45 protein-coding genes and 3 tRNA genes (1 of these 48 running past the window's edge) are annotated in these 57,671 nt (G+C 54.3%); 9 read left to right on the forward strand and 39 right to left on the reverse strand.

Annotation, left to right across the window (positions count from 1 at the left end):
* Positions 1-499: 499 nt before the first annotated feature.
* The gene (locus EBAPG3_RS00005) at positions 500-2,698 is read left to right on the forward strand and encodes a primosomal protein N' (RefSeq protein WP_085921869.1); all 2,199 of its coding nucleotides are present in this window, start codon (positions 500-502) and stop codon (positions 2,696-2,698) included.
* Between the two features lie 68 nt (positions 2,699-2,766).
* On the opposite strand, the gene EBAPG3_RS00010 is transcribed toward EBAPG3_RS00005, so the two are convergent.
* The 7 genes from EBAPG3_RS00010 to EBAPG3_RS00040 all read right to left on the reverse strand — a co-directional run bounded on the left by EBAPG3_RS00010 (position 2,767) and on the right by EBAPG3_RS00040 (position 14,170).
* Positions 2,767-3,651 carry a fructosamine kinase family protein gene (locus EBAPG3_RS00010; RefSeq protein ID WP_004180346.1) on the reverse strand — a complete coding sequence of 295 codons (885 nt, stop codon included), beginning with the start codon at positions 3,649-3,651 and terminating at the stop codon, positions 2,767-2,769.
* A 22-nt stretch (positions 3,652-3,673) separates the two neighbouring features.
* Positions 3,674-5,086 (reverse strand): argininosuccinate lyase, encoded by a 1,413-nt coding sequence (gene argH / locus EBAPG3_RS00015; RefSeq protein WP_004180343.1) that lies wholly within the window; start codon positions 5,084-5,086, stop codon positions 3,674-3,676.
* Positions 5,087-5,346: 260 nt separating this feature from the next.
* Positions 5,347-6,957, reverse strand: coding sequence for a peptide chain release factor 3 (locus tag EBAPG3_RS00020; protein ID WP_004180341.1), 1,611 nt, complete (start codon positions 6,955-6,957; stop codon positions 5,347-5,349).
* A 10-nt stretch (positions 6,958-6,967) separates the two neighbouring features.
* On the reverse strand, positions 6,968-9,076 hold the full coding sequence (locus EBAPG3_RS00025) for an ABC transporter ATP-binding protein (RefSeq protein WP_040853064.1): 2,109 nt from the start codon (positions 9,074-9,076) through the stop codon (positions 6,968-6,970).
* The gene (locus EBAPG3_RS00030; RefSeq protein ID WP_004180336.1) at positions 9,073-10,581 is read right to left on the reverse strand and encodes an ABC transporter permease; all 1,509 of its coding nucleotides are present in this window, start codon (positions 10,579-10,581) and stop codon (positions 9,073-9,075) included. Before EBAPG3_RS00030 ends, EBAPG3_RS00025 begins: the two co-directional genes overlap by 4 nt.
* 387 nt (positions 10,582-10,968) lie before the next feature.
* Positions 10,969-11,946, reverse strand: a complete 978-nt coding sequence (locus EBAPG3_RS00035; RefSeq protein ID WP_004180334.1) for an ABC transporter permease — start codon at positions 11,944-11,946, stop codon at positions 10,969-10,971.
* The gene (locus EBAPG3_RS00040) at positions 11,939-14,170 is read right to left on the reverse strand and encodes an ABC transporter substrate-binding protein (protein WP_051049096.1); all 2,232 of its coding nucleotides are present in this window, start codon (positions 14,168-14,170) and stop codon (positions 11,939-11,941) included. Before EBAPG3_RS00040 ends, EBAPG3_RS00035 begins: the two co-directional genes overlap by 8 nt.
* Positions 14,171-14,549: 379 nt before the next feature.
* Between EBAPG3_RS00040 and fabI the strand changes: the two genes are divergently transcribed.
* On the forward strand, positions 14,550-15,338 hold the full coding sequence (fabI, locus tag EBAPG3_RS00045) for an enoyl-ACP reductase FabI (RefSeq protein ID WP_004180328.1): 789 nt from the start codon (positions 14,550-14,552) through the stop codon (positions 15,336-15,338).
* A 100-nt stretch (positions 15,339-15,438) separates the two neighbouring features.
* Here the strand turns inward: fabI and EBAPG3_RS00050 are convergent, their stop codons facing one another.
* The 13 genes from EBAPG3_RS00050 to groES form a co-directional block, all read right to left on the reverse strand.
* Positions 15,439-17,328: a SurA N-terminal domain-containing protein gene (locus EBAPG3_RS00050; protein WP_004180326.1), complete on the reverse strand. Its 1,890-nt coding sequence runs from the start codon at positions 17,326-17,328 to the stop codon at positions 15,439-15,441.
* Positions 17,329-17,567: 239 nt separating this feature from the next.
* A tRNA-Asp gene (locus tag EBAPG3_RS00055) sits at positions 17,568-17,644 on the reverse strand.
* 20 nt (positions 17,645-17,664) lie between these two features.
* Positions 17,665-17,740: transfer RNA gene (locus EBAPG3_RS00060), tRNA-Val, on the reverse strand.
* Positions 17,741-17,753: 13 nt separating this feature from the next.
* Positions 17,754-18,026, reverse strand: coding sequence for an HU family DNA-binding protein (locus tag EBAPG3_RS00065; protein ID WP_004180321.1), 273 nt, complete (start codon positions 18,024-18,026; stop codon positions 17,754-17,756).
* Positions 18,027-18,252: 226 nt separating this feature from the next.
* Positions 18,253-20,667 carry an endopeptidase La gene (gene lon / locus EBAPG3_RS00070; RefSeq protein ID WP_004180318.1) on the reverse strand — a complete coding sequence of 805 codons (2,415 nt, stop codon included), beginning with the start codon at positions 20,665-20,667 and terminating at the stop codon, positions 18,253-18,255.
* A 90-nt stretch (positions 20,668-20,757) separates the two neighbouring features.
* Positions 20,758-22,035: an ATP-dependent Clp protease ATP-binding subunit ClpX gene (clpX, locus tag EBAPG3_RS00075; RefSeq protein WP_004180317.1), complete on the reverse strand. Its 1,278-nt coding sequence runs from the start codon at positions 22,033-22,035 to the stop codon at positions 20,758-20,760.
* Positions 22,036-22,122: 87 nt separating this feature from the next.
* Positions 22,123-22,767 carry an ATP-dependent Clp endopeptidase proteolytic subunit ClpP gene (clpP, locus tag EBAPG3_RS00080; RefSeq protein WP_004180315.1) on the reverse strand — a complete coding sequence of 215 codons (645 nt, stop codon included), beginning with the start codon at positions 22,765-22,767 and terminating at the stop codon, positions 22,123-22,125.
* Position 22,768: 1 nt separating this feature from the next.
* A complete protein-coding gene (tig, locus tag EBAPG3_RS00085) occupies positions 22,769-24,073 on the reverse strand; it encodes a trigger factor (RefSeq protein ID WP_004180312.1) in 1,305 nt (434 codons plus the stop codon).
* A 124-nt stretch (positions 24,074-24,197) separates the two neighbouring features.
* Positions 24,198-24,282 (reverse strand) — tRNA-Leu (locus EBAPG3_RS00090).
* 61 nt (positions 24,283-24,343) lie between these two features.
* Positions 24,344-25,090 (reverse strand): YciK family oxidoreductase, encoded by a 747-nt coding sequence (locus tag EBAPG3_RS00095; protein WP_004180311.1) that lies wholly within the window; start codon positions 25,088-25,090, stop codon positions 24,344-24,346.
* Positions 25,091-25,139: 49 nt separating this feature from the next.
* Positions 25,140-25,985: a presqualene diphosphate synthase HpnD gene (gene hpnD, locus EBAPG3_RS00100; protein WP_040853060.1), complete on the reverse strand. Its 846-nt coding sequence runs from the start codon at positions 25,983-25,985 to the stop codon at positions 25,140-25,142.
* Positions 25,986-26,257: 272 nt separating this feature from the next.
* The gene (groL, locus tag EBAPG3_RS00105; RefSeq protein WP_004180305.1) at positions 26,258-27,916 is read right to left on the reverse strand and encodes a chaperonin GroEL; all 1,659 of its coding nucleotides are present in this window, start codon (positions 27,914-27,916) and stop codon (positions 26,258-26,260) included.
* Positions 27,917-27,966: 50 nt separating this feature from the next.
* Positions 27,967-28,257, reverse strand: a complete 291-nt coding sequence (gene groES / locus EBAPG3_RS00110) for a co-chaperone GroES (RefSeq protein WP_004180304.1) — start codon at positions 28,255-28,257, stop codon at positions 27,967-27,969.
* 478 nt (positions 28,258-28,735) lie between these two features.
* Between groES and EBAPG3_RS00115 the strand changes: the two genes are divergently transcribed.
* Both EBAPG3_RS00115 and EBAPG3_RS00120 read left to right on the forward strand, forming a co-directional pair.
* Positions 28,736-29,389: a methyltransferase family protein gene (locus EBAPG3_RS00115; protein WP_004180303.1), complete on the forward strand. Its 654-nt coding sequence runs from the start codon at positions 28,736-28,738 to the stop codon at positions 29,387-29,389.
* 152 nt (positions 29,390-29,541) lie between these two features.
* Positions 29,542-30,978, forward strand: a complete 1,437-nt coding sequence (locus tag EBAPG3_RS00120; RefSeq protein WP_004180302.1) for an ATP-binding protein — start codon at positions 29,542-29,544, stop codon at positions 30,976-30,978.
* Positions 30,979-31,162: 184 nt separating this feature from the next.
* Here the strand turns inward: EBAPG3_RS00120 and EBAPG3_RS00125 are convergent, their stop codons facing one another.
* The 13 genes from EBAPG3_RS00125 to EBAPG3_RS00185 form a co-directional block, all read right to left on the reverse strand.
* Positions 31,163-32,233: a LytR C-terminal domain-containing protein gene (locus EBAPG3_RS00125; protein ID WP_151898828.1), complete on the reverse strand. Its 1,071-nt coding sequence runs from the start codon at positions 32,231-32,233 to the stop codon at positions 31,163-31,165.
* Positions 32,234-32,250: 17 nt separating this feature from the next.
* Positions 32,251-33,192 (reverse strand): type II secretion system F family protein, encoded by a 942-nt coding sequence (locus EBAPG3_RS00130; protein WP_004180295.1) that lies wholly within the window; start codon positions 33,190-33,192, stop codon positions 32,251-32,253.
* 36 nt (positions 33,193-33,228) lie between these two features.
* Positions 33,229-34,266, reverse strand: coding sequence for a type II secretion system F family protein (locus EBAPG3_RS00135; RefSeq protein WP_227869236.1), 1,038 nt, complete (start codon positions 34,264-34,266; stop codon positions 33,229-33,231).
* On the reverse strand, positions 34,214-35,572 hold the full coding sequence (locus EBAPG3_RS00140; RefSeq protein WP_004180291.1) for a CpaF family protein: 1,359 nt from the start codon (positions 35,570-35,572) through the stop codon (positions 34,214-34,216). Before EBAPG3_RS00140 ends, EBAPG3_RS00135 begins: the two co-directional genes overlap by 53 nt.
* Positions 35,573-35,639: 67 nt before the next feature.
* Positions 35,640-36,800, reverse strand: coding sequence for a CpaE/TadZ family protein (locus tag EBAPG3_RS00145; protein WP_004180289.1), 1,161 nt, complete (start codon positions 36,798-36,800; stop codon positions 35,640-35,642).
* 52 nt (positions 36,801-36,852) lie between these two features.
* On the reverse strand, positions 36,853-37,311 hold the full coding sequence (locus tag EBAPG3_RS00150; protein WP_227869237.1) for a TadE family protein: 459 nt from the start codon (positions 37,309-37,311) through the stop codon (positions 36,853-36,855).
* Entirely contained in the window at positions 37,308-37,814 is a 507-nt protein-coding gene (locus EBAPG3_RS00155) for a TadE/TadG family type IV pilus assembly protein (protein ID WP_227869238.1), read from the reverse strand. Before EBAPG3_RS00155 ends, EBAPG3_RS00150 begins: the two co-directional genes overlap by 4 nt.
* 8 nt (positions 37,815-37,822) lie before the next feature.
* Positions 37,823-39,124: a Tad domain-containing protein gene (locus tag EBAPG3_RS00160; RefSeq protein ID WP_051049093.1), complete on the reverse strand. Its 1,302-nt coding sequence runs from the start codon at positions 39,122-39,124 to the stop codon at positions 37,823-37,825.
* A gap of 43 nt (positions 39,125-39,167) precedes the next feature.
* Positions 39,168-39,503, reverse strand: coding sequence for a hypothetical protein (locus tag EBAPG3_RS00165; protein ID WP_004180279.1), 336 nt, complete (start codon positions 39,501-39,503; stop codon positions 39,168-39,170).
* A 13-nt stretch (positions 39,504-39,516) separates the two neighbouring features.
* The gene (locus tag EBAPG3_RS00170; RefSeq protein WP_004180278.1) at positions 39,517-41,145 is read right to left on the reverse strand and encodes a type II and III secretion system protein family protein; all 1,629 of its coding nucleotides are present in this window, start codon (positions 41,143-41,145) and stop codon (positions 39,517-39,519) included.
* Positions 41,142-41,951, reverse strand: coding sequence for a Flp pilus assembly protein CpaB (cpaB, locus tag EBAPG3_RS00175; protein ID WP_004180277.1), 810 nt, complete (start codon positions 41,949-41,951; stop codon positions 41,142-41,144). Before cpaB ends, EBAPG3_RS00170 begins: the two co-directional genes overlap by 4 nt.
* A gap of 117 nt (positions 41,952-42,068) precedes the next feature.
* Complete coding sequence (locus EBAPG3_RS00180; RefSeq protein ID WP_004180276.1) at positions 42,069-42,629, reverse strand: A24 family peptidase; 561 nt, start codon at positions 42,627-42,629, stop codon at positions 42,069-42,071.
* 116 nt (positions 42,630-42,745) lie between these two features.
* Positions 42,746-42,928, reverse strand: a complete 183-nt coding sequence (locus tag EBAPG3_RS00185) for a Flp family type IVb pilin (RefSeq protein ID WP_004180273.1) — start codon at positions 42,926-42,928, stop codon at positions 42,746-42,748.
* Between the two features lie 468 nt (positions 42,929-43,396).
* Between EBAPG3_RS00185 and bioA the strand changes: the two genes are divergently transcribed.
* From bioA to EBAPG3_RS00210, 4 genes are all read left to right on the forward strand, one after another.
* Positions 43,397-44,707, forward strand: a complete 1,311-nt coding sequence (gene bioA, locus EBAPG3_RS00190; RefSeq protein WP_004180271.1) for an adenosylmethionine--8-amino-7-oxononanoate transaminase — start codon at positions 43,397-43,399, stop codon at positions 44,705-44,707.
* Between the two features lie 22 nt (positions 44,708-44,729).
* Positions 44,730-46,142, forward strand: coding sequence for an MBL fold metallo-hydrolase RNA specificity domain-containing protein (locus EBAPG3_RS00195; protein WP_040853085.1), 1,413 nt, complete (start codon positions 44,730-44,732; stop codon positions 46,140-46,142).
* 14 nt (positions 46,143-46,156) lie between these two features.
* Positions 46,157-47,674, forward strand: coding sequence for a D-alanyl-D-alanine carboxypeptidase/D-alanyl-D-alanine endopeptidase (gene dacB / locus EBAPG3_RS00200; RefSeq protein WP_227869239.1), 1,518 nt, complete (start codon positions 46,157-46,159; stop codon positions 47,672-47,674).
* A 723-nt stretch (positions 47,675-48,397) separates the two neighbouring features.
* Entirely contained in the window at positions 48,398-49,759 is a 1,362-nt protein-coding gene (locus EBAPG3_RS00210; protein ID WP_004180264.1) for a hypothetical protein, read from the forward strand.
* A 440-nt stretch (positions 49,760-50,199) separates the two neighbouring features.
* On the opposite strand, the gene trpE is transcribed toward EBAPG3_RS00210, so the two are convergent.
* The 3 genes from trpE to rpe form a co-directional block, all read right to left on the reverse strand.
* Positions 50,200-51,690: an anthranilate synthase component I gene (trpE, locus tag EBAPG3_RS00215; protein ID WP_004180261.1), complete on the reverse strand. Its 1,491-nt coding sequence runs from the start codon at positions 51,688-51,690 to the stop codon at positions 50,200-50,202.
* 137 nt (positions 51,691-51,827) lie between these two features.
* Entirely contained in the window at positions 51,828-52,556 is a 729-nt protein-coding gene (locus EBAPG3_RS00220; protein WP_004180259.1) for a phosphoglycolate phosphatase, read from the reverse strand.
* A 95-nt stretch (positions 52,557-52,651) separates the two neighbouring features.
* Entirely contained in the window at positions 52,652-53,335 is a 684-nt protein-coding gene (rpe, locus tag EBAPG3_RS00225; protein WP_040853081.1) for a ribulose-phosphate 3-epimerase, read from the reverse strand.
* Positions 53,336-53,734: 399 nt separating this feature from the next.
* Here rpe and apaG point away from each other — a divergent pair, with 399 nt between their 5' ends.
* Complete coding sequence (gene apaG, locus EBAPG3_RS00230) at positions 53,735-54,118, forward strand: Co2+/Mg2+ efflux protein ApaG (protein ID WP_004180257.1); 384 nt, start codon at positions 53,735-53,737, stop codon at positions 54,116-54,118.
* A gap of 126 nt (positions 54,119-54,244) precedes the next feature.
* Here apaG and der read toward each other — a convergent pair whose 3' ends face one another.
* From der to EBAPG3_RS00245, 3 genes are all read right to left on the reverse strand, one after another.
* Positions 54,245-55,645 carry a ribosome biogenesis GTPase Der gene (der, locus tag EBAPG3_RS00235; protein ID WP_004180256.1) on the reverse strand — a complete coding sequence of 467 codons (1,401 nt, stop codon included), beginning with the start codon at positions 55,643-55,645 and terminating at the stop codon, positions 54,245-54,247.
* Positions 55,646-55,741: 96 nt separating this feature from the next.
* Positions 55,742-56,947 (reverse strand): outer membrane protein assembly factor BamB, encoded by a 1,206-nt coding sequence (bamB, locus tag EBAPG3_RS00240; protein WP_004180255.1) that lies wholly within the window; start codon positions 56,945-56,947, stop codon positions 55,742-55,744.
* A 231-nt stretch (positions 56,948-57,178) separates the two neighbouring features.
* A protein-coding gene (locus tag EBAPG3_RS00245) for a tetratricopeptide repeat protein (RefSeq protein WP_004180251.1) crosses the window boundary here: on the reverse strand, positions 57,179-57,671 show its 3' portion. It continues 146 nt past the right edge of the window; 493 of the gene's 639 nt are visible here — the last part of the coding sequence; its start codon lies off the right edge, out of view — the gene reads right to left on this strand; it ends in the stop codon at positions 57,179-57,181.

A 57,671-nucleotide genomic window follows, 5' to 3' on the forward strand; every position in this document is an offset into this window, starting at 1 on the left:
ACACCAAAGGCCTCAACCACGGCCAGTACAGCGCGCCGGCTTATGCTTTATTTGCGGTTCAATCCATTGATTCAGGAAAATGGCAGGGAACGGATTCCCTGTCCTTAGTCCAACTTCAATTACGGGACACGCATCGTTTGAGTTGCAAGCATATCTCATGCCAGTCCATGCACATATTTAGAATCAGTGAGTTGAATATCACTTTCTGCCCGCTGAATAAAATATGTAAAGAAATCCGACAAATCAGGAATCACCACGGGAGGGGTAAGCGGTGTCCTTATTTCCGATACACTCTGTTGTTTTTTTTAGAACCTGCGCAAGGTATGGATGCATAACGCAAACCGCCACTCTCCCATCCTGATGATAAATTATATGTCATACATGATGCCGGTTCTATGGAAATGCTGCCTTGTTGTTGCCCCAATCAGCGGAAGATAAATCAGCGATGGACTTTCGGGGGATAATATTCCCGAATTTCCCATAAACCCTCCATCCCGATATGCCTATCATTCGCGTCGCACTCGACGTTCCTGTCAATACTTTATTCGACTATCTTGCACAGGATGTAACGGCACAGGATATCGGCGTTCGTGTATGCGTTCCGTTTGGAAAAAAGCAGGTGATAGGGGTAATCATGGAAGTAACTACTCACTCTTTGATTTCGCCATCCAGACTCAGGCAGGCCACTCACGTATTTCAGGATATTCCCCCGCTGCCTGCGTCGTTGCTTGATCTGTTCCGGTTTTGCAGCACCTATTATCATCATCCGCTGGGCGAGGTGGTAATGAACGGCCTCCCCGGCAGGCTACGCAGGACCAAACCCGTGGCGGTGGCCTCCGTTGCCGCCTCCCGATATTGCCTCACCCCTGCAGGACACGCAATCAACCTATCAGCCATTTCCGCCCGCAGTATCATCAAGCGTCGTTTACTGGCGGGACTGCAAGAATCCGGCGGCATGAATATTGAGGAGGTAAAACGGCTTTCGCGGCGTGCACCCGCCGCATTGCAGGAATTCATTACGCTGCGCTGGGTTGAGGAAACATTGATTGCCCCTCCCTTGACCGCAGATTCACTTATTGAAATAACATCACCAGGTCCTGTCCTTACAGCAGATCAGGAAAGTGCCGTCAATGACGTTGCCGCCAAAATAAATGACTTCAATACCTGGCTGTTACATGGCATTACCGGCAGCGGCAAAACAGAGGTCTATCTGCGGCTGATTTCGCTGCTGTTACGTCAAGGCCGGCAAACGCTGGTGCTGGTTCCTGAAATCAATCTGACGCCGCAACTGGAAGCGATCTTCCGCACACGCTTTCCCGCCATACAGCTGGTCAGTCTCCACAGCGGACTCACTCCCGGTGAGCGCGTGAATGCCTGGCTGCAGGCTCAGCGGGGTGAAGCCAGGATAATACTGGGTACGCGCCTGGCGGTCTTCACGCCGCTGCCAAAACTTGGTCTGGTCATTGTGGATGAGGAGCAGGATACTTCATTCAAACAGCAGGAGGGCTTGCGCTATTCAGCCCGGGACGTGGCAATCTTTCGCGCGAAGCATGCCAATGCACCAGTGATACTGGGTTCCGCCACTCCTTCGCTTGAAAGTTATTACAACGCGATTAATGGCCGCTACCTCAGATTGCGCCTGCAATCCCGCGCGGTAAAGAATGCAGCGCTGCCGGTCGTGCGGTGTCTCGATACCCGCTCCGCCAGAACAAAAGAAGGTTTTTCCGTCCCGTTGATCGCCGCGCTGGAGAAGTGCCTCGCCTTACACCAGCAAAGCCTGGTCTTCATCAATCGGCGTGGTTACGCACCGGTACTGCTGTGCAAGTCGTGCGCATGGACAGCAACCTGTCATCGTTGCGCCAGCCGTCTGGTGGTACATCTGCGAGAAAAACAATTGCGATGCCACCATTGCGGTCACCAGGAGCGCTTCCCCTCCGCCTGCCCCAAGTGCGGCGACCAGGATATCGCGCCTTTTGGCCACGGCACGCAGCGGGTAGAAGCCGCGTTGGCCGAGCGTTTCCCCAAGGCACGAATTGTACGCATCGATCGCGACAGCATGCGCCGAAAGAATGCATGGCAAAAAATATTGAAAGACATTCAGGAACGGCGTGTGGATATCCTTGTTGGAACACAAATTCTGGCGAAAGGACATGATTTTCCGAATCTGTCGCTGGTTAGCATCCTGAATTCCGATGCTTCACTATTCAGTACCGATTTTCGCGCGCCGGAGCGCCTGTTTGCTCAATTGATGCAGGTAGCGGGTCGAGCCGGGCGAGCCACTATTTCGGGAGAAGTTCTGATTCAAACCGAATTTCCTGATCATCCCCTATATCAGGCGCTGCGGCGGCACGATTATGATGCGCTCGCGCAAACACTCCTGGCAGAAAGGAAAACAGCGGGATTTCCACCGTATGTCTACCAGGCGTTATTGCGGGCGGAAGCGCTGCAGATTGCAGCTGCGCTGGCTTTCCTTGCCAGGGCGGCAGCCATAGCGAAAGCCCCTGAGCAAGTTGAGATATTCGATCCGGTTCCGGCGCAGATGTCCCGGTTAAAAGGAATGGAGCGCGCGCACCTGCTTATACAATCCGGCTCGCGCAAACAATTACAGGAATTTCTCTCTGGGTGGCGGTCGAAACTCGACGCGCTTTCAACACACAAGGTACGATGGACGCTGGATGTCGATCCGCTGGAGTTTTGACCGGGAATCGATGGACTAGAATCCGGCGGTTGATTGCTCATTTTTCGACGTCCGCCTGTCCCCACGGCTTAGTGAATTTCGGCGAGTAATCTGCTTGTCATTTGTTCCGCCTGGCGAAGATATCCGCCGCCGAACAAGTTGAGATGGTTCAGGACGTGATACAGGTTATACAGTGTCTTCCGTATGGAGTAGCCGGAATCGAGGGGATAGGCTTCCCGGTAGGCTGCATAGAAGACCGCAGGGAATCCTCCAAAAAGTTCCGTCATGGCAATATCCGTCTCGCGATCCCCATAATAGACGGCTGGGTCAAATAACACCGGCTGACCCGTACAATCAAAACTATAGTTGCCACCCCACAAGTCACCGTGAAGAAGTGAGGCAGCCGGCCCCGTTCCTGGAAAAAAGAAATCCAGCTGCGTCAGCAGTTGCTCACCCTGAGTCTGCAATTTTCCGGTGTAGCCATTAATCCGGGCAAGTTGTAATTGATAGCCCAAACGTTGCTCGCGCCAGAACTGTATCCAGTTGGGAGAATAGCTATTGATTTGCGGCGTGGCGCCGATGACGTTATCACGCATCCATCCGAATTTTTCAAAAGAGACACGATGCATCGCAGCCAGTTGTGCGCCCAAGGCTGCAGCGCCGCTACTGGAAACATTACCCATTTCCAAATACTCCAGCACCAGCCATGCTCTGGATTTATTTTTCCCACAGCAGACCGGTACTGGAACACGCAATGTATGGGAGCGTTGAATTTCTTGCAGGCCTGCCGCTTCCGCCTGAAATATTGACAGGCTGTCGGCATTGTTCAGTTTGACGAAAAATTGCCGGCCTGCACCTTCAATCCGATGCGTTTCGTTGATGCAACCGCCGCCAATGGAAGCGGTTTTCTCCACAACGAACGGAAGGCCGGTGGAATTTGAGATTTGTGCGGCAACATCAGCCCAAGGTAGCATAAGCGAATGCCGGAGTATCGTTTCAGGACAACCACTTCCTTGCCCGCCGGATGGCTGCCCTCACCTGTGCCGGTGCTGTTCCGCCAATATGACTACGACTATTTATCGAGCCCTCCAGGGTTAGTACAGCGTAGATATCGCTATCGATCAACCGCGAGAATTTTTGCAATTCCGGGAGAGACAGCGCGCTCAGGTCCCGGCCGCTCTTGTCGGCGAAGCGCACCGCTTGGGCTACCGCCTCGTGCGCTTCGCGAAAAGGCAATCCTTTTTTTGTCAGGTAGTCGGCCAGATCGGTAGCCGTGGCGTAACCACGCATTGCGGCGTTGCGCATTACCTCCTGGTTGACGCGCACGCCGGTCAGCATATCGGCGTAGATGCGCAGCGTGTCAATAAGCGTTTCCACCGTGTCAAAAAGAGGTTCCTTGTCTTCCTGGTTGTCTTTATTGTAAGCCAGCGGCTGACCTTTCATCAGCGTCAGCAAGGCAACCAGGTGCCCGTTGACGCGCCCGGTTTTGCCCCGCACCAGTTCCGGCACGTCCGGATTCTTTTTTTGCGGCATGATGGATGAGCCGGTACAGAACCGGTCGGCGAGATCAATGAAGCCAAATGATGGATTCATCCATAAAATCAATTCTTCCGATAGCCGGGACAGATGCGTCATGATCAGCGCCGCGCCGGCACAGAACTCGATGGCAAAATCCCGGTCGGAAACCGCGTCCAGCGAATTTTCGCAAACCCCGTCAAATCCCAGTTGTTGCGCCACCGCCTTGCGATTGATGGGATAACTGGTCCCCGCCAGCGCCGCCGCGCCCAACGGCAGCTTGTTCACGCGCCTCCGGCAATCGGATAATCGTTCGACATCGCGCTTCAGCATTTCAAAATATGCCATGAGATGATGACCGAAGACAACCGGCTGCGCCACCTGCAAATGAGTGAAACCAGGCATCACGGTATCCACATGCCGTTCGGCGAGGTCAAGCAATGCGCGCTGCATACCCTGGATAAGCCCGATGATATCGTCTATCGCGGCACGCAGATAAAGCCGCACATCGGTGGCGACCTGATCGTTACGTGATCGCGCGGTATGCAGCCGTTTGCCGGCATCGCCGATCAGCGTAGTGAGCCGTTTCTCGATATTGAGATGTACGTCTTCCAGTTCCAGGAGCCAGACGAATTCACCGCTGCGGATTTCGTCACGAATCAAGCCAAGGCCGGATTCGATGGCAGCCAAATCCCCCGCATCGATGATGCCTGCGCCAGAAAGCATCCGGGCGTGAGCAAGCGATCCCTGGATATCGTATTCCGCCAGCCTGCGATCAAAACCAACCGATGCGGTATAACGCTGCACCAGTTCCGAAACCGGCTCATCGAACCGCCCCGACCAGGTGTTCCCTTTTTTTTCAGCCGATGTGCTTTTCTTTTTTGAAGTTGCCATATCCTAAATCCGGCAGTTGCCGCTTATCATCCTAAATTCGGCAGTTGATCGCATATTCTTCAGTTTAATATTATGATTTATAAATATGCTTACCTAAATCGATCTTCATCTTCTGGGCGACCGCGCCACATGGTATTCAGCCGCTGGATTCAGGCCGAAGAACGAGTATAAATCAAAATAACTTTCCTTACGTCCTGCAGGATTTCCATATCGGGGGACTTTGCGGCATTCAAAATATCCATGTGACAAGGGATGGCGCATTACCCATCCAGATGGGTCTGGAATACCAGTCCGGCATGCTCTCGCAGCCTATGGAACTGAATCAGCCTCCAGCTCTCCTGCGCGACACTCAGTTCCGCTCCGAATGAGGCCAGAAAGGTAGGCGCGTCCACCGCATCATAGGCCACCCGGTGCGCGTTGGTATCAATGAACCGCTTCAGTTCGCGTGGATCATCGGACGTGACCCAGCGCGCCATCTGGTACTTTGCCGAAGCGAGACGGGCATCTACGCCATACTCGTGCTTGAGCCGGTGCGCCACCACTTCAAACTGCAATGTGCCCACCGCACCCAACAGCAAAGCACCTCCGGCATGGGGCCGAAATACCTGGATCGCCCCCTCTTCACCCAACTGGGTAAGTCCCAATTTGAGCTGCTTGCTGCGCATTGGATCGGCAATTTCCACCGTCTGGAAGATTTCAGGTGCGAAAAATGGCAAACCGGTAAACTGCAAGCGCTCACCTTGCGTCAGTGTATCTCCCAACTGCAACGTTCCATGATTGGGAATGCCAATAATATCGCCGGAGTAGGCGATATCAAGCAACTCGCGCCGCTGTGAGAGAAAGGATACTACGCCGTTGGTACGGATATCCTTATCGCTACGTACAACCCTGAGGTTCATTCCGCGCTCGAAGCGGCCCGAACAGATCCGCACGAAGGCGATGCGATCCCGGTGTGCGGGATTCATGTTCGCCTGAATTTTGAATACAACACCTGAAAACATCGATTCCGCAGGTTGCACCTGACGCTGTAAGGCTTGGCGCGATCCGGGTGATGGCGCAAGATCGACCAGTGCGTCAAGTACTTCGCGTACGCCAAAATTGTTGATGGCCGAGCCAAAAAATACCGGGGTCTGCTCACCGGCGAGGAAAGCCACGTGACTGAATTCTGGCGAGGCGCCACGTATCAGCTCAATTTCCTGCCGAGCCTGGGCAACATTCTCCGTGAAACGTAGCGCGATTTCGGGATTATCCAGGCCTTCGATAATTTCGTCCTGTTCATCCAGTCTATCCGCACCTGGGCGAAAAACGCGCATGCGGTCGCGCCGCAAGTCGAATACACCATGAAAACTGCGGCCCATACCCAGCGGCCAGGTAAAAGGTACCGCCGTCATATTCAACGTCCGTTCGATTTCGTCAATGAGGTCGAGCGGTTCCCGTACTTCACGATCCATTTTGTTCACGAAAGTGAGGATGGGCGTATTACGCGCACGGCACACTTCCAGCAGACGCAATGTCTGGGCCTCCACGCCATTGGCGGCATCGATCACCATCAACGCCGCGTCCACCGCGGTCAGCACCCGGTAGGTATCTTCGGAAAAATCCTGGTGACCCGGCGTATCCAGCAAATTGATGACGCAACCCCGGTACTCCATCTGCATCACGGAGCTGGCGACTGAAATACCCCTTTGCTTCTCGATCTCCATCCAGTCCGAGGTGGCATGACGGCTCGCTTTGCGCGCCTTGACGCTGCCGGCGATATGAATGGCGCCGGCAAACAGCAACAACTTTTCCGTCAGCGTCGTTTTACCCGCATCCGGGTGCGAAATTATGGCAAACGTGCGCCGACGCGCCACTTCCTGATCGACCGCCATCAAATATTCCTCATGCTGAATCTTGTTCCTGTGGGTAAAGGTAGCACCGCGCCGTGTGCGTTGGACTGAATGCGCTTGTTCCGGGGTAATGCTCCCGGCATATCGGCATGACGTGCGGACAACGAGGATGAAAGTGGCAGCCGGATGGCGGATTGGCTGGAGAAGGCAGATCTCCATGCAGGTGGATGATCTGGCGCTTTGATGCGAGATCAATGACAGGTACCGCCGACAGCAGCGCCTGAGTATAGGGATGCCTGGGATGATCCAATACTTCATCCACCCGCCCCTGTTCCACGATTCTTCCCAGATACATCACCGCCACCTCGTCGGCGACATACTCCACCACCGAGATATTATGAGTGATGAATAGATATGCCAGTCCCAGGTTGCCCTGCAAATCCTTCAGCAGATTCAGGATCTGTGCCTGTACCGATACATCCAGCGCACTGGTGGGCTCGTCGCAAACAATCAGCCGAGGATTGACCGCCAGGGCGCGGGCAATGGCGATACGCTGGCGCTGGCCCCCGGAGAACTCGTGCGGATAGCGCCATTTGGTCTCTGGCGGCAACCCGACACTTTCCAGCAGTGCATCCACTCTTCCTTTCTTGCCGGTGGAATGATACTCCGGATGACTTGTTGCGCTGCCGCTTTCTGCACCCAGAGCATTCATGCCTTCTTCAATGATGTCCACGATACGCATCCGCGGGTTGAGTGACGAATAGGGGTCCTGAAAGATGAGCTGAAGTTCAGCACGCATCTTCCGCAAGCGATTGCGTTCCATCCCCACGAGTTCAAGCCCGTTATAGCGCACACTGCCCGCGGATGGCGGAATCAACTGCAGAATACCCTTGCCGGCCGTCGTCTTGCCACAGCCGGATTCTCCCACCAGCGCCAGCGTCTTGCCCTGCTGAATCGCCAGCGAGACGCCATCCACCGCCTTGACATATCCGGTAATACTTCTCATCAGCCCCTTATGTATCGGGAAATAAACCTTGAGACCGGTAACGGACAGTAAGCAGGAGCTGGAATCCAGTGATTCAAAAACCAATGCCGGTTGAGGACTTGACTCCGCTGGTCTCTCAGCGTCCTGAGCTGTGGCTTTGAAGCGCTGATTCCCGAATTCCGGGCCCTGAACGCTGGGACTGGTATCCTCGTTAAAGAGATGACATCTCACCTGGTGTCCGCCGGCCACGACGTTCCACCTCGGCGCGATCTCATGACACAGTTCCCACGCACGGTCACATCGGTCGGCAAAACGACAGCCGGTAAATTCGCGTGACAGCGGGGGGACATTTCCGCCAATCGCCGCCAGCCGCAGTCCTCGCTTGCGCACGACCTTGCCCGGCAGGGAAGCGAATAATTTCTGCGAATAAGGATGTGCCGGCCCGCTAAAAAAATCTTCGCGAGTCGCTGTCTCTACAATTTCACCCGCGTACATGACCGCCACTCGATGCGCCATTTGCGCCGCCACCGCGAGATCGTGAGTGATGAGCAGGATCGCCATGCCATCGCGTTTCTGCAAACCGCGCATCAGATCCAGCACCTGGGCCTGAATGGTGACGTCCAGCGCGGTAGTCGGCTCATCGGCAATGAGTAGCTCAGGCTCTCCAGCCAGCGCCATGGCAATCATCATCCGCTGCTTCATTCCACCCGAAAACTGGAAGGGATATTCATTCATGCGGCGTGCCGCATCCGGTATACCCACCTGGTTCAATATCTTCAGTACGCGTTCTTGTACCGCCATACCGCTTAAATTGAAATGCCGCCGCAATACCTCGCCAATCTGGTCCGCCACCGTCATTACCGGATTCAAACTTAGCATCGGCTCCTGAAATATCATGCTGATGCGCTTCCCGCGGATATCGCGCATAGCGGCTTCCGGCAACAGAAGCAGATCCTCCTCGCCGATCCTGACGGACCCCGCCACAATCTCTCCCGCATCTGGCAACAGCCGCATAACCGAGAGGGCCGTCATGGATTTTCCACAACCGGACTCCCCCAGTAATGCAAAGGTCTCGCCCCTCAGGATTCGCAGCGTAAGCCCATCTACCGCCCATATCGGTGCCTCTCCTGTGTGGAGGACGGTCTCGAGATTATCAATCTGTAACAGGGGATTCATGGCTGGGAGGAACCTTCAACCGTAGAGGAAACGGATTGGGGCTCCGATTTCTTCCCACGTCCCCGGCGACGCGATATTACCGCCTTTGCCGGCCACGTTTTCGCTCGTGGATCAAAGGCATTCTGTACCGCATCAGCAAAAAGATTGGCGCTCAATACCAGCGCGAACATGAAACTGAAGGCCGCAAGCAATGCCCACCACACCATCGGTTCACGCGCCATTTCCAGTCGCGCGGCGTTGATCATGGTGCCAAAACTGATCATGGAAGGGTCGACGCCGACGCCCACATAAGACAGTACAGCCTCCGCCAGAACCAATCCGCTGAAATCCATCACGGTGGCAATCAGCACGATATGCATCACATTGGGAAGGATGTGGCGGCTGATGATACGCCAATGGGAGACGCCGAAGGCATGGGCCGCCTGAATATATTCCATCTCTCGCAGCTTCAGGGTTTCACCGCGCAGCAACCGGCATAAGCCGGTCCAGCTGGTGACTCCGAGTATGATGCAAAGAAACAGCAGGCGCAGGTCGGCGCGCGCGGCAATGGTATCGAACAACTCGGGGCGTGTTTCTATATAGACCTGCATCATCAATACCGTGGCTGCAATCAGCAGGACGCTCGGGATTGAGCTCAGCGTGGTGTACAGGTATTGAATGACATCATCCACCCAGCCACGAAAATAGCCAGCCATAATGCCCAGGAGCAGCGCGAACGGCAGCATCATCAGCGTGGTGAGCGTTCCAATCACCAAACCCGTGCGGATGCTTTTGAGCGACTGATAAAATACGTCCTGCCCCACCTTATCGGTGCCAAATATATGGTAACTGCCGGACAATGCCAGCGCAGCACCGCAGAACAGTAATATGAACGCAAGCGTGATGTATACCGCGTTCCATGGAACCAGGGTGGTGCCGCGCCAGACGGCGGAAAACACTGACGAGAATTTTTCACCGCTACGGCGCGCCAGCAGCCTGGTCAAGGAAACCACCACGATACCCCATAGGAGAAGGCCCAAACCTCCACCCACTCCTGCCTTCCGGGCCACATCGGCGGCAAGCTCAGACTCGGGATCCTGCAAATGCGCGCCGCCGAATTGCAACCGGGGAAATTCCCGCACCTGCCGGCCGTCCGGAAGCTCTGTTGTTTCCCTGGCATAAAGAAATGCGGCAAAGGGCGCGGAATAAGTTTTCTCCACGCGCGTCCGCAAAGGGGCTGCAATCACATCAAGCAGGCTTAGCACTTCCACGCCGTATGCTTTTTCGCCGTTGCCGCTGTGACTATTCTCGATGGCGGGACGCATATGTACCGTATCGAGTAATCCCACGGCAATAAAGAATACCAGAACCGTAAGCGCCGCCATTCCGCTCGCACTGTGCCCCACACGCCGCCATGGCGCCAGAAGATACTCGTTGCGCCGCACGTGCCAGACAAAGACGATTATCACCGCCACCAGCAGGTAGACGAGTGCGTCTGTCCAGAGAATTACCGGTTTGAAGGACATTATCCTAAATCCGGCGGTTGGACGGGATGAAGCCTGCGGTTTTTAGGGTACAGGGTAAGGCGCAACGATGCGGAATGCGACCGCGCAGGGCGGAGCGGTTCCTTCCGAAGGAAGATGCGACCCCATAGCGGGATGTAGGGCGCCCAACGAGAGCGCGGGCATCCCCTACGCTGCCCGATCCCCGCTTCACGGGGCCCCTCGTGCGACGCTTCGGGGGGCCATTCCATTCCAAGGAGTTGCAACGCAGCCCTGCGTCGCAAAAATCGTGTAATCTGCCCCGTAGTGAACTCACCCAGGTGAAGATTGATTGAGACGAAACAGCTTTGTAAATCATAATATTAAACTGAAAAATGGCGATCAACTGCCAGATTTAGGATTATAGAGTCATCATGCCAATCTCACCCTGGGATCTACCAGCGTATAGGAAATATCCGTCAATATCAGTCCGACGATATAGAGCAGCGATCCCAGAAAGACCATGGCGCGCACCACGGCAAAGTCCTGTGAGTTGATTGCATCGATGGTATAGCTGCCCAATCCGGGAATGCCGAAAAATGACTCGGCGATCAGGCTTCCCAGAAATAGCAGCGGAATCAGTACCACCGCGCCGGTAAGTATCGGAATCATTGCATTCCTGAGCACATGCCTGAATAGCACAAGGCTTTCAGACAATCCCTTGGCGCGCGCGGTGCGAACGTAATCCTTGCCCATTTCCTCAAGGAAAATGGTGCGATACCAGCGGGTGCTGGCGCCCGCACCGCTAATCACGCCGACGATAACCGGCAGCAGCAGGAATTTAACGGCATTCAGGCCGCTCCCATAACCTGAAATGGGCACCAGATGCCACATCTTGCTGATCAAAAACTGGCCGCCAATGATATAGAACAAACTGGAGATGGACATCAGGGCGACGCATAGTACCACACCCCAGAAATCCACGTAGGTGGCCCGGAAAAATACCATTGCCAGCGCAAAAAATATGTAGACCACCAATCCCAGCAGGAACACGGGCAGCGCGATGGCGAGGCTGGGCATCATGCGTGTCTTGATTTCATGAGCAATGTCACGTCCGTCGTCGGCCCGTCCAAAATCAAAGGCAAACATGGCCACCGACTTCTCGAAGAAAATAGTGCGCGTGAATTTTGCCACACCTGGCATCGTATCGTTAAACATGAGCGGCTTATCATACCCACGCTCCTGCTTCCATTTGGTAATGGCCTCGGGTGTGACGCGCTTGATTCCCAGTTGCATCCTCGCCATATCGTCGGGGCTGTTAACCACAAAGAACAGCGTAAAAGTGATCAGATTCACACCGATCAGGATGGGAATGGCATAAAGCACGCGCCGAATGATGTAATTAAGCAACGCCGCCTCTTGACTCCGGAATCCCGGCCTGTGATTCCCTACTCCTGATTCCTGCGCTTCGCTCCCTGCGGCGGTAAACGGCCACGGCCGGGACCAAGCCTACCGCCAGCACGATCAATCCCAGCACAATGGGCCACAACACCGGCTCATTCCATTCGCGCCGCTTCTGATCCCGCAACCCCGCATCTACCCGGAAGTACTTGATGTTGTTGTGCGATAGTCTGTTCGGCTTAACATTGCCGTACCAGGCGTGATAAAGCCCATAGTCCTTGGGGTGATATCCCCAAAGCCAAGGCGCATCGTGCCGCAGGATGTCGATCATACGATCGATGATTTGCTGGCGTTCGGGACTGTTTTCCATATTCTTCATTTTCTCGAACAACCGGTTATACTCGGGATTGGAGTAATTGGAGGCATTCTCGCCTTCATTGCCGACTTTCTGTTGCGGACCGTACAACAGGAACAGGACATTCTCGGGATCGGGATAATCAACATTCCAGCCCCACTCGAAGATTTGTGCATTGCCCTTGCGTATCTTGTCCTGGAAGCGGTTGTAATCGGTGCTGCGAACCACCAGCTGGATGTTGAGTTTCTGGAATTGTTTACGCATCCAGTCGAGACTGGATTTATCGTCGACACCTCGGGCGGTCACATCGAAATACAGCACCAGCGGTGCGCCGGTTTTCGCGTTCATACCGTTGGGATAGCCCGCCTCGGCCAGCAACGCCTTGGCGGCTTCGATCGGTTTGCGCCGCGGCCGCCCGTTTAGCCAATCGTAGACCACCGGGTTAATTCCGTCCTTGCCCTCACGATGGCCGGCAATACCCGGTGGAATAGGGCTTTGGGCCGGGATACCGCGGCCATTGGCAAATATCGAAACATATTCTTCGTAATCCACCGCGATTGAAATGGCCTGGCGCAATTTTCTGGCGGACTCGCGCTCTTGCCGGGTCACGCCGCCGACCACCGGGTCCAACATATTGAAACCCATGTAGTTCGTGGAAGTCGCTATAGCGGTTTCGAGCCGGATACCCTGTTGCTTCATCGCCTCCGTTACGGACGCTTCCCCCTGGCCCGTCAGTTGCACCGCCTGATCGAAACTGTCGGAGCCAATGCCCGAAGCATCATAGTACCCCTGAAGGAATTTGTTCCAGCGCGGGATACTTTCCTTATCACGACTGGATATAACCTTGTCGATAAAGGGCAGGGGCTTGCCCGCATCCGCGAGCAACCCTGCCTGCACATCCTCCGGCATGCCTTCCGAGGGATAGGCCTCGCCGTGGAAATTGGGATTTTTTTCCAATACCATCATGCGGTTGGGATCATTTTCGGTGAGCATATAAGGACCGGTACCCACAGGATACCAATCAAAGGTGATATTTTTTTCAGCCAGCCCTTTTTGGGTATAGAAACGCTCCGCCTCCCATGGGATGGGCGCGAAAAAAGGCATTGCCAACCAGTATATGAACTGGGGATATTTACCCTTGATCTTGATTCGATAGGTGTAACGGCTCACCGCTTCCGCGCCTTCCAGCGAATAATTGTTCAAATCCAGATAGGCATCGCCGGCCTGCCCGTCGAGCCGCGCCACGACGGCACTCTGAAGCGTTATGGAGTACTCCTTGAGACCTACGATGTAGTCCGCCATCAGGCCGAAAATTGGCGAATGCAATTTGGGATGCGCCAGTCGCTTGATTTCGAAAACATAATCTTCGGCCGTCAATTCGCGGGAACCGGTGTGACGAAAATCGGACAGCTTATAAACCCCGGTCAGATCCTCTGCGGTGAGACTGTGATAAAGAAATCCTCCCTGCTCATTCTTGGCGAAGGCCGGGTGAGGCTGATACTGGATGCCGGGCTTGATCGAGATTTCATAAATCGTATAGGCGATTTGTGCGGCATCCACGCTGTCGTGCAGACGCTTTCCATCCTTGTCGAAATATTGCGCAACGGGCATTTCCGCAGCCGCCGATGGAATGAGCGTATAGGGACGTTTGAGGTAATGATATTGCAGCGGCGGTTCATAGATCTGCGCCGTCAGCAGGATTTCGTTGGAGCTGTATGACTGCACGGGATCAAGGTGCTTTGGACGTTCGGCAAAAGCGGTGTAGAGAATATTCTTCCCCGCATCGGCCGCCGGATAGGGACTGTTCCACGAATTACCGCTGCAGGCGCAAATGAAGACCACAAGCGATACCGGCAGATATTTGGATAGAGCCTTCATTGATGCGATAGTGTAGCGTAAATATCAGAAACGGAAATGACGCTTCAACTCCGGCGACTTTCATGATTCTACAAGCAGGAGAGACTTGAAGCTATAATCCCAATCCAGCAGTTGACCATTCATTTCTCACTCATTTTTCAGCTGGGCACCATGATCCACAAAGTTTTTTGCGCCATTTGGCCTTCATCTTTTTGGTGAGTTCGCTAGTGAGTGGGTTGCATGATTTTTGCGGCAGAGGGCTGCGTTGCAATTCTTGGAATGGAATAACCATTCCGCGTCATTGTGCCTTGCCCTGCACCTCAGAAACCATGCACTCTCCTTCGTCCAACTGCCGGATTTAGGATAAATTCCCCAAACTTCACTACTCCAAGGATATGACATGAAACTTCTCGCTGGTAAACGCATCCTCATCACCGGACTGCTCAGTAACCGCTCCATTGCCTATGGCATTGCAAAAGCCATGCATCGCGAGGGCGCGCAACTGGCCTTTACCTATCAGGGAGAAGGGATACGCGAACGAGTGGAAAAAATAATCACTGAATTCGAGAGTGATTTGCTGTTTCCCTGTGACGTTTCCAGCGATGATGAGATCACCCGCTGTTTTGATGATTTAGGAAAATATTGGGATGGCCTCGATGGCATCGTTCATTCGATCGCCTTTGCCCCGCGAGAGGCATTGAGTGGAGATTATCTCGAAAGCGTAAACCGTGAAGCCTTCCGCATTGCTCACGATGTCAGTTCCTACAGTTTTGCAGCCCTGGCAAAAGCGGCGATGCCGTTGATGCAAGGCAGGAATGGCTCGCTGCTTACGCTTACTTACCTCGGCGCGGTCAGGGTTATGCCGAATTACAATGTAATGGGCTTGGCGAAAGCCAGTCTTGAGGCTAATGTGCGCTTCATGGCATCCAGCCTTGGGCCCAAGGGAATACGCGTCAACGCAATTTCCGCCGGCCCGATCAAAACCCTGGCGGCGGCAGGAATTGGTAATTTCGGAAAACTGCTGAACTATACGGAGAAAGCCGCGCCATTACGACGTAATGTTTCCATTGCAGAAGTCGGCAACGTCGCAGCCTTTCTGTGTAGCGATCTGGCTAGCGGCATTACCGGCGAAATTACCCACGTCGATGCAGGATTTAACATAATCGCTTTTGATATCAGCGAAGCTTGATCTTTGAAAAAACTCTGAGCAAATTCCGCAGAGTTGCCGGCAAAGCACTCCGGGAAGAATTCATTCAGAGGTTCCCTGGCGACAATAAATAAAGGGCTTCTTATTTCTTCTCCAGGCTCTCATTCCTGACCGTCACGTCGTACTGCTTTCTAACCGCGGCAAGATAAGATGTGAGCTCCTCCTGGGCATGTACCTGCTGCAATTGCCGGGCAAAGGTCTTGCGTTCGGATACCTCCGCTGGAACCGGTTCAATGACACGGCTGATGCGGATTAAGGTAAAACCGCCCTGGGAATTCTCCATACCGGCATAGGATGGAAGTCTCGTCGCTTCAGCTTTGAAAACCGTACGCAGGGTTTCGTTATCCAGACCTTGGGGCTCTTTCCTGGAAACTTGCTGGGTTATGCCCCACGCAAGGATTCCACCCTTTCCTTCCTGCAGCTGCGCAAGTTTTTCCCTGCCTGATTTTTGGGCCGCTTCCGCAGCTTCCTTACGGGCTACCCGCTCGCTAATTTTATCCCGCAACACCGTAATGGAAGGCGTCGTCTCCGGCCTATGTTCCAGAACCCTGGCTGAAACAAGCGTATTGGGCACCACTTCCACCGCTTCGGTGTTACGCTTGTTCTTGAGCGCATCTTCCGAAAATATCGCCTGCAGCAATCTTCCATTAGTGAAATAGGGGGGTTCACCTGCGCTTCTGCCAATCCAATCACTCTGCTGAACGCGCAGGCTGAACTTCTCCGCGGCGGGCCGCAGGCTGTCACTCTGCTCATATACCATGTTGCTGAAGCCTTCGGCCGTTTCACCAAAAATTTTCCCGGCTTTTTGCTTCTTCAGCTCCTGCTCGACCTGGTTCTTTACTTCATCAAAATGAACAAGTTTTACAGGTTTTATCGCAGAGAGCTTGATGATATGGAAACCGTGATCTGTTTCGACCAGATTACTGATCTCATCCGGTTTCATCTGAAAAACCGCGTCTTCGAACGCCTTGACCATCATATTGCGTGCGAAAAATCCGAGGTCACCGCCATTGATTGCCGAACCCGGATCTTGGGAATGCTGCTTGGCAAGTTCCGCAAAGCTTTGCGGGGCCTGCCTTACCTGAACAAGCAATTGCTCGGCCTTGGCGCGCGCCGCGGCTTTCTCCACATCGGATGCCGTAGCGGGGACCGTTATCAGTATGTGGCTCGCGCGGCGCTCCTCGGGCTGCTCAAACTCACTGCGATGTTCCTCAAAATACTTTATTGCTTCATCAGCGGTCACCTGCAAGTCTTTAGTCAAATCGTCCAGAGATAGCACAAGGTATTCAACACGTACTTGCTCCGGCACCCGAAACTCGGCTTGGTGGCTATCGTAATATGATTTGATGGCGGCATCATCGGGTTTCATCTGCGACAGGAATTGCTCCGGTTGTATTTGAATCAGGCTGATTTCGCGCTTCTCGCTGCCCAACCGCATAATTCTTTCCGCCACCGAGACAGGAACGAAACCATTCCCGGTGTATGCGTCCGTCAATTGCTGACGCATCATTTCCTGGCGCACACGCCCTTCAAATGTTCGTGGATTCATTCCCTGACCACGCAGCAGCTCTTCATAACGCTGCTTGGAGAATTTACCATCCTCCTGAAACGCGGAGATATCCTGTATGACCAATATCAATTGCGAATCCGGCACGGTCAATCCAAGGCGCGCAGCCTCATGCTTCAGCAGCCGCTGCTGGATCAGTCCCTCCAATACCGCGGACCGCAGTTCCGGGTTATCCAGCATCGCATCGTTAAAATTTTCTCCCATGGTCGCCCGCATGCTTTCCTGCTGATTGCGCAACGCCTGCTCAAATTCCTGACGCGGTATCTTCTCGCCAGCCGCCAATGCGAGGTAGTCTTTGCCGTCGCCACTGTTATACGACTCGATTCCCCAGAATAGAAATGGTAATGTGGCGAGCGCCAGGATCACCTGGACGATACGTTTTTTCCTGTGAACAAAATCAAACATTAGCCTAAATCCGACAGTTGGGCAGGAAGGAATGTGCGGTTTTTGGGGTGCAGGGCAAGTCGCAACGCAATCATGCGTCGTATAATCAAAAGGATGAAGGCTGGGTGATGAGAAGAGTCTTTATGGATCATAGCTGCCGGACTAAAAAATAAACGGCCAATGGCCAGATTCAGGATCAATAAATTCAGGCAACGCATAAAAAAGGCGAACTCGCGTTCGCCCTGGTTTAGCACAAAATCTGGCGGAGTGGACGGGACTCGAACCCGCGACCCCCGGCGTGACAGGCCGGTATTCTAACCAACTGAACTACCACTCCAAAGATCTATAAGTTTCTGCTGGTGGGTGCTGACGGGGTCGAACCGCCGACATTCGCCTTGTAAGGGCGACGCTCTACCAACTGAGCTAAGCACCCCGTCCGAAGAATGCTAGTTTACTGCATCCTTGAGCGCCTTGCCAGCGCTGAATTTCGGAACTTTTGCGGCCTTTATCTTGATTGCCGCACCAGTACGAGGATTGCGGCCGGTGCGGGCCGCGCGTTTACCCACTTTAAAAGTTCCAAATCCGACGAGCGTTACACTCTGACCTTTTTTTAGAGCGGCTTTAATGGCGGATAATGCTCCATCCAGCGCGTTACCTGCAGAGGCCTTGGAAATATCGGAAGACTTGGCGATGGCATCGATGAGTTCAGATTTATTCACGGTGATTCCCCTTTCGTTATTTTAGTTACAGAAAAACCCTTGCAATTGGTTTTATATCAAGCCGTTTGTGCTTGGTCAAGCAATTGTGAAAATATTTCAGAAACATTTTGTACATAAACTCAACGCGTGAAAATCTTGCTGTCTCCCGCAATCCAAGTCCTGTTTAGTGAAACGGAATAACCAGAGACCGAAAAATAAAAACTCACGAGAGTTCTTTTTTCGGAATTTAGTGCTTGATAACCGTGGTGGTGGCAGTACCCCCCTCAACCCCCACGGGACCAGGCACGGGCGCGGGTGTAACAGGAAGCGCTTCCGGCTTGCGCTCCAATGCCAGGTCCAGCACCTGATCTATCCATTTAACCGGATGAATATCCAGCCGATTCTTGATATTCTCCGGAATTTCGGTCAAATCCTTGACGTTATCCTCTGGAATCAGCACTATCTTTATACCACCACGGTGCGCGGCCAAAAGTTTTTCCTTGAGACCACCGATAGGCAGCACCTCACCGCGCAGTGTTATTTCTCCCGTCATCGCCACATTTGCCCGAGCCGCAATGCCCGTCAGCGCCGATACCATCGCGATGCAGATGCCGATTCCGGCGCTGGGGCCGTCTTTGGGCGTCGCACCCTCCGGCAGGTGGATATGAATATCGTTCTTCTGATAAAAATCATCGGCAATACCCAACGTTCTTGAACGGCTGCGTACCACCGACAGCGCAGCCTGGACCGATTCCTGCATTACCTCCCCCAATTTTCCGGTAGTGATGGTTTTTCCCTTGCCCGGTAAGACGACCGCCTCGATGGTCAACAATTCTCCACCTACCTCGGTCCATGCCAGACCCGTAACCTGTCCTACCTGATTTTTCTCTTCCGCAACGCCATAGGTGTAACGTCTTACCCCAAGGTATTTATCCAGATTGCGTCCGCTGATGGTAATTTTTTTCTGATCACCTTTGAGCAGCAATGCCTTGACCACTTTGCGGCATATTTTTGAAATTTCCCGCTCCATAGCCCGCACGCCGGCTTCCCGCGTGTAATAGCGGGTAATATCACGCAAAGCGGATTCGGATACCGCCAGTTCATCTTCCTTGAGCCCGTGATTTTTTATCTGCTTAGGCAACAGGTAACGCGTCGCGATATTGAGTTTCTCATCCTCGGTATAACCCGACAACCTGATCACCTCCATGCGATCCAGCAATGCCGGGGGGATATTCAGGGTGTTGGCGGTAGCAACAAACATGACGTCCGACAAATCATACTCGACCTCGATGTAGTGATCCACGAATGAGTGATTCTGCTCCGGGTCCAGCACTTCCAGTAATGCGGATGATGGATCACCCCGGAAATCCATACCCATTTTGTCCACTTCATCGAGCAGGAATAATGGATTTTTGACACCCACCTTGGTCATGTTCTGCAAGATCTTGCCCGGCATCGAACCAATGTAGGTACGACGGTGACCGCGTATCTCCGCCTCGTCGCGCACACCACCCAAGGACATGCGCACGAATTTGCGGTTGGTGGCACGGGCGATGGATTGCCCCAACGATGTCTTGCCCACGCCAGGGGGTCCCACCAGGCAAAGAATAGGCGCTTTCAGCTTATCAACACGCTGCTGCACGGCCAGATATTCGACAATACGCTCCTTGACCTTGTCCAGGCCATAATGATCCTGCTCCAGCACCACTTCAGCGGCATTAAGGTCCTTGCTGATTTTATTTTTTTTCTTCCACGGCAATGCTACCAGCGCGTCAATGTAATTGCGAACCACAGTCGCCTCAGCCGACATGGGAGACATCAAACGCAGCTTCTTCAACTCCGATTCTGCCTTGGCGCGACCCTCCCTGGACATCTGTGCGGCCTTGATCTTCCTGTCGATCTCTTCCAGATCGGCCCCATCTTCACCTTCACCGAGCTCCTTCTGTATAGCCTTCACCTGCTCGTTGAGATAGTAATCGCGCTGGCTTTTCTCCATCTGGCGCTTGACTCTCCCGCGGATACGTTTCTCCACCTGAAGTATGTCCAGTTCGGTTTCAAGCAGCCCCAGCAGGTGTTCCAAACGTTTTGGAACATCTGAAATCTCCAGTACTTCCTGCTTTTGCTCAAGCTTCAACGGCAAGTGGGCTGCGATCGTATCAGCCAGGCGCCCGGCTTCGTCTATCCCGCTGAGCGAAGTCAGTATCTCGGGGGGGATTTTCTTGTTGAGCTTCACATACTGGTCGAACTGAGCCAGCATTGCGCGCCGCATTGCCTCGACTTCGTGGTTGTCAACAGCATCCGGAGGCAGCAATGCAGCCTGGCCGGAAAAGTAGTTGCCATCATCAATCACCTTCATGATGCGTGCGCGGCGGCTCCCTTCAACCAGCACCTTGACGGTGCCATCCGGTAATTTAAGCATTTGCAGCAGGTTTGCCACGCTGCATACACCATAGAGATCGTCAGGAGCCGGTTCATCCTTGGCAGCAAACTTTTGCGCGACCAGAAGGATACTCTTACCGGACTCCATGGCAATTTCCAGCGCCTTGATAGACTTGGGCCGCCCGACGAATAAGGGAATTACCATATGCGGAAACACTACTACGTCGCGCAACGGCAATAACGGCAATGACACCTGAGTGGGATCGTTAACTGGGGAAGACATATCGGCTCACCTATAAAAGACGAACAAAGGTTATGGGGACGCCGCGAGAAAATTCAAGGCAACGGACCAGGCAACGGTCGAGACCCGGGGCTAAAAGCTTTTGGCCACTTTCGGCTTATCCGAGTAAATCAGAATGGGTTTGATATCACCACTTACCGAGCCATGATCAATGACCACCTTGGCGACGTTTTCCAGCGATGGCAGATCGAACATGGTATCCAGCAGTGTACTCTCCAGAATGGAGCGCAACCCGCGTGCGCCAGTCTTGCGCGCCAGCGCTTTTTTGGCAATCGCCCTGAGCGCCTGCTCGCGGAACTCGAGATCGACGCCGCCTTCCATGTGAAACATTTTCTGGTACTGCTTGATAAGCGCGTTTTTGGGCTCGGTCAAAATTTGAATCAGGGCCGACTCGTCCAACTCTTCGAGGGTGGCAACTACTGGCAGGCGGCCGACAAATTCCGGAATCAGACCATACTTGACCAGATCTTCCGGCTCCACACCCCGCAGTACAGCACCGAAATTTTTGCGATTGTCCTGACTTCTCACATTGGCGCTAAAACCTATTCCACCTTTCTCGGAGCGGGCACGTATCACCTTCTCGAGACCGTCAAATGCACCCCCGCAAATGAAAAGAATATTGGTGGTGTCCACCTGAACAAATTCCTGATTAGGATGCTTTCTCCCGCCTTGGGGGGGCACCGAGGCGATCGTTCCTTCGATCAGCTTCAGCAACGCCTGCTGCACCCCTTCCCCCGATACATCCCGGGTAATTGACGGGTTATCCGATTTACGCGAAATCTTATCGATCTCGTCAATATAAACAATCCCCTGCTGCGCCTTTTCTGCGTCGTAATTACATTTTTGCAGTAGCTTCTGGATGATGTTTTCCACATCCTCGCCGACATAACCCGCTTCGGTCAGCGTTGTCGCATCGGCCATGACAAAGGGCACATCCAGCAAGCGAGCCAGCGTCTGCGCAAGCAGCGTCTTGCCTGAACCGGTAGGACCGATAAGCAGTATGTTGCTTTTCGCCAACTCGATGTCGTCGGCATCCGTACTTTTTGCCAGGCTCCTCAGACGCTTGTAATGATTGTATACCGCTACCGACAGGATCTTTTTTGCCGGTTCCTGACCAATTACATATTGATCGAGAATCTGGCAGATCTCATGCGGCACGGGCAAATCCGACTTGGTGAGCTTGGCAGCCTCAGCGCCTTGTATCTCCTCACGAATGATGTCATTGCAAAGCTCTATACATTCGTCGCAAATGAATACCGATGGACCCGCAATGAGCTTCTTCACTTCATGCTGGCTTTTGCCGCAGAAGGAACAATAAAGCAGTTTTTCGCCGCCAGTTTTCTCTGACATAGTTTTATCCCGCATTATCCGAGCCAGTGCGCTCGTAGCTTAAAATTATATCTCCATCTATGATCATTATAGGTCACTCTGTATCACTTAGCCCGCACTCTCATTTCTGGCGGTAAGCACAGCATCCACCAAACCGTATTTTACGGAGTCCTCCGCGCTGAGAAAGTTATCCCGATCGGTGTCTCTCTCGATAGTCTCTATGCTTTGGCCCGTATGCTTTGCCATGAGCGCATTCAATCGGCCTTTAAGAAACAGGATTTCTTTGGCATGTATTTCGATATCTGAAGCCTGACCCTGAAAACCACCCAGCGGCTGATGAATCATAACACGTGAATTGGGAAGGCAAAAACGCTTGCCGTTTGCACCCGCCGTCAGCAGCAGCGATCCCATACTCGCGGCTTGACCTATGCATAGCGTGCTGACATCAGGTTTAATGAATTGCATGGTATCGTATATCGCCATTCCAGCGGATACCAGCCCCCCGGGGGAATTGATATAGAAATGAATATCCTTGTCCGCATTTTCGGATTCCAGGAACAATAGCTGCGCCACAATCAGGTTGGCGGAAATTTCGGTCACTGGCCCTACCAGAAATATCACCCGCTCCTTCAGCAAGCGGGAATATATATCGTAAGCGCGCTCACCCCTCCCGCTCGTTTCGATCACCATGGGAATCAATCCCAGATTGTTCGGATCAAGGTTACGCTGTTTCCAATCGAGTTGTTGCATCATGTCATGATTTTCCCATCAATTCATCCAGCGTCATTGGCTTGTCCGCGACTGCAACTTTTTCCAGCACCCACGTTACCACGTTATCTTCCAGCACCGCCGACTCCGCCTCGTTAAGGCGATCCCGTGAAGCATAATGCCATTTAACCACCTCAGCAGGATTCTCGTAGCTTTGTGCAAGATCCTCCACCACTGTTCGCACCTGTTCAGGCTTTGCATGCAGGCCATTAATCCTTACCACTTCACCCAGGATCAATCCCAGATTCACCCGGCGTTGCGCCCGCTCGTAAAACAAATCCCGGGGTAACGGCACGTTTTTAGAGCTCATGCCCCGCGATTCGAGATCATTACGCGCATCCTGCATGAGCCGCTCCAGTTCCTGCTCCACCAGCGCTTTGGGTGCCTGAATCGCGGTCGCATCCAGCAATGCCTGCATGACTTGTTCCTTGACTCTGGCTTTTACCCGTTTGGATACTTCTCGCTCAAGGTTGCCCTCGATTTCCTCGCGCATTTTTTCGATACTGCCATCCCCAACGCCGAGCGATCTGGCGAATTCAGCATCCACTTCCGGCAGTTTCGCCGCTTCCACGCTGTTGAGCTTCGCCTCAAAGGTGGCCGTCTTTCCGGCAACCTCCTTTCCATGATAATCCGCCGGAAAGGTTACTTCAAACGTTTTGCTCTGCCCGGCGCTCATGCCCACAAGAGGTTCTTCAAAGTCTTTGAGGAGCCTGCCTTCCCCCAGCACGAGGGCAAAATTCTCGGCTTTGCCGCCGTCAAATTCTACTCCATCGATGACGCCACGATAATCGATGGTGACACGATCACCTGTTACCGCGGGCCGCGCCGCCGGCTCGTATTGAACGCGCTGCTTGCGCAGAATCTCCAGCGTCTTATCGACGTCGGAGCCAATCACGCTGACTACAGGCCGGTCGATTCGGGCTCCGCTTAAATCACCGAGGATCACATCTGGATAGACCTCAAATGTCGCACTGAATTCAAATTGAGCAGCGTTTTCCGCCCCCTGCTTCGGTTCAAAATGCGGATAACCTGCAACCCGCAGCTTTTGCTCACGCACAGCTTCGCTGAAATTCCTCTGCAGCACATCACCCATGACCTCCTGGCGCACCTGCGGGCCGTATTGCTGCATGACAATTTTCAGCGGCACCTTGCCGGGCCGAAAACCGTGTATTTTTGCGGTACGCGCCAAACGCTTCAGGCGGCTTTCAATTTCCGTTTCGATTTTTTCCTGAGGAATCGAAACGTTAAGGCGACGCTCTAGCGCACCCAGGTCTTCGACATTCGATTGCATTCCATTTCCCGACTGGTTGATAACATTCATGCAGCGTTATAATAACGGGAGCAGCCAACGGACATCTGACATGTGGCCGTCAATCCACGACTCGCGCGACATCACTCGCACCGCTATCACTTCCTGGTGCGAAAGGGGGGACTCGAACCCCCACACCTTTCGGCGCCAGAACCTAAATCTGGTGCGTCTACCAATTCCGCCACTTTCGCGCGCCGCTCCGGGCCAATTATACCTGTTTCTCCCAGCTGCGGCAGCCCGTACCGGGGTGAGCTAGCAAAATAGGGTCTGGCCTCTGACAGCGTTACTGTCCGGGCCCATCAAATATAGATAACCAGGCATCAGATCCTCCGGTGGACGCAAATCCTGCTTGACCTCACCGGGATGAGTCCTCGTCCGCTGGGGCGTGTGCACCGGCCCCGGAATTATCACATTGACACGCAGGTTCGGCAGCATTTCCCATTCCTGTGCCTGAATTTTCGCCAGCACCTCCAGTCCCGCCTTGGCCACCGCAAATCCGCCCCAATAGGCCGCGGGATCATGACCATGCGTTTCCGAGGTCATTATCACGCTTGCATCCGGCGACGCTTTCAGCAGTGGCAGACAGGCGCGTGTCAGCGCAAAGGGCGCAACCAGATTGACGCGTAGCATCGATAGCCATTGTTCCAGTGTCTGATTCTCTAGTGGAGTCAGACTGAATATCAATGCCGCATTGTGCAGGATGCCATCCAGTTTGCCCAACTGCAGCTTGATGGCATGAGCAATCGCCTGAAAATCCTTGTCTCCCGCCTTTTCCAGGTCAAGCGGAAAAATTGACGGCTGCACCCCGCCTCCGGCTTCAATTTCATCATACACACGTTCCAGCTTCTCAACCCGGCGCCCATGCAGAATTACGGTAGCACCGTGAGCGGCATAGGTTAACGCTGCAATACGGCCTATGCCCTGGCCTGCACCAGTAACGAGAATCACACGATCCTTGAGCAAATCAGGCGACGCGCGGTAATTTTTAAAATTATTCATCCTGAATCCGGTAGCTGGAGGATATACAATCGGGGCAAAGCCCCCTGGCTCACCCCTTGATCCAGGTCGTCCATGCTATCCACAATTTACGCATCGGCGTAAGACTTACGCGTTGCCGCATAATACGACAACCGTCCTCCTTGATCTCCTTTAGCAGAGCTTGATAAATCGCCGCCATGACAATGCCGGGGCGCTGGTTTTTTCGGTCCTCCGCAGGCAATGCTGCGAAAGCCCGAGCGTAATAACTTTCCGCACGCTCAATCTGAAACTCCATCAGCCGTTTGAAGCTGTCGGTTTCACGCGAATGAAGGATGTCCTCGTTCGATACGCCAAAACGTACCAATTCATCCTGGGGCAGATAGATACGGTCGCGACGTGCGTCTTCGCCGACGTCGCGTATGATGTTGGTGAGCTGGAATGCGAGCCCCAAATCCTGCGCATACTTCAGGGTATCGGGATTGCGATAGCCAAAAATCTCCGCCGAACATAATCCCACCACGCTCGCCACATGATAGCAATATAGCCGCAAGGTTTCGAAATCAGCATAGCGATTATAATTAAGATCCATTTCCATGCCATCAATGATCTCATTCAATCGCTCAGCGGTGAGATTGAATATTTTCGACACGTTAACCAGCGCTTTAGCCACCGGATGGCTGGGTTCATTTCCATGTCCGGCATCAAATATGGCGGCAACTTCCTGCCGCCACCACGCAAGTTTCGTTCGCGCCACCGACGCATCGGTGCACTCATCCACCACATCGTCCACCTCGCGGCAGAAAGCATATAAGGCAGTAATGGCGCGGCGTCTCTCCGTTGGCAGATAGAGAAAGCTGTAATAGAAACTGGAACCGCTTTGAATCGCTTTTTCCTGACAGTACTGATCTGGAGTCATAAATTTATGATAAAGAAAACATCTGGCCGCCACCGCCCCACGGTTTCGAAGCGAGCCTCCACAACTTGAGGGAGTGCGCTTCGCGCTTCTGGCATGGATGGAAAAAACAAATTTTTTTAATGAAGCAATTATAAAGGGATGTGGCGCACATCATGCACCTCAAAATGAAACCCGGCCAGCAATGGCTTAGACCGGGTTGTGATAATAAAAAACCCCACCGTGGCGGGGTTTTTTATCGTACTTCATTTCTACCAAGACCGATACAGCAAATCCTACATATCCATGCCGCCCATACCACCCATACCACCCATACCACCCATGCCGCCCATGCCACCGCCTCCACCGGATTCTTCCTTTGGTGATTCAGCCACCAGAGCATCAGTGGTAAGCATCAGACTCGCCACGGAGGCGGCATGCTGCAATGCATAACGCGTAACCTTGGTAGGATCCAGAACACCCATTTCCACCATGTCGCCATATTCGCTGGTGGCGGCATTGTAACCAAAATTACCCTTGCCTTCCAATACCTTGTTGATTACTACCGAAGGCTCATCGCCGCAGTTAGCAACGATCTGGCGCAGGGGCTCTTCCAGCGCACGCAGAACAATCTTGATGCCGGCGTCCTGATCATGATTGTCGCCTTTGAGGCTGGCCACCGCACTCAAGGTACGCAATAACGCCACGCCACCACCGGGAACGATACCTTCTTCCACTGCGGCGCGGGTAGCATGCAGGGCGTCTTCAACACGCGCTTTCTTCTCTTTCATTTCCACTTCAGTGGCCGCACCGACTTTGATCAACGCTACACCGCCAGCCAGCTTTGCCACACGCTCCTGCAATTTTTCCTTGTCGTAGTCGCTCGTGGCTTCGTCGATTTGCTTGCGGACCTGCTTGACACGGCCTTCAATGTTTGCGGCATCTCCAGCGCCATCAATGACAGTGGTTTCTTCCTTGCCAACTTCTATGCGCTTGGCCTGTCCCAACTCCTTCAGGGTAGCTTTTTCCAGCGATAAACCTACTTCTTCGGCAATCACTGTGCCGCCCGTGAGAATGGCGATGTCTTCAAGCATGGCCTTGCGGCGATCACCAAAGCCAGGCGCTTTGACTGCACAGGTTTTCAGGATGCCGCGGATATTGTTCACAACCAGGGTGGCGAGTGCCTCGCCGTCCACATCTTCAGCAATGATCAATAGCGGTTTACCGGCTTTGGCTACGAGCTCCAGCACCGGCAGCAATTCGCGGATATTGGAAATCTTCTTGTCGTGCAGCAAGACAAAAGGATTTTCCAGCAATGCGATCTGCCTGTCGGGATTGTTTATGAAATACGGGGAAAGATAACCACGGTCGAACTGCATGCCCTCGACCACCTCCAGCTCATTTTGCAGCCCGGAACCATCTTCCACCGTAATCACGCCTTCCTTACCCACTTTTTCCATCGCGTCCGCAATGATCTTGCCGATTTCCGGATCCGAATTGGCGGATATGCTTCCCACCTGCGCAATTTCCTTGCCGGTGGTACAGGGTTTGGACAGTTTCTTGAGTTCCTCAACAGTTGCGGCAACGGCTTTATCGATACCACGCTTCAGGTCCATCGGGTTCATCCCGGCGGCGACATACTTCATGCCTTCCTTGACGATGGACTGCGCCAGAACCGTGGCAGTGGTCGTGCCGTCGCCCGCGACATCAGACGTCTTGCTGGCTACTTCCTTCACCATTTGTGCGCCCATATTCTCGAACTTGTCTTTCAGTTCGATTTCTTTCGCTACCGAGACACCATCCTTGGTAATAGTGGGTGCGCCATAAGAACGCTCCAGGACAACATTGCGCCCCTTGGGGCCAAGGGTAACTTTAACCGCATCGGCCAGAATGTTGACCCCGGCCACCATTTTGTGGCGGGCTGAATCGCCAAATTTCACTTCTTTCGCTGCCATAATCTCTTTCTCCTAATTTCCAGAAATATTGTTTAACCGTAGTGAGCAAATTAACTTTCGATGACCCCCATTAGGTCCTCTTCGCGCATCACCAGAAGCTCTTCCCCCGACACTTTCACCGTCTGTCCGGAGTATTTTCCGAATAGCACTTTGTCGCCAACCTTCACATCCAGCGGACGGACCTTGCCGTCGTCACCAACCTTGCCTTTGCCTACAGCAATGATTTCGCCTTGATCGGGCTTTTCCGCCGCGCTGTCAGGGATGACGATACCGGATGAAGTCTTGCGTTCTTCTTCCAGCCGCTTGACAATAACGCGGTCGTGTAACGGACGAATCTGCATGTTTTCTTTCTCCTGTTTTGAAATTAATACAATGAAATCTATGGAAAAACTGATATTTTTGTGTTCAGATTTCCGAATTTACCACAAAAACCTATTAGCACTCACTGCCAACGAGTGCTAATAATACGGACTGTCACCGGAAGTTTCAAGTAAAGAAGCAATAAATACTTGCTGCAAACAATCAATACTGCCTGGCGAAATCACCGTAAGTCTCAATCCGGGCAATTCATCCAGCGACCGAAGAGCGTCTCAACCGAATGGTGGACTTGCGCCGATAACCCCGCCGTTAGCTTGATTACCAACAATTTGAGGCAACGTATCTTCCCAGTGCATCCTGCAGCCATGTTTTCATTTAGGCAATTCGTTGTACTTCGGTACGATGGACAAGACACTTGTGGGTTTCCTAAAATGAAATTGTAGTATTCAGGAATGCAGCAATTCGTGGGGCCACGGTTTGCTAGACCTATAAGGACACATTATGAGTAACCCGCGCTTTCTCGCCCTGGACAGCATGAATTCATTATCAGAAATACTGCAATCCCGGCGGGCTAATGTTTACAGCGGAATGCTGCTGGCAACCCTCTTTGGATACTTTGCCCATGCGCATTTCGGCAAGTTTCAGGAAACGCGGGAATGGGCGCTGTTGCTGGTGGTTATTTCTGAAACTCTGACGGCAGGATTTTTTATCTTCCGCAGCAATCCGAAGACCGTTTCGCTGGCTCCATCCGACTGGCTGGTGGCAATTGGCGGTTCCTTCGCGCCGCTGTTTTTCCGCCCTGCAACGTGGGGAATGTTTCCCCCGGCGAGCATCGTGATTGTGCTCGGCACGATGCTTCAGATAATCAGCCTGCTATCCCTCAATCGCAGCTTTGCGATAGTCGCGGCCAAACGTGAAATCAAGACCTCATGGATGTACCACATCGTGCGCCATCCGCTCTATGCCAGCTACTTCCTGTTATTTGGCGGCTACGTGCTGGTGCATACGACGCTCGCGAATCTGCTCGTCTATACGATAACGATGGGGTTCCTCTGTGTGCGAATCTTCCGCGAAGAAAGGCACCTTGCCCTTGACCCGGCATATCGCGCTTACATGCTTGAAGTGCGTCATCGGCTTGTCCCGTTCGTGTTTTAGCCCTGCAGTCTGTGGCGATATGAAACCCGACTAAGGCCATTGATCTTATTGATTTCTATCTCCATTAAAACAACATTGGCTCAGAACGGATCACGCCCTAATCTATCAATGCAGAACAATCCACCGCTGGATTCAAATTCAAGGAACCCACCATGGCAAATCCAATCGGTGAACTGCTGGTTCGCGAAGGTCTGATATCACCCGCACAACTGGCAGAGGCGCTGGCCTGCCAGAAGGGGAGCAGTGACCGTCTGGGGGATATCCTCGTCTCCCTTGGTTTTCTCACCGCAAACCAGTTTAGCCAGTTCTTCTCCCCTGTCCCATCCGCCCCGCTAAAGGTGGTCAATACTGGCCTGAGTGAAGCATTTCTCACCGACTTGTTGCTCAAGGCCGCGCATCTGGAAGCCGGCACATTCTCCTTGCAGCAGATCTCGGACATACTCTCGCTCCCATTCAGTGTCGTCGATGAACTGGCGGAACTGGTCACGACTGACCAACTGGCTTCCATCCGCTCAGCCACCGGCTATAGCCGGGCGGCCCAGGTTTTCGAGCTGACCCAGCGTGGGCGCGAAAGAGCAAAAGCGGCGCTCGAAACCAGTCTTTACGTGGGGGCGGCTCCGGTGCCGCTGCAGGACTATACACGCGCCCTGGTGCGCCAAGGTATCCGGCAGATCGAGGTGGATAATGAATGGATACGCCATTCCCTGAAGCACATGGTTATTGGAGAAAGAATGCTTAACCAGTTGGGGCCGGCATTTAGCTCGGGACGTTCGATCTTCTTTTATGGCCCGCCTGGAACGGGAAAAACGAGTATCGCCGAAATATTGGGACGCGCACTGCCGGGGCATGTTTACATTCCGCAAGCGATTGAGGTGAGCGGCCAAGTAATTCGGCTGTTCGATCCCGCAATTCATTTTAGCGTGGCGGAGGGAACGGCTGAGAGTCCTCAGCTTGATTTGAGAATGAATCTGAAGTATGACCCGCGCTGGAAAAAATGCCGTCGCCCAGTGGTGATGGTGGGCGGCGAACTGACACTGGATATGCTCGACCTGCGCTACGATAGCAGCAGCAAATTCTATGAGGCTCCGATACACATGAAAGCCGGGAACGGGGTATTCATCCTCGATGACTTTGGCCGGCAGCAGGTGGAGCCGCGCCAGTTGCTCAACCGCTGGATCATACCTCTGGAACGCGGCACCGATTTCCCGACCCTGCATACCGGTCTGAAGTTTGAGATACCCTTCGACCAGATCACCGTTTTTTGTACCAATATGCGTCCCGGGGATCTGGTTGATGAGGCATTCTTGCGCCGCATCCGCCACAAGATCCAGGTGCAATACCAGACCGAGGACGAATTCAGGGAAATCCTGCGCCGGGTTTGTGTCACACAGGGAATCGCCTACGATGCGATAGTAGCCGAATATCTGCTGGACAATTATTACCGTAAGCCCATACGGCCGCTGACGGGGAGTCACCCGCGCGATTTGATGGAGCACATCGTGGACCGCGCGCGCTTCATGAAGAGGCGTCCCGAATTAACAATCGAGAGCGTGGATATGGCAGCGGCCAGCTATTTCGTGGAGATGTGATGCAATTGCCGCATTCTGCCAGGAACTTCTGAATAAGTCCCGCATGGGGCGGATAGTGGAATGGGATGCACAAGGTAAGGATGCGAATGACTCATTTTCGCTACGAGCCTGACGAAGCGGATCGCCCCGCAAAGCCGCTGCCGTGCCCGCGTGGGACTCATTCAGAACTTTCCGGGGGTTCATACTATTCCCGAGGTTCTTCAGCGTCTGCCGCCTTGCCGGCACTTAGGGCAACCTGTATCTTACCCCGGTTATCGAAGTAGGCAGCCTCACGGGCGAAATCCTTGCCCAGCAGCACCCGAACCTGGACTTCCCGACGCAGATTGTAGCTCTCCACCACCGGAGCCTGCTTCGGCATCATCTGGCTGATCTGGCCGGCAAGTACCGAATTGCCAGGCCGGTAGTGAATCTCGGTCTGTACCTGCTGGTACGGCGGCCGGTCGGTCAGACGTGCCTTGGCAAACCCGCTTCGCTGCAGAAAGCCGGATACCTGCGCGGCCATGCCGCTCATGCCGTTGCCATTTGAAACTTCAATACGGACATCCTTGCTGTCAAGATTACCGGCATCCTGCGACACGGCAGTCTTGCCGGTAGATCTACCTGTACGGAGAGCCGTCATTGAATCGGCGTCGGTCATCCTGAGCTCGAATACATTAGGGGTTACCTGCACAAGCCGAGAAGGAGCGGCGGGTATGGTGGCGGAAAAAGTGTCAGGTGCCGCGGTGGGTTCCGGTCTTGCCATTCTCAGCATGGCAGCCTCATCGTGCAATTCCGCTTTTTCGTAAGCAGCCGCCAGGTTGCTGCGCGCTTGGCGGTTTTCCGGATCGAGCCGCAGTGCTTGCTCGAATGCGGCAACGGCCTCGCTTTCCTGTCCCCGCGCGAAATGGGCATAACCGAGATTATTGTGCAAGTGTGCCGCCATCGGCAATAGTTCGATCGCTTTTCGGAAGTGCTGCAGCGCCAGCTCATGCCGCCCCAGCAGGGAATAAGAGACGCCCAGTCCGTTGTGCGCCTCGGCATGAGCTGGGTCTGCCGCCAACGCCTTTTCGTATGCGGCGGCAGCTTCCGTGTAATTCATCTTGCCCTGGTAGTACCGGCCCAGCCAATACATTGCCTCGGCCCCCCCGGTTGCGTGCTTTACATCCATCACTGGCTTGATGCTCAAAGCCTGCTTATCGCTGCTTTGATACAATGCACATCCCCCCATGACGGACACGCAGCTCATCACCCATACCAGCCGTTTTACTTTAAACATGTCATACACCTCTTTATTCATTGGCCCGCAAGGGTGGGTAGCAATATACGATAAATGTTGATGAAAGCCGGTCCCATCAGCACCAACAGGAGCGACGGAAAGATAAAGAAAATCAGAGGGAAAAGCAGTTTCAGCGCTATTTTTGCGGCAGCCTCCTCCGCCCGCAGCCGGCGCGTGGTGCGCAACGTGTCCGAATGCACACGCAAGGAAGTTGCGATGCTCGTACCGAAGCGGTCAGCCTGCACCAGCATGGAGACCAAGGCGTCGATTTCTTCCACCCCCGTTCGCAGGGCAAGGTTGCGCAACGCCTGCTCCCGGGTTCGGCCGGCACGAAGCTCCAGGCTTACCAGATGAAGCTCGCCAGCCAGGACTCGGCTCCTCAACCGCATCTCTTCTCCTACTCGGACCATTGCGGCATCCAACCCCAATCCGGCCTCAATGCATACTGTCATAAGATCGATAGCGTCCGGAAAACTCTCGAACAGTTCACGCTGGCGTAGCGCAATCAAACGCGCCAGTATCACATTCGGCAGGTAGTAGCCGGATGCCGCCAATCCCAGCAACGCCGCCAAGGCAACGCTGGTATCCAGTTCGAGGCGGCCGATACCGGCATAGAGCAGGAAAATCCCCGGCAAAGCCAAAGCCAGCAACGTCTTGGCGGCGAAATAAACCATCGGCACCGACCTGGCATGATAGCCTGCATGCATGAAGCGAGTGCGCAGAACAGAGTTTTCCCATCCCTCGCTCGGCAGCGCCAGCTTCGCCAACGGCCCGGCCAGATCGATAACGCTCTTATTCCACTGGCTGTCCACTTTTTCCTGCGGCGAGGCACCTTCAGCGGCAATCTGGTCCAGGCGAGTTTTGGTGGGACGCGGCGCAAGTGCCCGCATCACCGCAAAGGCGGCTCCCGCCACCATGATAAAAATAACCGCCAGATAGGCAATCTGAACTGTTGTCATACTTGGGCTGAGTCCGTTATTAATTAAAAAACCGCTTCATACCCGGATCTTGATGATGCGCGACATGATGAAGATACCCATCACCATCATTCCCAGCGCGGTACCGACCATTATTATTCCTGCTGGATCCGTCCACAATATACTCAGAAATCCGGGATTGACGATATGGATCGTTAAGCCCGTTGCAAATGGCAGACAGGAAAGAATCCAGGCCGAAAGCCGTCCCTCGGCCGAAAGCACGCGAATTCTTCCCAGTAACGTGAGGCGATCACGGATCAGCCCGCTGATTTTATCGAGCAATTCCGCCAGGTTGCCACCACTCTCGCGCTGGATCAGCACCGCGATCACAAAGTAACGCAGATCGGTGATGGGGACCCGGAAGGCGAGGTTCATCAACGCATCCTGCACCGAGACGCCAAAGTTGATTTCATCGAATGTCAGGCGGAACTCGCCTGCAGCCGGCTCGGGTCCATCGGTGGACACCATCTGCAACGCACCGGAAAAAGCATGGCCAGCCTTTAGCGCACGGGCCATCAAATCAATCGCTTCCGGCAACTGCCGTTCGATTTTCTCCAGGCGCTTGCGTTTCGCGCTGCGCACAAAGAACAAGGGCAGCACGCTTCCAGCCGCAGCCCCAAGCAGTGTGACAATAAACGGCAGGCCCAGCAACGCCGCGCTCGCCATTCCACCCAACGCCGCCATGGCAGTGTAGCCGAGGAAATGGGTCACCATGAGCGACATACCCGATTGCTGCAGCAGCCGGTCGAGGCTGTGAATGCGCGGAACCCGCAGCAGGAAGCGTCCCAAGGCGGGCGAGCTGCTCAGCAGCCGTTGCTTCAGTAGCGCCGTCTCGGCGCCGTTCCATCCGGCGGAAACCGCCTGCAAACGTTCCTGGATGCGTTTTGCTTCCGGACCCTTGTGAGCATACCAGGCCAGATAGCCCCCTTCCAAAAACAGCACCACGGCAAGAAAGAAGAACAGGAGAAACAGGTAGTAGAGAGAATCCATCGCCGCCCCTTCGCTACGCGTACCGGCGGGATGGGTCGAACAACTCCTCGCGCAATGGTATGCCATGTATACGCAAGCGCTCGGCGAATTTAGGGCGAATGCCGGTGGCGCGGAAATGCCCCTGCACCGTTCCGTCCGCTGACATGCCGGTCTGCTCGAAAGCATAAATTTCCTGCATGGTGATGATATCGCCTTCCATGCCGGTGATCTCCTGGATACTGGTCAATTTGCGCTTGCCGTCGGTCAGGCGCAAGACCTGGATCACCACCCATATGGCCGAGCTGATCTGCTGACGCACCGCCTTGATCGGCAGGTTCAACCCGCCCATGTTCACCATGTTCTCGATCCTGCCCAAAGCATCTCTGGGTGTATTGGCATGAACCGTGGCCATGGAGCCTTCATGGCCGGTGTTCATGGCCTGTAGCATATCCAGCGCTTCAGCGCCGCGCACTTCGCCGATGATGACCCGGTCGGGGCGCATGCGCAGGCTGTTCCTCACCAGTGCACGCTGGGAAATTTCACCCTTGCCTTCGACGTTGGGTGGACGTGTCTCCAGGCGCACCACGTGCGGTTGCTGCAACTGCAGCTCGGCCGCGTCTTCGATGGTGACGATACGTTCCGATAATGGAATGAAGCTGGACATGATGTTGAGCAGCGTCGTCTTGCCGCTACCTGTACCACCGGAAATGAGTATGCTGCACTTGCCCTTGACCAGGCCGCCGATGATTTCGCCCATTTCCGGCGTCAGGGACTTAAAACCTATCAGATCGTTCATTTTGAGCGGGCTCACGGAAAAGCGCCGGATCGAAAGCATCGACCCGTCGATCGCCAGTGGCGGAATAATGGCATTGACGCGGGAGCCATCGGGCAGGCGCGCATCCACCATGGGACTCGATTCGTCCACGCGGCGCCCGACACGCGACACGATCCGGTCTATGATCTTTCTCAAGTGCCCTTCGTTGGCGAAGTGAATATCGGTCATTTCCAGTCGGCCGCGGCGTTCGACATACACCTGGCGGTGAGTGTTGACCAGAATATCGGAGATGGTTGGATCCGCCAGCAGGGGTTCCAGGGGGCCCAGGCCGAGCACTTCGTTCTGGATGTCCCGGACGATGCCCTGGCGCTCCACCTCGTTGATCGGGGTGCTTTCCTCAACCAGCAGGCGTTCCACCAGGTTCTTGATTTCTATCAGCAGACGTTCGGGTGGCAGACTTTCCATGACCGTCAGATCGACCCGGTCGAGCAACTTCCGATGGATACGTGCCTTCAATTCCTGATATGCCGGGATATCGTGCAGCGCTGTAAGGGATGCCGGGTATTGCTCCGCAGCCCCGGTTTGCCTCACGCTTTGAAGGCGGTCTCTTATCGACATGGTCGGCATTCCATAAAATCAGGGTTATAGTTTTTCATGGCTTCAATTCAGTATTCTTCAATTTTTCCTAAAATGTAAAAAATTTTCTGAGCATGCCTCCCTGGCCGGCACCGCGGGACAATTCGTGCGCAATCTCCTGCAGCGACTTCGCCACCGGACTGCGCCGGTCGAGTTTTATTGCAGGTATGCCCTGGTTCACCGATGCGGTGACCACGGTGTGATCGTTTGGTATCACTTTGAATATCTTCAGATTCAAGGTGTTCTCCATATCAGCGAGCGTGATATCGGCATTTTTCTTGTAACGATTCACGACAAACCGGAGCTTATCGTCTGGATAGTTTAACGCGCTAAACGCATTCGACATGCGTTTGGCATCCCGGATGGAGGGTAGGGTTTGCTGCATGACCGGGAAAACCAGATCGGCCCGGTCCAGCGCCTGTATCGAAATCGCATCCAGCCCGCGCCCTACGTCCAGAACCACGAAGTCGTAGTGTCTCGTCGCTACCTCGAACAGCGGATTGATGTGCTCCGGCTTTATCTCCGCAGCCTTTTCCGGCTCTTCCGGCGCGGCCAGCACACCGAAGTTGGGCAATACCTGGAGCATGCTGGAAGCCAGGAATGATCCGTCCAATCGCTGGATCTGGCGCGCCACATCGGCAATCGAGGTCGTGGGCGGACTATCGTGCACGAACAGCGAGGCATCGCCAAACTGCAGATTGAAATCGAACAATGCAACCCGCTTATTCTCCAGCGCGGCCAGAGCATAAGCAATATTGGTGGCCAGGAACGTTGCCCCGCTGCCACCTTTGCAGGGAATGAATGCCAACACTTTGCATTGATTGACGGGCATCCGTGCCAGCGTGATTCGTTGCTGAAAGCGCTCAACAGCCTCAATCACGACATTGCGGGTCAGCGGCGTCTGCAACACCTCGCGAACGCCAGCGCGCATGACTTCGATGAGGCGTTCCGGCGATTGGGCCGGGCACAGCATAACCACTCCCAAGTCGGGAAAACGTGAAGTGACACCATGGAGAATCTGCAGTTCCATCGGATTGAAGTGCTGCCCTTCCAGCATCAGCAGATCGGGTTGCTCCTGCTCCGCCACCGCCACCACCTGGTGCACACCGCCGATCATCGCGATAAACGGATAGGGCTTGTCGGCTTCGGTGAGAAATCTCTGGATATTGTTCGGATATTGCGAGTCCTGGGCGACGACAGCGATCTTCACTTTTTTTCCTTTATATTCGTTCGTGGTAGAACTTTTTTCCAGCCCGGCTCACTCAACTGCAATCCGGATTGGTGTTATCCATATCCATACTTTCGCGCGGCAGGGTGGTGGAAAATGACGGCATGCTGATATTTAACGGCACAAGCGGAATGAAAGTCGAGACACTCAATCCCGTGATGCTTACCGTGACCGCCCGGCAAGAATTGATGTCGCAGCCACCGGGCGTATAAGTCAGGTCGATATTGCCGGGGGTCAGGATACCGAGCATGTCGCTCATCCGGGTCTTGATGATAGCTGCGTCCTTATTGCACACCACTGCCAGCCGTGCGCCCAGGCGCGTGACCTCGGTTGCAGTATTCCAGTAGAACAGGACACGACCCATCTCCATAATGCCGAGCAGCAGGGTGAACAGGAGCGACGCAACGAGCGCGAATTCGACGGCGGCGGCTCCACGCTGCTTAAGCAGCCCCCCCGGGCTGGATGCCGCACGATATGGTCGCGCATTCATCATAGCTGCCTCATCGTCGCGTGAATTTCACTGAATGGGATGGTATTCGCGGCGTTGGCCAAAAGGTTCGCGGGATTGAATACAAAGTTGAATACATAGCCAGTGATGCTGACTTCAACCAGTGTAACCGGCGTTCCGGCCGCAGTAGTCGTGGTTGTGGACGCAATCCCTACCATACCCGTCGTCAGCCCCGGTGCAAGAGACGGCCCGGAACAGGTAGTGTTGCCATGCACGGCCAGGCATCTGGCGTCGGTCAGCGCGACCGAGTAGGAAGCCGTATCCGTGGGATTATATTGCGACAACAGACGTGCCGAATCACGCACCGTCTTCACAAGGGTGTTGTACTGGTAGAGGGCGCGGCCGTATTCAACCACGCCGAACGCCAGCAGCAGCATGGGTATCAGTAGCAGGGCAAACTCCACGGCAACCGCGCCACGCATCCCGCTGCGCTTCAAGCCTTGACTGATACCGAGAGATGTCTCCATTGTGTATGTTTGCTTGTGCATGACAGCTCTCATCGCACCAGGGTCGGAACAAGCGGCCCTCCGCTCGTGGAGCCGCCGGGTACACCCGATGTCACGCAAGGACTGGCAGGGTCATCCGCCCAGCCGAGGTACTCGAGATACATCCGGGCCGCGCCCGTCCCGCCGCCGCCGGCACTGTTGTTGAGCGGATGCAGCATCAGAACACACGCCCATGACAGTACCGGCGCAACGGTCGATCCGCTGGTAAAGCCAACACAATCCACCACGGCAGCAATCGCTATTCTCCGGTCGCCACCCGCTGTCTGGAGATAACCGGGATTCGCGACCGTTCCATTCGTGCTCAAGCCGGTTGTCCCATCCCCCTGATATTGCGCGTAGGTTCCTCTCCTGTTCCTGAAATCGGCAAAAGCGTTGAACTTTGTGGGCCAACTTCCCGCTGCGTCGGTATAGGCGTAACCGGTGTAATCGGGAATCGACTCGCCTTGCTTGACACTGCCCTTGTAGATACCGAAACGGCTGTTCCAGCTGGCTGCCAACGACGATATGACACCCGACTGCCCCACCTGGGAGCCGATCGCGGGTAGATTGCAGACACCTGCGCCGGTCAGGTTTCCGCCAAGCTCGGCCGCCCCGCCGCCAGGAGGGGAATAATCCACCCACATGAAATTCCCCGTCAGGTTACCGCTTCCGCCGCTTCCGCCAGTGCCGATTACGCTTTGCAACCACGTTCCGGATGGTGGGGGAGTAGGAGCGAGCGCGCTGCTGCAGATCCCCACGGGGATGGCGCAGGAAACAGTTTGTGACGGCGAGCGAGTGGCCACCGCCCCGGCGGCGACCGCCTGGTTGCCGATTGAAATTCCCGGCATAAGGTTCATGACCTGCATGAACCAGTTGGCAATGCCGGTGCGATCCACCGTGCAACGTGCGAACTGCGCCAGGAGTGCTTCTGCGGCAGTGAAAGCGATCTTTGGCTGATAGGTGCCGTTGAGTGTCTGGCTGAATGTCACGCTGTTATCGACAGAAAGAGAAATTGCTTCGCCTTGAAAGAGGACGTCGTGACGCATGCCTGCCGCGATACCCGCTGCTTCGGCGAGTATGAGCTGATTTGTGCTGGCGCCGGTAAGTTCGCGTACTGCGGCCAGTGCGCATGCATCCGCACTGTTTTGCAGTTCGGATTTCGCAACATAGAGCTTGCCCAGATCAAGCGCCAAGCCGGCAAAACCAACCAGGACAACCATCGACAGTGCCACAATGATCGCGATTGTGCCTCTTTCTCTTCGGAGACTCGGACAACTGCGGCGACTGAGCAATATGACTGGAAGGGATCTCATTGGTTTTTATCCAAGCTTCGCATATCTTCGCGCGGTGAACATGTTATCTTCCCATCCCCATTCCACTCCCGCCTCCACCCCCGCTTCCCGCCCTGCCGGAACCGACGTTAACCACGCCGCCCGACAGCGCCGGCCTGGGATTGACGAATGATTCGCGGTAGTTATCCAGAGCCGCGTCGCCGGCCTGACCGTCGATCCCCTGCACGGGGTCCTTGCGCGAGGGTTCCGGGTTGGCAGTCTGCTGGGTGCGGGCAATAGCTACGGAACTGCCGAATTGCGCGTCCAACCTTGGGGTGATCGGCACACAGGCCGTCGTCAAAATTGCGATCAGAATCACAGGCAGCCTTCCCGGGATATTCTTCAGTGATGTCGTTTTCATATTTTCCGTCTCCTTATTTCATCTGAAAGCCGCCGGCATTCGCGGGATTGGCCGAGGGTTCTGCCTGAGGTTGAGCCCCTGTACCGGGTATTTCTTTTGCGGGCAGTTCTTTGGGTGAACCTTCCATTTTCCCGTCTATCAGGAACTCTGGCCGGCTGGGCGGGACGAAATTGTCTATCGGTAGTTGGTAAACGGGCTGTAATGGTTTTACCAGGCGCGGTGTCACCACGATCATGAGCTCCGTCTTGTCCGTCTGAAAATCGCTGCTGCGGAACAGCGCGCCAAGTATCGGCAGTTCCCCCAGTACCGGAAAACGCTTGGCATGCTCCTTGATGTTGTCCTGCAACAATCCGCCGACAGCGAGCGACTGCCCGTCCCGCAACTGCACCGTTGTCGATATGCGCCGGGTGGTGAAGGTCGGCACCGCCAGCACGCCACCGAGGCCAGTCGTGGCTATGGTGTTGAAGCTGACCAGTTCCGTCACTTCCGGGGATACTACGAGGTTGATCCGGCCCTCCTCGAGTACTGTTGGCGTAAACTTCAACCCCACGCCGAATTGCCTGGACTGGAGGGTGACCACGCCGGCAAACTGGGGGACGGGAATCATGACTTCGCCGCCCACAAGGAAGCTGGCCTCCTGGCCACTGATTGCCACGATAGTGGGTTCGGCCAGAATCTTTATCAGGTCGTCCTTTTTCTCGGCATCGATGAGAAAGGAGTCACCCGTATTCGGAGTACCCAGGGACTGGAATAGCTGTCCGGGCGCACCGCCAATGATGCCGGTCATGATCTGCGTAAATGCGCTTCCGGCTTTTCTGGCCGCTCTCTGAAAATCAAAACCAAGTTTTTCCGCAACCGTCCGGTTGATCTCAACTATTTTCACTTCCAGCATGACCTGCTGGTTGCTGCCTACCTGAAGAAGATTGATCACCTGAACACTGCCCAACCCCTGGCCGGCACCCGGTGATTCACCACCTTGCCCCCCTCCTTGCATACCCGCTCCTTGCGTGCCGGCACGTTGCCCTCCCTGGGTGCCGGACGAGGCGCGCACATAAGCATCCGCCAGCGCCACCGCCCGATCCGCCTTGAGCGTATCGGATACCGTGCCGGACATCGCGAGGGAATCCCCTGCCGCGCTTACCCGGATATTTTTCTCACCAGGCAAGAGTTCCTGCAACTTGCTTTGCAGGGCGGCTGCGTCCATGATGACGGTCACGTCGATGACAGCAGCCTGCCCCCCCCGGGTCCACAGGATGATATTGGTTGTCCCGATGGATTTGCCCAGCACATAGATCTCGCCCGGACTAATCAGTGTCACATCGGCGACCTCGGGATTCCCCACCGATAGACGTGTGACCGGCGCCGACATTTTAAGCAGGGCAGATTTGCCCAATGTCACATTCATGCTGGAGATGCCCACCAGCAAGCCCTCGGCCGGTTTCGCTGCAACCACCTGGGCTGTCGCAACCGGAACCCCAGTCGTCAGCGCCGCAACGGCACATATCGCCATTGCAGCGAGAAGTAATGGCAATGAGTGGAGCGGGCCACCCCCCGGGAGTAAATCTGAATTGACGGTTCGCGAGAAAAGGTGTCTTTCCGCAGGGGGGACAGGATAGCTGTCCATGGATTGTCGCGGCTTCATCTGATCTCCTTCGGCGCCAGTATTGTTTCGGTTTTCTGAATGCCTCGGATGATTTCGATCGTCGGCTTCGGTGCAGCGGGTTTGCCCCGGTAAGCGGGTGCTGTTCCGGTTTCGACACTCAGCCTCAGCAGATCTTTGGTGCGCACTCCGTCCGTCGTGCCCGGGCTCTTATCGATCTGGTTGCGCAGCACCAGCGACAGCGTACCGATGCTGCGCGCGAGATCGAGTTTTTCTGCTTCCTCCGGGGTCACTTCCAGCGTGACGGCGGTTACCGCCTTGGGCTTGGTTTCGTCGCGACCGAGATCCTGGCCCACTGCCAACACCAGAATGCGCTCCAGCACGATCTTGGAGATGGGTTTATCACTTTCGTCCTTCGCGTTTACCAGAATGTCCACATTGTTTCCCGGCAAAGCTAATCCGGCGAGGCCGATGACCTCATTCACTTTCACGGTAATGGCGCGCTTGCCCTCCGTAATCACGCCGGATAATCCGCCCATGGCGCCCTCCGGCGCCAGTTTGGATTCCATCAGCGGTTCACCGCGCACCAGATTGATTTTGACTACACGGGAAGCGAGCAGCTTCGCATCCTCGAACGATCCCGGAGGCATGCTGGCGCGTGGCCAATCCGTCGACTGCAGCATATCCGGGGTCAGCGATGTGCCGACATCAATGTCCCGCGAAGCGGTAATAACCTTGGATGCATCCACACTCGCCCGATCGACGACCCATTTACCCGCCACCACGACGGCAGCCAGACCCAACAGCAGCGAGATCACGATCATCCATATGGCTCTTACATTCTTCATTTAATCATTCCTTTTTGCCGACTGTTATCCCAGACTATGCGGCATTCGATTATTCTTACAGTCCGATCACTCAGCTCAATAAACCCGATTAATCTATTAATGTGTATCTGCAGCTGGTCATCCGCCCCATTGGGCAACGGCCAGATACACCAACGTTCCGGTTGCGATCGCCACGCCATAAGGTAGCTTGCCCATGGATTCCGCGGCGTCTGCGGCAGACCCTGGGAGATAGCCGGTCATGGGACGACTCTCCAGTGAACTCCCAGCCGCGCGGGTGAACAGCATCATCGTGAGTTTGCGCAACAGTCTGTGCAGCGTGCCCTGACGCCACGCAATCCCCAACGCCAGCACCCCGCCCGCAAGCAGTACGCACAGCAATGCGCCACTCACACCACGCGCGCCCAGAAAGGCGCCAGTCATGGCCATGAGTTTCACGTCCCCCGCAGCCATGGCGCGCAGGAGGTAAAGTGGCAGCAACAGCACCAGACCCATTCCCAGCCCCGCCAGGGAATCGAGAACTCCCAGTCCCCCCATTTCCTGGGGCAGCAAGGCATTCGACAGCACCCCTGCAACCGTGCCCGGAAAAACCAGGGCGTTCGGAATTCGGCGGCTGCGGATATCGTGCCAAGCTGCGACAAGCAGCAGTGGCAGCAAAAACCCTGTGTTTAATGAATACATTTGATCATTTCGCTTAACGCCGCCCGGCCAAGCGACCGGGCGGCATATAAAACTTCAATTCCGACTGCCAGGGCGATTAAAGAAAACCACGCACTTGGCAATCGTTGAAGGTTTTTTTACAGTGCCGTCGAGAGTGCAGTGGTAATAGCAGTAAACACGGCAACCAACTGAGGCCCAAGCAATTGCAGTGCACCAATAATAAACACCGCGATCAGAGCTGCGATCAGTCCATACTCAATGGCGGTCACGCCTTCTTCGTCGTTCAGAAACTGTTTTACATCTTGTACAATTTTGTTCATGATGCTTTTCCTTGTTTATGTCGTTAAAATAAAATTCCACCAGAATATGGCGGAGACTGCTTTCCCAAATATTACGATTTCATTTTAGGAAATCTGCAAGCGCCTCGTCTATCGTACGGTGGTACAGGCTGTACCAAGGTACCAGTTACTTCATAAGGTACTGGTGCACGTATGCCGGTGGATTGCTGGACGTGGGCGCACCACATCAACACTCACCGCACCCCCACGATCTTCTCCCTCGAAATCTTCATGCGGTTTATCTAGTCTGCCTACCATGACGCTCCCGATTGCGCGGTGTTGAAATGATTATCGATGGAATAATGTACCGACCGTGCGAGGAATAAACGGGAAAAAGCGCGCTATTTCGGGAATTTGATGCAGATGCGAAAAAAACGGCGAAATATGAATTGGTCGGGTGCTTTTGCAGTCGATTTCCTTTAATTCCGACAGGCTGCTAATATTAGATCGATGAACAATAAATACCTGATGGAACGCAGCTTAAAGACCGTCTGGCACCCCTGCACCCAGATGAAACAACACGAGGTGCTGCCACTCGTTCCCATAGCCCGCGGGGAAGGCGCGTGGCTTTATGGCTTCCAAGGCGAACGCTACCTTGACGCCATCGGTTCCTGGTGGGTCAATCTGTTTGGTCATACCAATCCGCGCATCAATGCCGCCATCCGCGAGCAGCTCGATAAACTGGAGCATGTCATGCTCGCGGGTTTCACCCATGAACCCGTGATCGAATTATCGGAACGCCTGGGCAATCTCGTATCGGGCAAGCTCGGCCATTGCTTCTATGGCAGCGATGGCGCATCCGCGATAGAAATCGCATTGAAAATGAGTTTCCATTACTGGCACAATAGCGGTCATCCGGAAAAAAATGATTTTGTCAGCCTGCAAAATGGCTATCACGGTGAAACACTGGGTACACTGTCAGTGACCGATGTGGCACTGTTCAGGGATACCTACGCTCCGCTGTTGCGCCACAGCGCGCACGTTCTTACCCCGGACTGGCGCTATGCGGCGGCGGGAGAGTCCGCCGAAGACTATACCCAACGTGCCGCGGCCGCGCTGGAAGCGCATCTCGCGCAACACCATGCCGAAACCGCGGCACTCATTGTCGAGCCGCTGGTGCAGGGCGCGGCGGGCATGGGCATGTATCATCCCGATTATCTGAAGCTTGCGAGACAGATATGCGATAAATACCGGGTACATCTGATCGCCGACGAAATCGCGGTCGGCTTTGGCAGGACCGGCACCATGTTTGCCTGCGAACAGGCCCATATCACACCGGATTTTTTGTGCCTGGCAAAAGGCTTGAGCGGCGGCTATCTGCCCTTATCCGTAGTGATGACTACGGATTCGATATACCAGGCGTTTTATCACGACGAAACCACGCACGGCTTCCTGCATTCCCATACCCACGCAGGCAATGCACTTGCCTGCCGTGCCGCGCTGGCTACGCTAGATATTTTCGAGCATGACGATATCATTAATACTAACCGTGTTAAAGCAAATTATCTCAATCATGCGGTACAGCCGATCGCATCCCATCCCACGGTCAAGAATTTTAGAAACTGCGGAATGATATGGGCATTCGAAGTGGAAACCAATGACCCTGCTTTTGCCGGGAGATTCTTCCAGGCAGCACTTGCGCAGGAATTGGTGCTGCGCCCGCTGGGAAACACTGTTTATTTCATGCCGCCGTATATCATTAATGAGCAGGAAATGGATTTGCTGGCAGCGGGTACTTTGCGGGCGCTTGATTCATGTTGACCATCTGCGCACGCCGCAATTCATGCAGCTTACTTTTCTAGGCGCAGCCGGCGAAGTCACCGGCTCGCGCTATCTGATCGAAACCCGCGATATACGCTTTCTGGTTGACTGCGGCATGTTCCAGGGCGGGCGCGAAGCGGAGCGAAAAAATCGTGGAGCGTTTGGTTTCAGCCCTGAGACGCTCGATTTCGTCCTGCTGACTCACGCCCATATCGATCACTCCGGACTGCTGCCTCGGCTTGGTGCACTGGGTTTCAGAGGGCCGGTGTACACCACGACCGCGACCGCCGACCTGCTCAAGGTGTTGCTCAGGGATAGCGCGCATATCCAGGAAAAAGAAGCCGAGTGGCAAAATAAGGCGCACTACCACGAGCAGCACAAATCACACCGTTCGCTTCACGAAACCGCCCCGCTTTATACCGTGACCCAGGCAACTGATTTTCTCAGACAGATCAGAAATATCGAATACGACACGGAGATCACACCTCATCGGTCAGTACGCTGCATCTTCCGCGATGCCGGGCACATCCTGGGCTCCGCCATCATCGAGGTATGGGTAGAGTCCGGCACCGGGCATAAGAAACTGGTGTTCTCCGGCGATCTGGGTCAGCCAGGCCATCCCGTCGTGCGCGATCCGACACCTATCCAGGAAGCAGATGTGCTGCTTGTGGAATCAACATACGGCAATCGTTTGCACCGAAGCATGCCGGACACGCTGGATGAACTGGTTCACGCCATCAGCGATACACTGGAGCGCAAGGGCGGCAACGTTATAGTGCCCGCTTTCGCTGTGGGGCGAACCCAGGATTTACTGTTTTTGCTGGTCGATCTCTCTCGCCAGAGTAAGCTCGGAAAGATGGGCATTTATGTGGATTCGCCCATGGCGCTGGCAGCAACCGACATCACGCTGAAGCACATGGGATTACTCGACAAGGAAGCTGCCAGCACGCTGCAGTGGTTGAATAAGAACGGTGAAAAACTGCAGATTCATTTCGTACAGGATGTCGAGGAATCCATACGGATCAATAGCGTGCGGCATGGCGCAGTTATTATTTCGGCAAGCGGTATGTGCGATGCGGGACGGATCAAGCATCACCTCAAGTACAATCTGGGAAGACCCGAATGTAGTATCCTCATTACCGGTTTTCAGGCAGCGGGAACGCTGGGACGGCGCCTGGTGGATGGAGCCAAATACGTGAAAATCTTTGGTGAGGAGGTACCCGTGCGCGCGGATATCTATACCATAGGCGGCCTCTCCGCCCATGCCGATCAAGCTGGCCTGATGGGTTGGTTGAGTCATTTCCGGGCTGCTCCCCGGCAAACATTCCTGGTTCATGGCGAACCGTTGAATGCCGCAACCCTGGCTGAAGTTATCCAGCGACAATTAAAATGGAATGTGAGCATCCCGGCGCAATACACATCGGTTACGTTCTGACCATGATTCGACTTATGGAACCTTTGAATAAGTCCTGCGCGGGCGCGAGGTTCCTCAAAACCGTTTCCCTGTGCATCTCGCTGGCTGCCGCGCCGCTCCCTGCGTTTTCATACAACATGCCGATCGCCGTCGGTCAGGCGCTCAAGCAGGCAGGCATTCCCGAGTCTGCGGTAGGTATGTATGTTCAGGAAATTGGTGCAGCCAAGCCACTGCTCGCCGTCAATGCCGGCACGGCGATGAATCCCGCGTCGGTAATGAAGCTGGTCACGACTTTTGCCGGACTGGAACTGCTGGGACCGGCGTATACCTGGAAAACCGAATTATACGCCAGTGGCATGCTTGAAGGCGATACACTGCGAGGTAATCTGGTGATCAAGGGTTACGGCGACCCCAAGCTGAATCTGGAAAATTTCTGGCTGCTTGTGCGACGCCTGCGTCAGACCGGGTTACGCGAAATTACGGGTGACCTGGTGCTGGATAGCAGCCATTTCGATTTGCCCGGCGGCAATCCGGCCGCCTTCGACGGCAAGCCCCACCGTGCATACAATGTGCTTCCCGAAGCGCTGCTGGTGAACTACCGTACACTGGCGCTACGCCTGATCCCGCAGCCTGCGAGCAAGACCATTCGCGTTGTAGTCGATCCGCCTCTGCCATCACTGGACCTCAAAAATGGCCTGACGCTTACCAATGGCCCCTGCAATGAATGGCGCGACACGCTCGCCGCCGATATTCGCACTGCCGTCAATGGCGACATCCGCGTATCAATTGCGCTTAATGGCAGTTATTCCACTGACTGTGACGAAAAGACCTTATATCTCAGCGTGCATGATACCGCCGATTATATCTTCGGCCTGTTCAGGCAATTATGGGAAGAACAGGGTGGAATATTCCGCGGCAAGGTGCGCACCGGCACGGCTCCGGAAGGAATGACGCCGCTGGAAACCCATCAATCGCCCCCACTTGCCGACATCGTTCGGGATATCAACAAATTCAGTAACAACACCGCGGCGCGGCAGCTATATCTCGCATTAGGGCTGACCACGGGACTGACTCCTGGCTCGTCTCCGAGCATGGCTGCCGGCGACGCAGCAAATGGCCATGACAGGCCGCCCGCAACGCTCGCCAAATCGGATATGGCCCTACGGCGCTGGCTTACGTCCAAACGGCTCAGTTTTCCTGAATTGGTTATCGAAAACGGCTCGGGGCTATCACGCAATGAGCGCATCAGTACCGGTCACCTGGGGGCACTTTTGCTGGCGGCGTTCCAGAGCCCGGTCATGCCCGAATTCATTTCCTCCCTGCCGATCGCAGCGGTGGATGGAACCATGAAGAAGCGCCTGAATGGCAGCGCTACCGCGGGACAGGCCCATATCAAGACCGGTTTTCTGGATGGCGTGAGAACCATGGCAGGTTATGTGCTCGATAAATCCGGCAGGCGCGTAGCTGTGGTCATGTTCATCAATCATCCAAAATCGGGAATTGCGCAACCAGCAATGGATGCGCTGCTGCATTGGGCTTATGAAAGACCATGACAAACTAAAGATAAGTTATTGGCGCTCACCATGACCCATTCCCTACCTGCGCCGGCTTGACACTAAGGCTCGACGCAAGCGGTGTAATCTGGCGGTTAAGCGCGAGCACCTGGCATTGCAGAGTAGGCCTAACGAAGTGTGGACTTTCTTGGTTTGGTTCTGCCGGAAAAATATGAATACCGGCCAAGTAGCAGGGTGGGGCTATAAGATCGGCAACGCTTGCGCTTCACTCCGCTCCTTTGAATAGCCCGACCTGGGCACACTGGGTGGTACTTGAACTTTCTCGTCTATAGTCTATAAAAATACACAGGTGGGTTTCTTACGTCAGACGTACTGTCGAAATGATGAAAACACTCATCGGACGACAAATGGAAACCCCATTTCAGCGGCCAGGATCTGTCACGGTCACTGGGTTTCACTGGTGATCAGATTCATGGTGCTAAGAACCGAAATTGGTACACTGATGAGCATCACAATTCTTATGGAAGCTGATATCGGAGAGACTCGTTTCAATGCTCTGCTCCCTGATATAAATATCCCAAGTGAGCAGGAGGTATCCATCCGGACCCAGGATATTACAAACCCGCACAAATTCTGTGTCGTTCCGATGAGTGTACAGGGGAATTCTTATACTGCGACACGCCTGAACGGCTGCACCTAGCGGATATTCTTCTAGACCGGAACAGGCAAAACTGGGAGCCCTGAGGGAGAATAAGCCAAGCCATGGTTCTATTTCGAAACGCGGTACTTTTACTCCCCCTCTTCCTGATGTTATTCCTCACCATATTTAGTAATGAGGCGAGTGCCTTGCCTGCTTTTGCGCGTCAGACCGCCATGCCATGCAGTGCCTGTCATGTGCAGGCCTTTGGCCCCGGCCTGACTCCTACCGGCAGGAATTTCAAGCTTTACGGTTATACCGACAAAAGCGAAGAAAGCACACAGCTGATTCCGTTGAGTGCAATGATCAGAGGTTCATTCACACATACCCAAAGAGGCCAGCCTGATGGTGCGGCCGAACATTTTGGGTCTAACAATAATGCAACCATTGATGAAGCTGCGATTTTTTATGCCGGCCGTATCAGCTCCAAAGCGGGTGCTTTTATTGAAGGAACTTACGATGGCGTGGAAAAGAAGGTATTGCTTGATAATACCGATATTCGTTTTGCCGATTATGCAGACCTGGCAGGAAACCGGTTTGTTTACGGCGTATCATTGAATAATTCCCCCACGGTTTCAGACCTGTGGAATACGACGCCTGTATGGGGTTTTCCCTGGGCAGCATCGCCTTTGGCTCCGACCCAGTCAGCGGGCACGCTTATCGAGTCACTCGGGGGCCAGGTAGGCGGTGCGACGGCTTATATGATGTGGAATGACTTCTTGTATATCGAGGGCGGCGGGTATACAAGTCTTGCCCGTAACGTGCAGCAGACAGTGGGAACATTCGATGCTGCGCAAAACAAAATTGATGGAGGCGCACCTTATTGGCGGGTTGCGCTCCAGCACAATTGGCACGGGCACTATGGCGCAATCGGCTCTTTTGGCATGCACGCGAATGTCAACCCGCAGCGACTGCAAGGCGCAGGCACTGATCAGTTTACCGATTTTGGATTTGATGCCACCTATCAGTATCTGGTAAATCCAAAACACATTCTTGAATTCAATGCCACTTATATTCGCGAGAACCGGGACATGAACGCCAGCTTGGCATTAGGGTTCGCGGAGAAACAGAGCAGCAGTCTCGACACCGTCCGTATCAGGGGCGCGTACACGTTCCTGCAGACCTACGGTCTTACCCTGGCTTATGGACAAACTTCAGGAACAGCGGACAACATCATATACAGCTTTGCAGACCCTATCACCGGCAGCCGCTCAGGAAAACCCGATAATCAGGCAATTACCGCCGAGGTGAGCTATATACCGTTCGGGAAATCCACATCAGCGTATTCCACCTTGACCAACCTGCGGCTTACACTCCAATACGTCCACTACTTTCAGTTTAACGGAGGTATTCGCAATTATGATGGTTTTGGGCGCAATGCGGCGGGTAACGACACGCTCTATTTGAATGGCTGGCTGGCATTCTAGTAGTGTGCTTGTAATTGAATAAAAGCGATGAGTTTTTGTGCAGGCTACGCGTAAAATCAAGCGATATATCGCGAGGATTTGCAACGACGCATGACACGGAAAGATGCGTTTTTAGATTCAATCAATTGCAAAGCACACCACTGGATCCAGAGATTGAATCTGGCGCCTGCGATGATTGCATAAAAATCATTATATTGGGATCTTTCGCTTTCGGTGGATGCAGCAAGGTACGAGTTGGAGATTGGGTGCTGGTACGGGGCGAGCTTTCAAGCTACCGATTAATATAGTATTTCTGTCGACCTTCTGACTGCTTGAAAAACTTCGCTAACAGGCGATCATTTTTGCTGTCAGCGTCGCATCATGTCGCTCTAGAATCCACGCGGATTTTCAGACGTCAGTGATTGCACGGGAAACAAGAAAACTTTCTATCAGATCATTCTCTATTCGATCTTACTGTCCAACCCACCCTCCGCAATCTCCGCCGCCCGCAGCAGTGCCTTGGCCTTGTTCTGAGTCTCGATCCATTCGCTTTGCGGCACGGAATCGGCCACGATGCCCGCGCCGGCCTGTATATGCAGCTTACCGTCTTTGATGACACCGGTGCGAATAGCGATGGCCAGATCCATATCGCCATCGAATCCCAGGTAACCTACCGCGCCAGCGTAGATACCGCGCTTGGACACTTCCAGCTCATCGATGATTTCCATCGCCCGCACTTTCGGGGCGCCGCTCACGGTACCCGCAGGGAAAGTGGCGCGCAGTACATCCATCGCATTCAAGCCGGGTTTGAGCTTGCCATCCACATTGGAAACAATGTGCATGACATGGGAATAATGCTCGATCTGCATGTTCTCCGTGACCTTGACCGTTCCGGTCTGCGCGACGCGGCCGACATCATTACGCCCGAGATCCATCAGCATCAAATGTTCCGCACGCTCCTTCGGATCGGCCAGCAGATCGTCCGCCAGCGTGGCATCTTCCTGAATGGTCTTACCGCGCGGGCGGGTGCCGGCAATGGGACGTACGGTCACGGTGCCGCTTTCCAGTCGGACCAGGATTTCCGGCGACGCGCCGATCACGTGAAACTCGCCAAAGTGATAATAAAACATGTACGGAGAGGGATTGAGACTGCGCAGCGCGCGATAAAGCGCCAGCGGCGACGCGCCATACGGCTTGCTGGTGCGCTGCGATAAAACCACCTGCATGATGTCGCCATCAAAAATATAGCGCTTGGCGCGCTCCACCGCTTCAATATAACCTGTTTCACTGAATTCCGAGATGGCCTCGGCCGGTTTGCTGGGCGTTTCAAGCGGAATTTCCACCGGTTCACGGAGATTGACGAGCAACTCCTTCAAGCGTTTTTTTGCAGCTTTATACGCTTCCGTTGCTTCCGTTGGACCTGCGTCCCCAGGCGCTGCATACACGATGAGATAGAGTTTGCCGGAAAGATTATCCACCACCGCCAGCTCCTCAGACAGGAGTAACAGCATATCGGGCGTATTGAGTGTGTCGGGGCAGGCATGACCGGCCAGTTTACGCTCGATATATCGCACGGCATCGTAGGCAAAATAGCCCACGAGGCCGCCGCAGAAACGGGGTAAACCGGGGCATGGCGCGGCTTTGAAGCGAGACAGGTAGGATTCCACGAAAGCCAGCGGATCTTCCACCTCGGATTCCCGCGTTCCCGCACCATTGATGATCCTGACAAGACCGCCCCGCGCCTCTATGCGAGTCACGGCGGGCAGGCCGATAAAGGAATAACGTCCGAAGCGCTCGCCACCCTGTACCGATTCCAATAAATACGAGTACGGTTGGTTGGCAAGCTTGAGATAAACCGACAGCGGGGTATCGAGATCGGCAAACGTTTCCAGCACTACCGGGATGCGGTTATAGCCTTGCGCCACAAGGTTATTGAATTCAGCTTCGGTCATGATGTGACTCCACAAGAAAACAGGAAGGAAAGAAAGTGCGGTAGCGTGTGAGTGCTAGGTCCGCCAGCGATCGAGGCCAGGACGCTAGGGACGCCAGGCATTTATCGCGTATTCCTCGATTCCGGTGTTTTCGGGGATCATGACAATTTCTGAATTAATTTTGTAGCATCGTATACGGACGTAACGATGGCATCGCAATTCAGTTCGCGCACGTCGCGCCCCTCATTGTAGCCATAGGGTACGCAAAAGACATGACAACCCGCCGCACGCGCCGCTTCGGCGTCATTGAGGGAGTCGCCGATCAGCAGCATTTCACGGGGTAGAATGCCGAAATGCTTGCAGGCATGCAGGAGGGGCATCGGATCAGGCTTCTTTTTGGGGAGGCTGTCGCCTGACAGGACGATATCAAAATAATCCAGCAAGCCGGTGGCACGAAGTAGTGGCAAGGTAAACGCCTCAGCCTTGTTGGTTATGCAGGCCAGGCGAAAATCCGCTTCCAGCAAGGCGTTCAATCCCTCTATTACGCCTGGATAGGGCCGAGTACTAACGCACAATGTTTTCGCGTAATCGCGCTCGTAGAGCGGCATCGCTTTGTCGAATAACTCAACATCGGGCTCATCATCGAGGCTGCCGGTAAGCGAGCGCTTCACCAGCTTCTGTATGCCCTTGCCAATGTAGGATTGGATAGTCTCCAGCGGGAGCTCGGCCCTCCCCAGCTCCCGTAACATCATATTGGCCGCCGCGGCCAGATCGCCCGCCGTATCGAGAAGTGTACCATCCAGATCGATCATCACGGCCTTGACCGACAGTGGATATTCGCTGCCGACCACAACAGTGTCCCCAAGCCGGGAAGCGCTTTTGTTCACGTAAAGTTATCCCCTAACATTAATAAAGTCTCGTATTCCGCGACGCGCTCGCAAATCAGGATTTCTGGAGACGTCGTTTCGTTCGCAAACTGAAATCAAGCGTTCGCCAATTCCGCCCGCAGCGCTGCTACGACGCTATCATAGCGGTGCGGATCGCTGTCCTTGCCCGCACCATAAATGGCGGACCCGGCAACAAAGGTATCGGCTCCCGCGCGGGCGATCTCGGCGATGTTATCCACTTTTACGCCACCATCAATCTCCAGCATGATATCTTTGCCCGTTGCATCAATGCGTTTGCGCACGGCTTTTAATTTTTCCAGTGCTTCAGGGATGAATTTCTGTCCACCGAAGCCTGGGTTTACCGACATGATCAACACCAGATCCAGCTTATCGAGTACATGGTCGAGATAATATAAAGGCGTCGCCGGGTTGAATACCAGCCCTGCCTTGCAGCCCTGTTCCTTGATCAGCCCGATGGTGCGGTCGATATGCCTGGATGCTTCGGGATGAAAGGAAATAATATTGGCTCCGGCCTTGGCAAAATCCGGAACAATGCGGTCGACCGGCTCGACCATCAAGTGCACATCGATAACTGCCTGGGTCAGGGGACGAATAGCCTCACACACGAGCGGACCGATGGTGAGATTAGGCACATAGTGATTATCCATCACATCAAAATGAATGATGTCCGCGCCTGAATCGATGACGGCGGTTATTTCCTCACCCAGCTTGGCGAAATTGGCGGAAAGGATGCTCGGAGCGATGCGATAATTAGCCATGAAGGCGTCCTTATAATCAAAAAGCGCCATTTTAACCGCAAATGGTCTTTCGCGCTAACAGCTTCATGCCGCAGCGATCGTTCTAACTTTTATTATTTTGAGTCCGGCAGCTGAACAGTATGGAGTGCCCGGTTTTTTGGGACTCAGGTCAATGCGTAGCGGCGCGAGATGATACGTCAACTCCAGGGTGATGTAATGCAACCCCGCTGCTACAAAACTGCGCAATCCGTCGGGTAGACCTCGTCATGAAAGGCGGAGATCGAATTTTGCAAAATCCTTTTTTTGATCAGGTCACTATACTAAGAGATTGCCGTCGGCGACTGGACTTGGGAGCATGCGGCACCATATTTTGTAGCCACCACCCTTGCCGTGACTCGAAAAATAGTGTGCAATGCGGGGATGGCCGATAGTAAAAAATACGAAATTATTGTAACGGTTCACACTACCTACCTCCCGGAACAGTCGGATGAAGCGCTCGACCGTTACGTTTTTGCGTACACCATCTCGCTTGCCAACACAGGTACAGTTTCGGCACAGCTCATCAGCCGCCACTGGATCATTGCGGATGGGACTGGCGGTGTGCAAGAGGTACGGGGCCTGGGAGTGGTCGGTGAGCAGCCGTTGCTAAAACCCGGAGACAATTTCGAATATACAAGTGGTACCGCCATTTCCACACCGGTTGGGTCGATGAAAGGTAGCTATCAAATGGTGGCTGAAGACGGCCTGCGCTTCGATGCAACCATCCCTGAATTCATCTTGAGCGTGCCCAGGGTATTGCACTAAGGAATCGCTGCACGCTTTTCTGCGGAAATGGAGGATCCGTCCGGAGGTTCGTTGGCTCCTGCTCTGCCGAGTTCGGTGTTGTTTTTTTTCATTCCTTAAGCCCATCAGGCTGATTGCTGCTACTGCTCAACCATATTTCTTCCTTCCGACCATGCGGCGGCGATGGGCACGTTTTGCTTCCGCTTCGCTGAGAGGTGCTGCACCTTTTTCGGCATAGGGATTGTGACCCGACCGGAACACAACTCTCAATGGCGTACCTTCCAGCTGAAAGGCCTCGCGGAAGGTGTTTTCGAGATAACGCTGATAGGTTTCGGGAACCTTATCCAGAGCACTGCCATGGATTACGATCAATGGCGGGTTGGAGCCGCCCTGATGGGCATAGCGCAGTTTGGGGCGTGACAGGCCAGCACGCGGAGGCTGCTGCTTCTCTACCGCCGCCAGCAGGGTGCGGGTAAGCCGGGGGGTGGATAGATTCGCCATCGCGGCCGCATAAGCGGCATCAATCGACGGAAGCAATCCTTTCATGCCACTGCCTCGCAATGCCGAGATATAGTGGAGTTTCGCGAAATTCAGCAAGAAAGAGAGTTTGCGGGCGATATCGTTCTTGATGGTATCGCGCTGATAATTATCCAGGCCATCCCATTTGTTAACCGCCACCACCAGTGCGCGCCCCGTTTCCAGGATGAACCCGGCGATGTGGGCATCCTGATCGGAAATTTCGTTTCCCGCGTCCAGTACCAGGACCACCACGTTGGCGTCTTCCACCGACTGCAAGGTCTTTACCACCGAGAATTTTTCCACGGTTTCAAATACCTTGCCACGCCGGCGCAAACCGGCGGTATCGATCAGCGTGTACGGACGGCCGTTGCGATGAAAGTCAATATAGATACTGTCGCGGGTGGTACCCGGCTGATCAAACGCGATGACGCGTTCCTCGCCCAGCAGTGCATTCACCAGCGTGGATTTGCCAACATTGGGGCGTCCCACGATGGCAATTTTTGGATGCCTGTCTTCTTTTTCTTCTGCTTGCGGCAGAGGGAAATCCGCTAGCGCCAACTCCACCAGCTCATTCACATTGTCGCCGTGCGCGGCGGAGATCGCGCAGGGTTCCCCCAGGCCCAGTTGGTGAAATTCTGCAGTAACGACGGAGGACGCCATGCCTTCGGTTTTATTCACCACCAGCATGATTTTTCGTCCGGTCTTGCGCAGTTGCTCCGCAATTACCTTATCATGCGGCGCCAAACCGGTTCTGCCATCGACGATGAACAGCACCCTGTCCGCTTCGTCCACCGCTTGTCGAGTCTGCTTGGCCATCTCATGCAAAATGCCTTCCTTCACCATTGGCTCGAAGCCACCGGTGTCGACCACCAGATAAGGCTTATCGCCCAGCCTGCCATGGCCGTAATGGCGATCCCGCGTCAATCCGGGAATATCCGCCACAATTGCGTCACGGCTGCGGGTCAGGCGGTTAAAAAGTGTTGATTTGCCGACATTGGGCCGCCCGACCAGTACGAGGGTGGGTTTCATGGCTTCTGGTTCTTATGTGGAGACCGCCAATCCTTCTGCCCGGAAGGATAACAGCAAGCACTTTCTAAAATAAATGAATTTGCCGAATTTTCTCGGTTACATGCTGAACGCATAAAGCCCACCTTTCATGGTCTGCACCACGAAGCCATTAGGCAGAGAGACGGGGCGGGCAGTGATGGCGCTCCCGTCAGTGGCAGAGCGCGCGACAATACTACCGGTGTCATTCCTGATGAGATTTACATAGCCCAGAGAATCACCCACCACCACATGCGTGCCCTGGATGAGGGGGGGAGATAACTGGACGCCGCTGAGCAAATCCTGTTTCCAGATACTGGTACCATTTTTTTTATTGTAAGCCACTACTGCGCCTTGAGCATCGCTCACATATATGTAATCATCATTCATGGCAAGACCTGCGCTGCTCGACGCGTCTCGCGCCCAAATCTGATTTCCGTTGGCGATTTCAAAGCAGGCAACACGCCCCTGATAGGCTACAGCGCATATCTGTTGTTCGTCAGCCACCGGCAGACTGGCGACATCGGTTATTCGCTCCAGTTCTGTCGCTCCCCGCGGCCGCGATACGACCGCTTCCCAGACGACCCCGCCGTTGGCCAGATTTATCGCCACCAGCTTTCCGCCTGCAAATCCGGCAAATACCATGCCTCGCGAGATCAGCACACCAGCAAAGCTCCGAACCGTCAAGGGAGGAGTTGCACCCTGATATATCCACTTACGTTTGCCGCTGCCGGCATCCAGACTGAAAATCCGGCCATCTCCAGTGCGAACCACTACCGTGCCGCTCTCCGCTCGCGGGGGACTTAATACCTCGGTGGATACCTGGGCCGTCCACAGGGCTTTACCGTCTTTGCTGCCATATGTCAGAACCTCACCTTTGAAGGTTCCAAGCAGCAACATTCCGTCACCTGCACCTACGCCGCCCGACAGATTATGCTTGGTATTGACACTTCCCGCTTGTTTGCCTGTGGTGGGATCAAAACGCACAAGGAATCCATTCAGGCCCGCGGCATAAACGGCGCCGTTCTCGAATACCGGCATAAACCCCATCGCTTTACTTTCTTCGATGCCGTTCTGCCACAATAGACGCACTTCCGGAACTGTCTTTAATTGGGCAGCCTGTTCCGGGCTCATCTCAAAGGTCTCGCCGCCAAGGAGCCCGCCGCTGATACCCGCCACATCGATATCCGACAGGTCGCGTGCGAGGTCGCGTGCCATATCGACCACACTTACGCATCCGGAAAACGCCAGCAGCGGCACCAGCAGCAGGATATGCCGCCGAATCATCCTAAATCCGGCAGTTGTAGCGAGCTCACCAGAAAGGTGAAGGTCAAATATGGAAAAGATTCATTATGGATCATGATATTAAACAAAGAAATGAACGATCAACCGCCGGATTCAGGATCATGCGTGTAATCCTGGAGAAGCTCTGCATAAATTCTCCATGAATGATTCCGCCAGCTACACCCCCATTTTCTCGGTCTTGCTTGGTGCATCATTGCAATTCGAGATATTTGCCTATTTGCCTTCCGCCAGGGCATCGAGCTTCATTTGAACAATGCTATGATAGGTGCCTTTTTTGCCCAGCTTGCCAAGCGCTGTTTGATAAGCGGCACGCGCCTCGGGAATCTTACCCGCCGAAGTGAGAATATCGCCTTTGAGATCCGCATAAAGGCCATCAAAGGATTCACCATGCTTGGTATCCAGCAGTCTCACGGCATCGTCGTATTTTCTCTCATCCAGTAATATGCCCGCCAACCGCAACCGCACGAGATCCTTCAACTCCTCTTCCTTGGTGTTATCCAGCGTCCATTGCAAGCGACTTTTGGCATTTTGCATGTCGCCGCTTTCAAAGCTTGCACGTGCTGAAATCAAGGCGGCGCGCGCCGCGTACCCGCTGGCAGGGAAGCCTTCCATCAGTAAATGTGCGGCATCGCTAATCTTCTTGGGATCACCGCTCGCCTCGACTTGCAACAGCGATGCATACAATTCCGCTGCCTGCTCGGTCTGT

Source organism: Nitrosospira lacus (genome assembly GCF_000355765.4).
Lineage (GTDB): Bacteria > Pseudomonadota > Gammaproteobacteria > Burkholderiales > Nitrosomonadaceae > Nitrosospira > Nitrosospira lacus.

Excerpts from the sequence above, each read along its gene's own strand:
- EBAPG3_RS00005 (WP_085921869.1), top strand. The coding sequence starts at position 500 with ATGCCTATCATTCGCGTCGCACTCGACGTTCCTGTCAATACTTTATTC.
- EBAPG3_RS00010 (WP_004180346.1), bottom strand. The coding sequence starts at position 3,651 with ATGCTACCTTGGGCTGATGTTGCCGCACAAATCTCAAATTCCACCGGC.
- argH (WP_004180343.1), bottom strand. The coding sequence starts at position 5,086 with ATGGCAACTTCAAAAAAGAAAAGCACATCGGCTGAAAAAAAAGGGAAC.
- EBAPG3_RS00020 (WP_004180341.1), bottom strand. The coding sequence starts at position 6,957 with ATGGCGGTCGATCAGGAAGTGGCGCGTCGGCGCACGTTTGCCATAATT.
- EBAPG3_RS00025 (WP_040853064.1), bottom strand. The coding sequence starts at position 9,076 with ATGAATCCCCTGTTACAGATTGATAATCTCGAGACCGTCCTCCACACA.
- EBAPG3_RS00030 (WP_004180336.1), bottom strand. The coding sequence starts at position 10,581 with ATGTCCTTCAAACCGGTAATTCTCTGGACAGACGCACTCGTCTACCTG.
- EBAPG3_RS00040 (WP_051049096.1), bottom strand. The coding sequence starts at position 14,170 with ATGAAGGCTCTATCCAAATATCTGCCGGTATCGCTTGTGGTCTTCATT.
- fabI (WP_004180328.1), top strand. The coding sequence starts at position 14,550 with ATGAAACTTCTCGCTGGTAAACGCATCCTCATCACCGGACTGCTCAGT.
- EBAPG3_RS00050 (WP_004180326.1), bottom strand. The coding sequence starts at position 17,328 with ATGTTTGATTTTGTTCACAGGAAAAAACGTATCGTCCAGGTGATCCTG.
- lon (WP_004180318.1), bottom strand. The coding sequence starts at position 20,667 with ATGTCTTCCCCAGTTAACGATCCCACTCAGGTGTCATTGCCGTTATTG.
- clpX (WP_004180317.1), bottom strand. The coding sequence starts at position 22,035 with ATGTCAGAGAAAACTGGCGGCGAAAAACTGCTTTATTGTTCCTTCTGC.
- clpP (WP_004180315.1), bottom strand. The coding sequence starts at position 22,767 with ATGATGCAACAACTCGATTGGAAACAGCGTAACCTTGATCCGAACAAT.
- tig (WP_004180312.1), bottom strand. The coding sequence starts at position 24,073 with ATGCAATCGAATGTCGAAGACCTGGGTGCGCTAGAGCGTCGCCTTAAC.
- EBAPG3_RS00095 (WP_004180311.1), bottom strand. The coding sequence starts at position 25,090 with ATGAATAATTTTAAAAATTACCGCGCGTCGCCTGATTTGCTCAAGGAT.
- hpnD (WP_040853060.1), bottom strand. The coding sequence starts at position 25,985 with ATGACTCCAGATCAGTACTGTCAGGAAAAAGCGATTCAAAGCGGTTCC.
- groL (WP_004180305.1), bottom strand. The coding sequence starts at position 27,916 with ATGGCAGCGAAAGAAGTGAAATTTGGCGATTCAGCCCGCCACAAAATG.
- groES (WP_004180304.1), bottom strand. The coding sequence starts at position 28,257 with ATGCAGATTCGTCCGTTACACGACCGCGTTATTGTCAAGCGGCTGGAA.
- EBAPG3_RS00115 (WP_004180303.1), top strand. The coding sequence starts at position 28,736 with ATGAGTAACCCGCGCTTTCTCGCCCTGGACAGCATGAATTCATTATCA.
- EBAPG3_RS00120 (WP_004180302.1), top strand. The coding sequence starts at position 29,542 with ATGGCAAATCCAATCGGTGAACTGCTGGTTCGCGAAGGTCTGATATCA.
- EBAPG3_RS00125 (WP_151898828.1), bottom strand. The coding sequence starts at position 32,233 with ATGTTTAAAGTAAAACGGCTGGTATGGGTGATGAGCTGCGTGTCCGTC.
- EBAPG3_RS00130 (WP_004180295.1), bottom strand. The coding sequence starts at position 33,192 with ATGACAACAGTTCAGATTGCCTATCTGGCGGTTATTTTTATCATGGTG.
- EBAPG3_RS00135 (WP_227869236.1), bottom strand. The coding sequence starts at position 34,266 with ATGGCATACCATTGCGCGAGGAGTTGTTCGACCCATCCCGCCGGTACG.
- EBAPG3_RS00140 (WP_004180291.1), bottom strand. The coding sequence starts at position 35,572 with ATGTCGATAAGAGACCGCCTTCAAAGCGTGAGGCAAACCGGGGCTGCG.
- EBAPG3_RS00150 (WP_227869237.1), bottom strand. The coding sequence starts at position 37,311 with ATGATGAATGCGCGACCATATCGTGCGGCATCCAGCCCGGGGGGGCTG.
- EBAPG3_RS00155 (WP_227869238.1), bottom strand. The coding sequence starts at position 37,814 with ATGCACAAGCAAACATACACAATGGAGACATCTCTCGGTATCAGTCAA.
- EBAPG3_RS00160 (WP_051049093.1), bottom strand. The coding sequence starts at position 39,124 with ATGAGATCCCTTCCAGTCATATTGCTCAGTCGCCGCAGTTGTCCGAGT.
- EBAPG3_RS00165 (WP_004180279.1), bottom strand. The coding sequence starts at position 39,503 with ATGAAAACGACATCACTGAAGAATATCCCGGGAAGGCTGCCTGTGATT.
- EBAPG3_RS00170 (WP_004180278.1), bottom strand. The coding sequence starts at position 41,145 with ATGAAGCCGCGACAATCCATGGACAGCTATCCTGTCCCCCCTGCGGAA.
- cpaB (WP_004180277.1), bottom strand. The coding sequence starts at position 41,951 with ATGAAGAATGTAAGAGCCATATGGATGATCGTGATCTCGCTGCTGTTG.
- EBAPG3_RS00180 (WP_004180276.1), bottom strand. The coding sequence starts at position 42,629 with ATGTATTCATTAAACACAGGGTTTTTGCTGCCACTGCTGCTTGTCGCA.
- EBAPG3_RS00185 (WP_004180273.1), bottom strand. The coding sequence starts at position 42,928 with ATGAACAAAATTGTACAAGATGTAAAACAGTTTCTGAACGACGAAGAA.
- bioA (WP_004180271.1), top strand. The coding sequence starts at position 43,397 with ATGAACAATAAATACCTGATGGAACGCAGCTTAAAGACCGTCTGGCAC.
- EBAPG3_RS00195 (WP_040853085.1), top strand. The coding sequence starts at position 44,730 with ATGCAGCTTACTTTTCTAGGCGCAGCCGGCGAAGTCACCGGCTCGCGC.
- dacB (WP_227869239.1), top strand. The coding sequence starts at position 46,157 with ATGGAACCTTTGAATAAGTCCTGCGCGGGCGCGAGGTTCCTCAAAACC.
- EBAPG3_RS00210 (WP_004180264.1), top strand. The coding sequence starts at position 48,398 with ATGGTTCTATTTCGAAACGCGGTACTTTTACTCCCCCTCTTCCTGATG.
- trpE (WP_004180261.1), bottom strand. The coding sequence starts at position 51,690 with ATGACCGAAGCTGAATTCAATAACCTTGTGGCGCAAGGCTATAACCGC.
- rpe (WP_040853081.1), bottom strand. The coding sequence starts at position 53,335 with ATGGCTAATTATCGCATCGCTCCGAGCATCCTTTCCGCCAATTTCGCC.
- apaG (WP_004180257.1), top strand. The coding sequence starts at position 53,735 with ATGGCCGATAGTAAAAAATACGAAATTATTGTAACGGTTCACACTACC.
- der (WP_004180256.1), bottom strand. The coding sequence starts at position 55,645 with ATGAAACCCACCCTCGTACTGGTCGGGCGGCCCAATGTCGGCAAATCA.
- bamB (WP_004180255.1), bottom strand. The coding sequence starts at position 56,947 with ATGATTCGGCGGCATATCCTGCTGCTGGTGCCGCTGCTGGCGTTTTCC.